The following is a 55,975-nucleotide window of genomic DNA, read 5'->3' as shown; positions in this document are numbered from 1 at the left end:
CCGGCCGTACGGGTCGGCGGGCGCCCGCTGCTCGACCGGGTGCTCGCGGCCTGCGCCGACGCGGCCACGACCGTGGTCGTGGCCGACCCCCGCCCCACCGCCCGGCCGGTGGGCTGGGCCCGCGAGGACCCCCCCGGCGGCGGGCCGGTCGCCGCGCTCGACGCCGGGCTGCGGCACACCACGGCCGAGCACCTCGTAGTTCTCTCGGCCGACCTGCCGTTCCTCGGAACCGCAACGGTGCGGCGGCTGCTGGCCGCCCTGCGCACCACCACTGCCCAGGGCGCACTGCTCACCGACACGGACGGCCGCGACCAGCCACTCGTGGCCGCGTACCGGACCGCCGCCCTGCGCCGCGAGCTGACGGCGCTCCAGAGCGCTCACGGCAGCCTCACCGGACTGCCCCTGCGCCGGCTGACCGGCGCGCTGGAACTCGTCCGCGTCCCGGACCCGGTCGCCTCCTTCGACTGCGACACCTGGGACGACATCGCCGCCGCCCGGGCACGGATCAGGGAGCATGGACACGTGTTGGATGAATGGATCTCCGCAGTCAAGGACGAGCTGGGCATCGACCTGGACGTCGACACCGGCGTGCTGCTCGACCTCGCCCGTGACGCCGCGCACGGCGTGGCCCGGCCCGCCGCACCGCTGACCACCTTCCTCGTCGGCTACGCCGCCGCCCGGGGCGAAGGGGGCCCCGAAGCGGTCGCCGAGGCCGCCCGCAAGGCCGTGGCGCTGGCCCTGCGCTGGGAGGAAGAGAACAGTCCCGGCCAGTCCGCCCCCGGCCCGGACGCCGGATGACCGCCCGAGCGACCCGGGCCGGTGAGCGGGCCGAGTACGCCGAGGAAACAGACGACCTCGACGTCGAGGAGGCGCTCGCCCTCGTGAGGGAACCCCGCGACGACAACGGTCCCGCCGACGCCGGCAGCGCCCCCGGCGGCCAGTCCCCCGCGCCCGCGGCCCCGGGCGGGCACGGCACCGACGACCGTCACCACGAGGCCGCCCCCTGGAGCCGGGCCCGCGAGACCGCGGCCGGCGCCGCGCGGGCGGGCGGCCGCCGTCCCCCGGTCTCCGTCTCCCTCGCGGACGCCCTCGGCCTGGTGCTCGCCGCCCCCCTCACCGCCCTCACCGACCTGCCCTCCTTCGACACCTCCGCGATGGACGGCTGGGCCGTCGCGGGACCGGGCCCCTGGCACGTCCGGGAGGAGGGCGTCCTGGCCGGCCACACGCCGCCGGAGCCGCTGACGGACGGAGAGGCGGTGCGGATCGCCACCGGCGCTCGTATCCCGCCGGACACCACCGCCGTCCTGCGCAGCGAGCACGGCCGCACCGACGCAAAGGGCCGGCTGCACCCCACCCGCGAGATGAACCACGGCCAGGACATCCGCCCGCGTGGCCAGGAATGCCGCAGTGGCGACCAGCTGCTGCCCGTCGGCACCCTGGTCACCCCCGCCGTCCTGGGGCTGGCCGCCGCCGCCGGATACGACACCCTCACCGCCGTTGACCGGCCGCGCGCCGAGATCCTCGTCCTCGGTGACGAGCTGCTCGACAAGGGGCTTCCGCACGACGGACTCATCCGTGACGCGCTCGGCCCGATGCTGCCGCCCTGGCTGCGCGCCCTCGGCGCCGAGGTCACCCGGGTGCGCCGGCTCGGTGACGACGCCAACGCCCTGCACAAGGCCGTCACCTCCTGCGACGCCGACCTCATCGTGACCACCGGCGGCACCGCCTCCGGCCCCGTCGACCACGTCCACCCCACGCTGCGCCGCATCGGCGCCGAACTCCTCGTCGACGGAGTCAGGGTGCGCCCCGGCCATCCCATGCTGCTGGCCCGCACCAAGGAGGGCCAGCACCTCGTCGGCCTGCCCGGCAACCCCCTCGCGGCGGTCTCCGGCCTGCTCACGCTCGCCGAACCGCTGCTGCGCACCCTCGCCGCCCGCCCGGCCCCCGAGCCCTACACGTTGCCGTTGCGGGACACGGTGCACGGCCACCCGCACGACACCCGGCTCATCCCCGTCGTGCTGCGCGGTGATCACGCAGTGCCCCTGCACTACAACGGCCCGGCGATGCTGCGCGGCATCGCGGCCGCCGACGCGCTCGCCGTCGTACCTCCGGGTGGCGCACGGCAGGGCCAGGAGACCGAGTTGCTCGATCTGCCGTGGGCGGCCGCCGGAATCGGGGTGTGTTTCACGTGAAACCGCGGGCCCGGCCACTGCCGGTCCCGACTGTGCGGGCCGGACCGGGCGGGGACCGGCGCGAGGAGTAGCGTCGCCGCTATGCATGCGATCACGATTCCCGAACCTGGTGGGCCCGAGGCGCTGGTGTGGGCCGAGGTTCCCGATCCGGTGCCCGGCGAGGGCGAAGTGCTGGTCGAGGTGGTGGCCGGAGCCGTCAACCGTGCCGACATCCTGCAGCGGCAGGGCTACTACGATCCGCCTCCCGGCTCGCCGGTGTACCCGGGCCTGGAGTGCTCCGGCCGGATCGCGGCGCTGGGCCCCGGCGTGGGCGGCTGGTCGGTCGGCGACGAGGTGTGCGCGCTGCTCGCCGGCGGCGGCTACGCCGAGCAGGTCGTCGTCCCGGCCGGGCAGCTGCTGCCCCTGCCCGAGGGCATCGCCCTGAAGCAGGCCGCCGCGCTGCCCGAGGTGGTCTGCACGGTCTGGTCGAACGTCTTCATGGTCGCCCATCTGCGTCCGGGGGAGACGCTGCTCGTGCACGGCGGCTCCAGCGGCATCGGCACGATGGCGATCCAGCTGGCCAAGGCGGTCGGCGCGAAGGTGGCCGTCACGGCCGGCACCAAGGAGAAGCTGGACTTCTGCGCCGGGCTCGGCGCCGACATCCTCATCAACTACCGGGAGCAGGACTTCGTCGCCGAGGTCAAGAAGGCCACGGGCGGCGCGGGTGCCGACGTCATCCTCGACAACATGGGCGCCAAGTACCTGGACCGCAACGTCCAGGCCCTCGCCGTCAACGGCCGGCTCGCCGTCATCGGGCTGCAGGGCGGCGCCAAGGGGGAGCTGAACCTCGGCGCGCTGCTCACCAAGCGGGCCGCGATCAGCGCCACCTCACTGCGTGCCCGCCCGCTCGAGGAGAAGGCGGCCATCGTCGCGGCCGTGCGCGAGCACGTCTGGCCGCTGTTCGGCGGGGGACATGTCCGCCCCGTCGTCGACCGCGAGCTGCCGATGCCCGAGGCGGCCGAGGCCCACCGGGTGGTGGAGGCGAGCGGCCACATGGGCAAGGTGCTGCTCGTGACGCCCTGAGCGGACGGGAGCCGGGGCCGCACGGGCCCTAGGACAGGCCCTAATCGCGCCGTACCCGCAGTCCCACGAACGCCAGCCCCAGCCCCAGCCCGATGAGGACCAGGCCGCTGCCCAGCGGCAGGATCCGGACCAGGGGCTCGACGGTGTCCTCGCCGCCGGCGAAGGTCCGGCCGCCGGGCCGCGACGACGGCGAGGAGGGGATCAGACCGGCATCGCCCGGCGACTCGGAGACGGCGGGGGTGTCCGCACCCCCGTCCGGCGGCTCCTGCACGTCCCCCGCCTCGTCCCGCCCCTCGCCCTGTCCCTCGTCCTGCGGGTCCGGGTTCTCCTGAGCGGTGTCCTGCGGGACGGCGGTGGTGTCGTCGTCCCCCTCGAACTCCACCGCGGGTGCCTCCGGTCGCCCGGGCCGCTGGCGTCCTTCACCGGCCCGGCTGCCGGCCCGGGACGGACTGGCGGAGGGAGAGGAGGAGGGGACGGGGGAGCGCGTGGCGGAGGCCGAGGGCGCGGGCCCGGGCCCGGCCCCGAGCGACGCGGCGGCACCGTACAGCAGGACGACCGCGGCGAGGAGCAGCGGCAGTGGTGCCACGCGGAATGTGAAGCGCAGCCATGGAGTCACGTCGGTGACCTCCCGGAGCCCAGTCGGCAAGACCGTCGCGAACAAGCGTCACATTCACCTGCCGACCGGGCATTCCGGATTGGGCCGACGGGTCTAAAGGGTGGATCAGCTTCGCGGGAGGGCACCACGGTGGTGAGGTGTAGGCGTGCGAGAGAATGGCGGCATGGAGATGCCGAGGAACGATAGGTCGCCGGAGAACCCGCAGATCCTGGTCGTGGGCCAGGACGGAATGGCGCTCGGTGGCGGTGGTGGGGACGACGACTCCCGCGAGATCCCGGTGACGGAGCAGGTGGAGCAGCCGGCCAAGGTCATGCGCATCGGCAGCATGATCAAGCAGTTGCTGGAGGAGGTCCGGGTGGCGCCGCTGGACGAGGCCAGCCGGGTCCGGCTCAAGGAGATCCACGCGAGCTCGGTGAAGGAGCTGGAGGACGGCCTGGCCCCGGAGCTCGTCGAGGAGCTCGAGCGGCTCTCCCTGCCGTTCACCGACGAGGCGACCCCCAGCGACGCGGAACTGCGCATTGCACAGGCTCAGTTGGTGGGCTGGCTGGAGGGGCTCTTCCACGGGATCCAGACGACGCTGTTCGCGCAGCAGATGGCCGCGCGGGCCCAGCTGGAACAGATGCGCCGCGCGCTCCCGCCGGGCGTCAGCCTGGACGGCGGCGAGGACGTCCGCGGCGGTGGCCGAACCGGCGGCCCGTACCTGTAGGGAGCCCTCGCCCGGTCCGCAGGAGTCCGTGACACGAAGGGCCCGGCCGGCATGCCGGGCCCTTTGCCGTGCCGGATCCTTCGCCGTGCCGGTTCCTTCGCCGTGCCGGGTGTCAGCCGGTGGGCGGGTTGCCGGTCGAGACCCTGATCTCGATCGTCGGCACGTCCTTCGGATCGACGTCCGTGCCCGCGCTGGGGAACTGCCCCATGACCGCGCCCTCGCCGTAGGTGTTCTCGTCGACCGGGACTTCCTTCATCTTCCAGCCGGCGGCCTGGAAGCACTCCTTGACCGACTTGATGTACTTGAACTTGAAGTCCGGGAGCTGGACCTTCTTCGGGTCGTTGTACGACTCCTGCGGCTCCGTGCACTCGCTGGTGTCGATCGTCTTCGAGGTGTCCGCACTGCGGTGCCCCACGGCCTGGGACGGCGAGGACGACGCGCTCGAGCCGCCTCCCCCGGCGTTGTCGTCGCTGCCGCCCGTGTGCACGATCAGCGCGACGACCAGGCCGGCCACCGCGAGCAGGGACACCGCGATCGAGCCGATGATCACCGGCCGGTTGCCCTTGCCGCCGCCCGGCCCGGAGGGCTGCACGGCGGTCTGGGGCGTGATGTTGTACGGCGGCGGGGTCGCGGGCGCCTGCTGCCCGTACCCCGTCGCGGCCGGGGTCTGGTAGCCGCCCTGCTGCGGATAGCCGTACGACGGGGCGGCGTACGGGCTCGGTGCGGGGGCCGGCTGGTAGGGCGCCTGCACGGGCCCGGTGGGCGCCGGGGTCGCCTGGTCGACCGGCGGGAACACCGCGGAGCCGACGCCCGCGCCGCTCTGGGTGGGTGCGGCGCCCGGCACGATGCTCGGCGCGGCCGTCTGCAGGGAGGCGGCGACCCGCAGGCACTCGTCGCGCATGGACTCGGCGGTCGGGAACCGCTCGTTCGGGTTCTTCTTCAGTGCGCGGGCGACCAGCGCGTCCACCGCGGGCGGCAGTGAACGGTTGATCGAGGAGGGCACCACCGGCTCCTCCTGCACATGCGCGTACGCGATCGCCAGCGGCGAGTCGGCGTTGAACGGAAGCCGCCCGGTGACCAGCTGGAACAGCATGATGCCGACCGAGTACAGGTCCGAGCGGGCGTCCACGCCCCGGCCGAGGGCCTGCTCCGGCGACAGGTACTGCGGGGTGCCGACGACCATGCCGGTCTGCGTCATCGAGGTGACGCCGGACTGCATGGCGCGGGCGATGCCGAAGTCCATGACCTTGACGACCCCGCGCTTGGTGATCATCACGTTGCCCGGCTTGATGTCCCGGTGCACCAGGCCGCTCTCGTGGCTGATCTCCAGCGCGGCCAGCACGTCCGCGGTGACCTTCAGCGCCTTGTCGGCGGGCATGGCGCCGTGCTGCCGGATGTCCTCCTCGAGGACCGAGCCCAGCGGGCGGCCCTCGACGTACTCCATGACGATGTACGGGGTGGCTGTCCCGTCGAGGGAGTCCTCACCCGTGTCGAAGACGGACACGATGTTCGTGTGCGTGAGCTTGGCCACTGCCTGGGCCTCGCGGCGGAAGCGCTCGCGGAAGGCCTGTTCCCGCCCCAGCTCGGTGTGCAGTGTCTTGATCGCGACCTGGCGGTCCAGCACGGCGTCGTACGCCAGGTGCACCGAGGCCATGCCGCCTTCGCCGAGCAAGTCGCGCAGCTGGTAGCGGCCGCCGGCGAGAGCCCGCCCCGCGTACCGGCCCTGTGCGCCGTCCTGGCTCATGTTCTGCGTCCCCCATAGGCGCCGGTGACCGGGGACCGGTGACCCACGTCCGCTGATCCAATGTGCTATTCCCGGCCAAGTCTGCCCCAGGGCAGTGACACGTCAAGCGAGGTGCCCGTTCCGTGACCGTAAGCGAAAGAAGCGTCGCGGAAGAGTTACAGCGGAACTACGTCAGGTACACAGAATTTGCGAGACAGCGCGTGCTACAGGTTTGATGGCCGGTCCGTCTCGGGCCGGTCCCGGATCCGATCCCGGTCCGGAGGCTTGCGCGGAGGCTGTAGCGTGGCCGACGGAGACCGTAACAACACCGCGCGCACCGCGGGCAGAAACGACGGCGAGGACCGATGGCACAGACGCACAGCGCCCAGGGCCCGTCCGACCCCGAGGCGACTGGCGGCGGCATGTCAGACACGCCGGAGATGTGGGGTAACGGCGGGCTCGTCGGCGACGGCCGGTACCGGCTGACCCACCGGCTCGGCCGGGGCGGCATGGCCGAGGTCTTCGCGGCCGAGGACGTACGCCTGGGCCGGACGGTGGCCGTCAAGCTGCTCCGCGCGGACCTGGCCGAGGACCCGGTGTCCAAGGCCCGCTTCACCCGCGAGGCACAGTCGGTGGCCGGGCTCAACCACCACGCGATCGTCGCCGTGTACGACTCCGGCGAGGACTTCGTCGGCGGCCAGTCGGTGCCGTACATCGTGATGGAGCTGGTCGAGGGCCGCACCATCCGTGATCTGCTGCTGAACGCGGAGGCGCCGGGGCCCGAGCAGGCCCTGATCATCGTCTCCGGTGTCCTGGAGGCGCTGGCCTACTCGCACCAGCACGGCATCGTGCACCGCGACATCAAGCCCGCCAACGTCATCATCACCCACAACGGCGCCGTCAAGGTGATGGACTTCGGCATCGCCCGCGCCCTGCACGGGGCGTCCACGACGATGACGCAGACCGGCATGGTCATGGGCACCCCGCAGTACCTCTCCCCGGAGCAGGCGCTCGGCAAGGCCGTCGACCACCGCTCCGACCTGTACGCCACGGGCTGCCTGCTGTACGAACTCCTCGCGCTGCGTCCGCCCTTCACCGGCGAGACCCCGCTGTCGGTGGTCTACCAGCACGTCCAGGACAAGCCGGTGCCGCCGTCACAGGTCGCCGAGAGCTGCCCGCCGGAGCTCGACGGCCTCGTCATGCGCTCCCTGGCCAAGGAGCCGGACGACCGCTTCCAGACGGCGGAGGAGATGCGCGGGCTGACCCAGTACGGCCTGCAGATGCTGTACGACCAGGGCGGTCACACCGGCACCTGGAACACCGGCCCCGTGGACGTGCACGACGCCCGGAACACCCAGGTGGCCGGTCTCGGCGGTACGACCGTGATGCCGCACTCCGCGGACGCCTCGGGCACCACGCAGATCCCGCAGACGATCCTGCCCGCCGGGTACGGCGGCGGCGACGACGGCGGCTTCGAGGGGCACGGCAACAGGGGCAGCGGCCGGGGCAAGCTGTGGATCCTCGCCGTGCTCGCGGTGATCGCCGTCGCGGCGGGTGTCGCGCTGGCGCTGCAGCACAAGGACGGCGGCGACAGCGGCCCGGGCACCAAGCATTCGCCGACGAGCACGCACCACACCAAGGAGTCGAAGCCCAGCAAGAGCCCCACGGACGAGAACACCGACCGGCCCACGGACACGTCCACGGACGACGGTTCGGGCGGCGGGGGCGGCGGGAACTGGCAGCCTTCCTCGCCCACCACGCCGTCGTACACCCCGTCGAACACGCCCAGCAGCGACCCGTCCGACCAGCCGTCGGACCCGGCGTCCTCCGCGGACCAGCCGACCGACCCGGGCACCGAGAGCCAGCCGCAGCCCTCGGACCCGCCGTCGGACCCGGGCACCGGCACGGACGCGGGGGCCACGGCGGGCGACGGGCAAGGTCCTTGAAGGACACCCACACCGGGTGACTCCGGGGCGGGATCCGGCTGAGCCGCGTCACTCCACGAACGCGTCGCACACCGCGTCGTACTCCCTCGTCCACCACACGGCGAGCGCCGAGGCCGCCGGGAACTGGGGGTCGGCGCGGGTGTCGCCGCGTTCGTAGTGCCAGCGCAGCATCCAGAAGTCGTTGAGGCGTTCCCACCAGACGCGGTGCACGGCGGCCGCCAGCTCCGAGGGCGTCGCCCCGGCCGCTCGCCGGTACGCGCGGGCGTACGCCCGTACCTTCGGCAGATCCAGGGTTCCCGTGGGCCGTACGAAGAAGATCGCGGCGGCGCGTACGGCCTCCTCCGCGCGGGGCTGCACGCCGAGCCGGTCCCAGTCGACGATCGCGGCCGGCGCATCCCCCTTGTAGAGCAGGTTGAAGGGGTGGAAGTCGCCGTGCACCCAGCCCACCGGCCCGCCGCGCGGCGGGCGCCGGCCGGCGTGCTGCTCCAGCAGGGCACGGCGTTCCAGCAGCCGGTGGCGGGCCAGGTCGTCGAAGGCGTCGAAGGGGCGGTGGCGGCGGACGTGGCCGAGCAGGTCGTCGATGAGGGCGAAGGTGTCGGCGGGGTCGGCGCTCTCCACGGGATGCGGGCTGGTGGCCGGGCGGGTCCGTCCCTTGGGCGGCATCACGCGCTCCAGGCAGGCGTGCACCGCGCCCAGGAGCGCTCCCAGCCGGGCGCACTGGCCGGTGGTGAGCTGGCCGCCGTGGCGGTGCCTGCCGTCGATCCAGGGGTGCAGGGCGTAGGCGTGGCCGCCGACGACGGCGACGGTGCGGCCGTCGCGGTGGGCGAGGGGCGGCGCGACCGGGACACCGAGGGCGGCCAGGCGCTGGGTGGCCCGGTGCCGGCGTTCGATGGCGGCGGGGTCGGCGGTGTCCGGGTCGAAGTGGTGCTTGAGGAAGTAGTGGCCGCGGGTGGTGCGCAGGCGGTAGCCGCGGTTGAGCAGCCCCTGGTCCACGGGCTCGCACGTGACGGCGGAACCGGCGGCGTAAAGCCGGAGCAGGGTGCCCAGAGGGGGCGCATGGGGGATGGGGGGTGGTACACATGAGCGCGGCACGCGCCAGATGTTAGGGCACCGTCAGCCGCCGTGAGCTGGGCCTTGTCACAGGCAGTCGTGGGTGGTCGCTTTCGGTCACGCCGACCACTCCGATGCGCGACTCGGACTCTTCCCGTGCACTGGGTGCGCGGGATAACGTGCCGTTGCTCCGGCCTCCTGCAAGGCTGTGACCAGCGCGCTTCCGGGCCTGACCGATTTACTTGGAAATCCAAGCAAAATCGCAGGTCAGGAGGGGTTTCACAGAAATGTGGCGCACTGGGTAACGTGACCGTTGCAGGGCGCTCGCCGGGGCACCTGTCACGCCTGTTCCCGGCCGAGTGGCACCCACCCCGTGCCCGGTGGCCGAGAACAGGTGAGCCGTACTGGCCTGACCGGCAACCCCGGGGGCCGGACCGACGGAGGAGCACACGTGACCGTGGACAGCACTGCCGCGCCCAAGCCGCGACGCAGCGCCGGAAGCAAGGCCGGCACCACCGGCACCAAGCGCACCACCCGCACCACCTCGAAGAGCGCCGACCCGGAGCTCGTGCAGCTGCTGACCCCCGAGGGCAAGCGCGTCAAGCACGCAGCCCACGCCGTGTACGACGAGTACGTCAACGGCCTCACCCCCGAAGAGCTCCGCGGCCTGTACCGCGACATGGTGCTCACCCGCCGCTTCGACGCCGAGGCCACCGCCCTGCAGCGCCAGGGCGAGCTCGGCCTGTGGGCGTCGCTGCTCGGCCAGGAGGCCGCCCAGATCGGCTCCGGCCGGGCCCTGCGCGACGACGACTACGTCTTCCCGACCTACCGCGAGCACGGTGTCGCCTGGTGCCGCGGGGTCGACCCGACCAACCTGCTCGGCATGTTCCGCGGTGTGAACCACGGCGGCTGGGACCCGAACAGCAACAACTTCCACCTGTACACGATCGTCATCGGCTCCCAGACGCTGCACGCCACCGGCTACGCGATGGGCGTCGCCAAGGACGGCGCGGACTCGGCGGTCATCGCCTACTTCGGCGACGGCGCCTCCAGCCAGGGCGACGTGGCCGAATCGTTCACCTTCTCCGCGGTCTACAACGCCCCCGTGGTGTTCTTCTGCCAGAACAACCAGTGGGCGATCTCCGAGCCGACCGAGAAGCAGACCCGGGTCCCGCTCTACCAGCGCGCCCAGGGCTACGGCTTCCCCGGCGTCCGCGTCGACGGCAACGACGTACTGGCCTGCCTCGCGGTCACCAAGTGGGCGCTGGAGCGCGCCCGCAGGGGCGAGGGCCCCACCCTCGTCGAGGCGTACACCTACCGCATGGGAGCCCACACCACCTCCGACGACCCCACCCGGTACCGGGTGGACGAGGAGCGGGCGGCCTGGGAGGCGAAGGACCCGATCCTGCGCCTTCGCCGGTACCTGGAGGCGTCGAACCACGCGGACGAGGGATTCTTCGCGGAACTCGAGGCCGAGAGCGAGGCGTTGGGCAAGCGAGTGCGCGAAGTGGTCCGTGCCATGCCGGACCCGGACCACTTCGCCATCTTCGAGAACGTGTACGCGGACGGGCACGCGCTCGTCGACGAGGAACGCGCCCAGTTCGCCGCCTACCAGGCGTCGTTCGCGACCGAGTCCGAAAGCGGCTTCGCCGCGGGAGAGGGGGCCTGATCATGGTGGAGACGGTGAAGAAGCTGCCGCTGGGCAAGGCGATCAACGAGTCGCTGCGCCGTGCCCTGGAGGCGGACCCCAAGGTCGTGATCATGGGTGAGGACGTCGGCAAGCTCGGTGGGGTGTTCCGGGTGACCGACGGCCTGCAGAAGGACTTCGGCGAGAGCCGCGTCATCGACACCCCGCTGGCCGAGTCGGGCATCGTCGGCACGGCGATCGGTCTGGCCCTCCGTGGCTACCGCCCGGTGGTGGAGATCCAGTTCGACGGCTTCGTCTTCCCGGCGTACGACCAGATCGTCACGCAGCTGGCCAAGATGCACGCCCGCTCGCTGGGCAAGGTCAAGCTCCCCGTGGTCGTGCGCATCCCCTACGGCGGTGGCATCGGTGCCGTCGAGCACCACTCCGAATCCCCCGAGGCGCTGTTCGCGCACGTCGCGGGCCTCAAGATCGTCTCCCCGTCGAACGCCTCCGACGCGTACTGGATGATGCAGCAGGCCATCCAGAGCGACGACCCGGTGATCTTCTTCGAGCCGAAGCGGCGCTACTGGGACAAGGCCGAGGTCAACACCGAGGCGATCCCCGGCCCGCTGCACAAGGCGCAGGTGGTCCGCGAGGGCACCGACCTGACTCTCGTCGCGTACGGCCCGATGGTCAAACTCTGCCAGGAGGTCGCCGGCGCGGCCGCCGAGGAGGGCAAGAACCTGGAGGTCCTGGACCTGCGTTCGGTCTCCCCGCTCGACTTCGACTCCATCCAGGCGTCCGTGGAGAAGACCCGCCGCCTGGTCGTGGTGCACGAGGCACCGGTGTTCTTCGGCTCCGGCGCGGAGATCGCCGCCCGGATCACCGAGCGGTGCTTCTACCACCTGGAGGCCCCCGTGCTGAGGGTCGGCGGCTACCACGCCCAGTACCCGCCGGCCCGCCTGGAAGAGGAGTACCTGCCGGGCCTGGACCGGGTGCTCGACGCCGTCGACCGCGCCCTGGCGTACTGAGGAGAGGGTCGTGACGACGATGACGGAAGCATCCGTGCGTGAGTTCAAGATGCCGGATGTCGGCGAGGGCCTGACCGAGGCCGAGATCCTCAAGTGGTACGTGCAGCCGGGAGACACGGTCTCCGACGGCCAGGTGGTGTGCGAGGTCGAGACCGCCAAGGCGGCCGTCGAACTGCCCATCCCGTACGACGGCGTGGTCCGCGAGCTGCACTTCCCCGAGGGCACCACGGTGGACGTGGGCACGCCCATCATCGCGGTGGACGTGGCGGGCGGGGCGGCCCCGGCGGCTCCCGCGGCGCCTGCGGCTCCCGCGGAGAAGAAGCCGGAACAGCCCGCGGCGGAGCAGCCGAAGGCGGAGGGCTCGGGGCGTCAGCCGGTGCTGGTCGGGTACGGCGTCGCCGCGTCCTCGACGAAGCGGCGTCCCCGCAAGGGCCCGGAGGTCACGGTCCCCCAGGCCTCCGCGGAGATCCAGCCGGAGCTGAACGGCCACGGCACCGCGGCCGTGAAGCCCCGCCCGCTGGCGAAGCCCCCGGTGCGCAAGCTGGCCAAGGACCTGGGCGTCGACCTGGCCACGGTCACCCCGTCGGGCCCGGACGGCGTCATCACGCGTGAGGACGTCCACGCGGCGGCGGCCCCGGCGGCAGCGGTTCCCGAGCCGGTGACGGCCGCGCCCGTGCCCGCACCCGCGGCGCCGGTGGCGCTGCCGACGTACGACCCGGCCCGCGAGACCCGCGTCCCGGTCAAGGGCGTCCGCAAGGCCACCGCGCAGGCCATGGTCGGCTCGGCGTTCACGGCACCGCACGTCACGGAGTTCGTGACGGTCGACGTGACGCGCACGATGAAACTGGTCGAGGAGCTCAAGCAGGACAAGGACATGCAGGGACTGCGGGTGAACCCGCTCCTGCTGGTCGCCAAGGCCCTGCTGGTCGCCATCCGGCGCAACCCGGAGATCAACGCGTCCTGGGACGAGGCCAGCCAGGAGATCGTGCTCAAGCACTACGTCAATCTGGGCATCGCGGCCGCCACCCCGCGCGGCCTGCTCGTCCCGAACATCAAGGACGCGCACGCCAAGACGCTTCCGGAACTGGCCGAGGCGCTGGGCGAGCTGGTGTCGACGGCGAGGGAGGGCAAGACCGCCCCCGCGGCGATGCAGGGCGGCACGGTCACCATCACCAACGTCGGCGTCTTCGGTATCGACACCGGCACGCCGATCCTCAACCCCGGCGAGTCCGCGATCCTCGCGGTCGGCGCGATCAAGCTCCAGCCGTGGGTCCACAAGGGCAAGGTGAAGCCCCGCCAGGTCATGACGCTGGCGCTCAGCTTCGACCACCGGCTGGTGGACGGGGAGCTGGGTTCCAAGGTGCTCGCGGACGTGGCGGCGGTTCTGGAGCAGCCGAAGCGGTTGATGACTTGGGTGTGACGAGCGTCACCCGGTAATCTCGGAGAGCCGGAGGGGACGGCCGCAAACGCATCTTGCGACCGCCCCCTCCGTCTTCCTCCCGGGTTCTCTCAGGCCTGGTTGAGCACGTACACCGGCGCCCCGCTTTCCGCCGCCCCCTGCGAACGAATGCAGGCGTGTTTCTGCAGCAGACGCAAGCACTCGTTGACGCGGCGCACCGGAAGCCCCGTACGGGCCGCGATCGATTCGAGAGGCTCGCGGAGCTCACCCTGCTCGACGAGGACGGGGGCGATCACCACGGCCACCGTCCACACGTCCTCCGTCACGGACAGCCGGTGCCGCCAGTCGGCCAGCAGGGATTCCGTGGTGGGCAGCACCGTGAGGCGGCCGCCGGGTGCCCGGCGTTCGAGGACGAGGGCGTCGAGCCGGTCCGCGATGCGTTCCATCGCCCGGACCATGGCCTGCTGCACGGCGAGTGTCGACTTCTGCGTGGCGAGCATCTCCCTTTGCAGTTCAAGAGATTCCTGCTGTGCGTTCGCAAGTTGCTCGTCCAGCTGAAGGTTGTGCGCCTCGAGCCGGACGATGGCCTCGGCCACCTGCTCCGGCATGGCGTACGCGACCGGCGCGCTCGGGTCGAGGGGCTGCACCTCGGCCTCTTCGAGAGTGTAGGAACCCTCCCGCTGCACTGTCTCGATCACTTCGGCGGCCCACCTTTTGAAGGGCTCGCAGGAGGGCTTCGTGCAGGCTTGGACGAGGCGGATCAGGCCCTGCAGATTGATGAGTTGCAAGTCTCGGCGCCACTCCCTACCTGCGGGAACGCTGAGAGAGTGACTTCCAGTCACTGTCTCAAGACTCTCTCGATGGTCCTCCGGGACATGGTCCGTCAGGGCCTTTCGGGTCGTGGTGTAACCCAGTTCCTTGCAGACATCCACCGCCGGAAACCAGTGGCTTCCGTCCGGCATCGTCAGCCGGCGCACCCGGGCGCCGGTCGCCGCGTACACGAAGTCGCTGACGTCGATCGCGTCCCGCCGTTCGGCGGCGTCGCGTCGCTTGCTTGGTTCGATCATGTGAACCACCTCCGCTGCGGAACGTAGAGCGGAGCAAATCGAATATGCCAACTGGAGCCGCGATATTCACAATTGCGAGCTAAGATCGCGTATTCCGCTTGCAGCAAGGCAGTTGAACGCTCTTGATCTCAACTGCCTTATCTTGAACGCATGGTGACGGGGGTAAACAACAGCAGAGCGCGGCACGCGAAGCAGCGTGACAAGGAGAAGGGCGGACTCGCGCGCTCCTCCGCGCTCATGGCGGTCGGCACCGTCGTCTCCCGGGCGACCGGGCTGATCCGGACGGCTCTGCAGGGTGCGGCGCTCGGCAGCGGGCTGCTGGCCACCACGTACAACACCGCCAACACCGTGCCCACCAGTCTGTACACGCTGCTGATCGGCGGCGCGCTCAACGCCGTCCTCGTGCCGCAGCTCGTGCGGGCGCGCAAGACCCATCCCGACGGCGGGAAGGCCTACGAGCAGCGTCTGGTGACCCTGGTCGTCACGGTGCTGGCCGTCGGGACGGCGCTCGCGGTGTGGGCGGCGCCGCTGATCGTGCGCGTCTACATGCCTGACAACCCCGACGGCCACCAGGCGTTCCGGCTCACCGTGGTCTTCGCCCGGTTCCTGCTGCCGCAGATCTTCTTCTACGGCCTCTTCTCGATCTACGGCCAAGTCCTCAACGCCCGGGAGAAGTTCGGCGCGATGATGTGGACGCCGGTGGTCAACAACATCGTGCTGCTGGCGATGTTCGGCGGCTACCTGAGCCTGATGACCGTGCCGAAGTCGGTCGCGGAGATCACCGACACGCAGGTGCGCTGGCTCGGCGTCGGTACCACGGCCGGGATCGCCGTACAGGCCCTCGCGCTGATTCCCTTCGCCCGCGCAGCCGGCTTCCGCTTCCGTCCCCGGTTCGACTGGCGCGGTACGGGACTGGGGTCCGGCATCCACGCGGCCAAGTGGACCCTGCTCTTCGTCCTGGCCAACCAGGTCGCCCTCGCCGTGGTCACCCACTTCGCCGCCGCCGCCGACCAGGAGCTGCCGCACTCCGACGTGGGGTACACCGCGTACAGCTACGCGCAGACCATCTGGCTGCTGCCCCAGTCCATCGTCACCGTCTCCCTGGTCACCGCACTGCTGCCGCGGATGAGCAAGGCCGTCGCCGAGGGACGGATCACCGACCTGCGCGCCGACCTGTCCCGGGCGCTGCGGATCAGCGGGGTCGTCATCGTGCCGACGGCCTTCCTCTTCCTCGCGCTGGGCCCGCAGATCACCACCCTGATCTTCGCGCACGGCGCCGCCGGCCCGGCCTCCGCCCAGCCGATGGGGCACATGCTCCAGGCGTTCGGTCTCGGCCTGATCCCGTTCTCGGCCCAGTACCTGCTGCTGCGCGGCTTCTACGCCTTCGAGGACACCCGTACGCCGTTCCTCATGGCGGTGTGGATCGGGGTGTGGAACATCGCCCTCGTCACCGCCTGCCATCTGCTGCTGCCCACCCGACTGGCGGTCACCGGCATGGCGGGCGCCTACACCCTCTCGTATCTGGCCGGACTCGTCCTCACCGCACGCCTGCTGGCCAGGAAGGCGGGCGGCCGGCTCGACGACGGGACCGTGCGGGTCACCTACACCAAGCTGCTGACCGCGGCGGCCTGCGCGGCGGGCGCGGGCTGGGCCGCCGCGCGGGCCTGCGGCACCGTCATGGGCGAGGGCACCGTACCGACGGCGCTCGCCACCCTCGCGGGGACGCTCGCCCTGGCGGTCGTCTACCTCGTACTCGGCCGTCTGCTGAAGGTCGGCGAACTGCGCCGGCTGCCCGGCCTGGGATGAACGGCCGGACATGCGAAGGGCCCGCCGCGCACCGCGACGGGCCCGTACTCCGCGAAGGCGTCAGCCGAGCTTGGCGAAGCCGTAGTTGAGGAGCTTGGTGGCGTCCGTCGCGCGCTGCGCGTACGTGGTGGAGGCCAGGACCGTGCCGATGACGGTCTTGCCGTTGCGGGTGGCGGCGAAGACGAGGCAGGCGCCCGCCTCGGGGCCGGAGCCGGTCTTCACGCCGATGGCACCGCTGTAGCTGCTGAGCAGCGTGTTGGTGTTCTCCCACGTGGGCATCGTGCGAATGCTGCCCGTCTTGGTGATCGTCTTGGCCGTGTACTGCTTGGTCTTGACGATCGTGCGGAAGGTGGAGTTCTTCATCGCGCTGCTGGCGATCTTCGTCAGGTCGCGCGGCGTCGAGTAGTTGTTGCCGTTGCCGATGCCGTCGAACGAATCGAAGTGCGTGTTCGTCAGGTGCAGGTCCTTCGCGGCGGTGTTCATCTTGCCGATGAAGTTCGCCACGCGCTTGGCACGGGTGGAACCGGTGCCGTACTTGTCGGCCAGCGCGTAGGCGGCGTCGCAGCCGGACGGCAGCATCAGGCCGTACAGCAGCTGACGGACGGTCACCTTGTCGCCGACGATCAGGTGCGCCTGGGAGGCGTTGTTCCTGACGACGTAGTCGCTGTATTCCTTCGCGATCGTCACTTTGGCGTCGAGGTTGAGGTTCGACTGCGCGAGCACGACCTTCGCGGTCATGATCTTCGTGGTGGAGCCGGTGGAGCGCTTGGTGTCGGCGGCCTTGGTGTACAGCGTCGCGGCGTTGGCGTTGTTCATGACGTACCCGCCCTTGGCCACGATCGAGGGCGCGGTGACGGCCTGCGCGGGTGCCGCGGTGAGGGCTCCGGTGGCGAGCAGGGCGCCGGACGTGATGGCGACGGCGGCGGCTCGGCGAATACGGATGCCCTTAATACCGGTAATCAAGTAAATACCCCGATTGTCTCGAATGCCCTAGATAATGCGGCCGAGTTGAGGTGGCACAGGAGTGGGGCCGCACGTGTCTGACACGTAAGTAGCACACATGGTTGTGCGGCTTCTCGGGGGGCTTCTGTATTCCGGGTGTGAGATGGGCGACGCCCGCGGTGCCGACGGGGTGCGTGGGGTCCGCATCGTGGACGGCGGGGATCATGCGTACGCGTTGTATCTAAGATGTGCGCATGCCTTCCGTGCCGTCCGCCGCCCCTCCCGCACCCCTGAAGCAACCGCCCGCCGCCGACCGCGTCTACACCCATGTCAAGCAGGGGGTCCTGGACCGCCGTTACGAGGGCGGCACCCTGCTCACCGAGGGAGAGCTGGCCGAGGCCGTGGGGGTCTCGCGCACGCCGGTCCGCGAGGCGCTGCTGCGCCTGGAGGCGGAAGGGCTGATCAAGCTCTACCCGAAGAAGGGCGCCCTGGTGCTGCCGGTCTCCGCGCAGGAGATCGCCGACGTGGTGGAGACCCGGCTGCTGGTCGAGGAGCACGCCGCGCGCAAGGCCGTACCCGCCCCGCCCGGGCTGATCGAGCGGCTGGAGGAACTGCTCGCGCAGCAGAAGGCGCAGGCCGCCGCCGGTGACCTGGCCGCGGCCGCGGTCACCGACCGCTGCTTCCACGCCGAGATCGTGCGCAGCGGCGGCAACGAGATCCTCTCCCGCCTCTACGACCAGCTCCGCGACCGCCAGTTGCGCATGGGCGTCGCCGTGATGCACTCCCACCCCGACCGGATCGCCAAGACCCTCGCCGAGCACGAGGAGATCCTCCGGGCGCTGCGCTCGGGCGAAGCGGAGGCGGCGGTGGGGGTCGTGCACCGGCATGTGAGCTGGTTCTCGCATCTCGCGCGGGGAGAGGTCCGATGAGCGTGACGAGCGCCCACACCACCCTTCCGGGTGACCCGCCGGGCGGCCGCCGCGCCGTCGCCGTGTGGTCGATCGGCGTCGGGGTCTACTTCGTCGCGGTCATCTTCCGTACCTCCCTGGGCGTCGCCGGGCTGGACGCGGCCGACCGCTTCCATGTGAACGCCTCGGCACTGTCGACCTTCTCGATCCTCCAGCTGCTGGTCTACGCGGGCATGCAGATACCCGTCGGCCTGCTCGTCGACCGGCTCGGCACCAAGAAGGTGCTCGGCATCGGCGCCGCACTGTTCACGGCGGGCCAGCTGGGCTTCGCGTTCTCCCCGACGTACGGCACGGCGCTCGCCTCCCGCGCGCTGCTCGGCTGCGGTGACGCGATGACCTTCATCAGCGTGCTGCGGCTGGGCACCCGGTGGTTCCCGGCCCGCCGCGGACCGCAGGTGGCGCAGTTCGCGGGCCTGGCCGGCATGGCCGGCAACCTGGTCTCGACCCTGGTGCTGGCCCGGCTGCTGCACGGGGTCGGCTGGACCCCGGCGTTCGCGGGCAGCGCGGTCGCGGGCGTGGTCGTCCTGGTCCTCGTGCTGTTCTTCCTGCGGGACCACCCGGAGGGCTACGAGCCGGAGCCCTCCCTGCACCGGGGCGCGGCCTACGTCCGCCGTCAGATAGCCGCCTCCTGGCGGGAACCGGGGACGCGGCTGGGCCTGTGGGTGCACTTCACCACCCAGTTCCCGGCGATGGTGTTCCTGCTGCTGTGGGGCCTGCCCTTCCTGGTCCAGGCCCAGGGCCTCACCCGTGCCACGGCCGGCGAACTGCTCACCCTGGTCGTCCTGTCGAACATGGTGATCGGACTGGTCTACGGCCAGATCGTCGCCCGGCACCACGCCGCCCGGCTGCCGCTGGCCCTGGGCACGGTCGCGGCGACGGCGGCACTGTGGGCGGCGACCCTGGCCTACCCGGCCGAACACGCGCCCATGTGGCTGCTGGTGCTGCTGTGCGCGGTGCTGGGCGCCTGCGGCCCGGCGTCGATGCTCGGCTTCGACTTCGCCCGCCCCGCCAACCCGCCGGAGCGTCAGGGCACCGCCTCCGGCATCACCAACATGGGCGGTTTCGTCGCCTCCATGACCACCCTGTTCGCGATCGGTGTCCTGCTGGACGCCACCGGCGACGACTACACCGTCGCCTTCTCCGCCGTCTTCGTACTCCAGGCCCTCGGCGTCACCCAGATCCTCCGCCTCCGCGGCCGGGCGGCCCGCCGGGAGCGGGAGCGGCTGGTGGCGAGCCGGGTGGAGACGGTGCACGTGCCGGCCGCGTGAGCCTTCCGGGAGCGGAGCGCCTCCGCACCGTGCGTCGGGGAGGCGCTCCGGGATCCCGGGCTCGTGGCCGCTGCCACGGAACTCGAGCGATGCCGGTCAGGGCCTGTGGAGCGGCCCCTCGGCTGCTCAGCCGTGGAGCAACGGCGAGCCGGTGAGCTCCTGGGTGACCGGGCCCTTCCCGTCCCCTTCGATGTCGTAGACGATCGTGGAGTCCGTCGACCAGAAGACCTCGCCGTCGTAGACGGAGGACGCCGGGGCGCACTGGTTGACCGGCTCGTCGAGGAACCAGGTGTAGTTGTCGTTGACGAGTTTGGTCATGTCGCACGTCTTCGTGGTGACCACGTGGTCCTCGGTGGTCTTGGTCAGCCGCTCCTCGATCCGCGTCGTGATCTTGAAGCTGGTGAACCGCTTGGAATTGTCCACCACCACGTCGTCGAGGATCTGCCAGCTCAGCGAGGACTTGCCCGTCACCATGCCGTTCTTCGGCTCGACGGTGTTGTTGACGTAATAGCTCTGCGCCGGCCTCTTGTCGGGGTAGGTGACGTCGAAGGTGGAGCTGGACGTGAGCCCGGCGGCGAAGGCCGGTGCGGCCAGCAGCATGCAGACACCTGTGGTCGAGGCGCCCAGTCCGAGGACGGTGACGAGCTTGCGCATGGGGTGGTCCCTTCCGTTGACGATTGATGAAGCCGCTGCCGGCGAGGACTCCGGTGTCCCGGCCGCGGCGTCCGGGCCCGCCGGGGCGTGCGTCGACGCGGAACAGGCCCTCGTACGGGCGGCACGGATGAAGGGCGATGGCAGGGCCGGGGAAGTAAGCGTTCAGCAGCGACGGGAAAAGGCCTGCAGCCTTTACCTGGGCGAGGGCAGCTCGCAGCAGGGCGTGCGCCGACGGCATGACGGCATGACGAAGTCCCTCCCCCGTGTGCGCCGGTGGTCGGCCTGGCGCTGATCGAAGTCCCGGTGGGTTCGGTCAGACCGACCGGGCGACGCCAACCATAGGCAGAAGCTCAGGGTGATCAAAGAGCTGACCCCACACCTGACTGGAAAGCAGCGGTGCGGTGACAGCGAACCGGAATATGCGCTCTGGCCGCACGAGCCGTGTGGCTCCTGCGTCGGCTCGGTGAAGTGAAAGGCGGCGGTGAGTCCGTGCGAGGGGAGCGCACAGCCGGATTTCGACGGTGGGGAAGGGCGGTCCACCGAGATCGTCCCGAGGGTGGGGGCACGACGACGGTCACGGAGGAACGCCCAGGCGGCTCCCCGGCCGCGCCTACGGCGTCACCGCGAAGTTCCGCAGGATCGCCGCCCCGAGATCGGGGTCGCCCTCGGACTTCACCCGGTCGGCCACCGCGTCCGGGGAGACACGGCCGCAGGCCAGGCGGAAGTACGTCTCCCAGTCGAGGGTGAGGATGGCCGCCGGCCCCAGGGCGGGGGTGGCCTCGAGGGTGCCGCGGCCCTGGATGTCGACGCGGATGGTGCGCAGGAACTCCACGGGGCCGTGCACGTCGAAGATGATCGCCGAACTCCGCGGGGCGTCCGCGTCCTTCGCGACGACGCGGGGCAGCGCCTCCAGCAGCAGGTCCCGGGCGACGTAGGCGCCCGGGGAGTCGAGGTTGCCGGGCCGGCCCAGGGTCGCGCGCAGGTCCTGCTCGTGCACCCACACGTCGAAGGCCCGCATGCGCATGGACTCCTCGAGCGTGATCTCCTTGCCGAGCGGGCCGCGCACCTTGTGGCCGGGGTCGCGGGACTCGTTGCGCAGCTGGCGGTTGCGGCGGATGACCGTGTACTCCAGCTCGGAGGTCATCTCCGGCGCCGTGTGGTGCCGGCGGACGTCGACCTGCAGCTCCATGTAGCGCTGGTGCTCGGTGACGACGTGGAACAGGTCGCGCGGCAGTGAGTGGATGGGCCGCGGGTCGCCGAGCATCTCGCAGTCCATGCCGATGACGTGCGAGACGATGTCGCGGACCGACCAGCCCGGGCAGGGGGTCCGCCGGTTCCACTCGCCCTCCACGAGCGGCTGCACCAGTTCGGATATCGCTTCGATCGAATGGGTCCAGGCGTCGGCGTAGGGCTGGAGGGTGGGATGCAGACTCACGGAACGGGACCCCTCGGCGGTCGGTACACGGGCAGGTTGTGGCGGCGTTGCCAGCGGGACGTGGCTGTCGGCGGGTGTCTTGGAACGCTAAGTTACGCTGCTGAGAGGCACCCCGGCAGTGCTTTCGTGTGACGATCGTAGGCCCGGTATGGACGGCTCGAATGCCAGGACGGTGGTAGTGTGCGCGCCTCGCTGATCCAGATCGCCGTGAATGAGGGCGAATCGGTCGAAGACCGGCGGCTTCGGGTGGCCTCCCTGGTCCGGGAGCAGGCCGGGTCGGACCTGGTCGTGCTGCCCGAGCTGTGGACGACGGGTGCCTTCGCGTTCGAGGAGTTCGGGCGGCGGGCCGAGCCGCTCGAGGGCCCGACTCACGAGGCGATGGCGAAGGCGGCGAGCGACGCGGGCGTGTGGCTGCACGCGGGCTCGATCCCCGAACGCGCCCCTGAGGGCCCCCTCTACAACACGTCCCTCGTCTTCTCCCCCTCCGGCGACCTGGCCGCCGCCTACCGCAAGATCCACCGCTTCGGCTTCGACAAGGGCGAGGCCGTGCTGATGGGCGCCGGCCGCGACCTGGTGACGGTCCCGCTCCCGGGCACCACCCTCGGTGTGGCCACCTGCTACGACCTCCGCTTCCCCGAGCTGTTCCGTGCCCTCGTCGACGTCGGCGCCGAGACCCTGGTGATTCCGGCGGGCTGGCCCGAGCGTCGCCGCGCGCACTGGACGCTGCTGGCCCGGGCGCGGGCGGTCGAGAACCAGGCGTTCGTGCTCGCCTGTGGAACGGCCGGGACGCACGCCGGGGTTCCGCAGGCGGGTCACTCGATCGTGGTGGATCCGTGGGGCGAGGTGCTGGCCGAGGCGGGCGCCGGCGAGGAGGTGCTCACGGTGGAGTTCGACCCGGTGAAGGTCGCCACGACCCGCGAACAGTTCCCGGCGCTCAAGGACAGGGTCCTGGGCCTGGAACCGCCGCGGTGATCCACGGCGGGGCGCGGCCCGCCTACTGCCTCGGCCGGGGGCCCACCAGACTCTCGTAGAGGGCGCGGCGTTCCTTCGAGGAGTGCTCGGTCGCCGCGAGCGCCTCGTCCCAGTCCCGCTTGATCTCGTCGAGGTAGACGCGCCAGTCGCCGCTCGGGTGGGACGCCGCCATCGCCCGCAGGTCGACGAACCGTTCGTTCTTCCCGAGACCGCCGGCACCGACCTTGTCCCTCTTGTGGCCGTGCATGATCGACTCGGGGTTCGAGGTGGCCTCCGTGGAGCGGAAGTCGTGCTGGTAGCCGACGGGGCTGTCGGCGTGCGGTGCGATGGTCTCGATCCCGATCTGGAGGGAGCCGTCCTTCTCCGTCGTGGGGCGGTGGTAGACCAGCAGGACGTGGCCGTACGAGCCGTTCGGCAGCACCATGTCGCCGTTCCAGTCCTTGGAGCCGAAGCCGCTGCCGGAGATGTCGTGGCCCCACAGGTCCGGGCTGGAGGCACCGACCGCCAGCTTGTTGGCGGCGGACGCCAGGATGCCGCCCTTCTCCTTGAACTTGCCCAGCTTCTCACCCTTGTTGGCCTCGATGGAGGTGCGGTGGGTGGCGAAGCCGCGCTCCGACACGTCCTCCGCGAGCTCCCCCTTGGTGGCGTCCTTGGTGACGCCCAGGAAGTGGGGAAGCGCGTAGGCGGCCTCGTCCTTGGTGCTCAGCGCCGGGATACGGACGTTGACGCGACCGCCGTGCGCCAGCGCGCGGATGACGTCCTTCTCGTAGTCCACCACGTGCTTTCCCTCTTGCGGGCTGTAGAGCTGGAGTCCGTGGCGCAGGACGAGGAGGACCTTGGTGAGCAGCTCCCGGCCACTGGCGTCCTTCCTGGCGTAGTCCGGTGCCTTCCCCTTGCCCTTGCCCGGCGAGGTGCCCTCCGCCGGGACGGACCCGGGGTGCTTGCGGTCGTCCGCCACGCCCTCCGGGTACAGGGTGTCGACGGCGGTGTCGCGGATCTGCCGGTCCCGCTCGTCCTCCAGGCCCTTCCGCTCCTCGGGTGCGGTGCCGGCGGCCTGGGTGAGCATGAACCGGCCGAGCGTGTAGGCCGGGTCGGTCGGCGGCGCGGCGGCCGCTGCCCTGACGTCCGGGTGGTTCTTGCGGACGGCGAGCGTCGCGGTGAGCACGCGCTTGCCCGCGTCGAGCCGCAACCAGTCCTTGAACGGCCCGTTCGTGTAGTTCTCCGCGTCGTCGTACGTGCCGATGCCCGTCTTCCTCAACCAGTCGGGATTGACCTCGGAGAGCTGCTTGATGTCGGCCAGTTCCTGCTCGTTGAACACCTCACCGCGCATCACCCGCCGGTCCAGGGTCTTCCTCAGCCGCGCGGGACCCTTGACCATCCACTGCTCGGGCCACCAGGTGCCGGGCGCGAAGACGTTCCGCTTCATCGTCGTCTGGATCGTGTGCAGCTCGATCGACTGGCTGAGCCGGGCGATGATCTCCTGCCCCTTGTCCCCGTCCTGGGTCGCCCGGCCGGCCTCCGTCGCCTGTTCCGCCGTCTCGGCGGTGGGCTGATCGGCCGTGGCGGTCGGTCCCGTGCGCTGGACCACCGGCGTACCGGGAGCGGCGCGCTCGCCGGCGGCGACGCGCTGGATGTGCTGTATCCACGCCCCGCTCAGCTCCGGTGCCGGTGGGACGGGGCGCGGGCTGCCCGGCCGCCGCTCACCGGCGCTTCGGTGGTCCCGCTCGACGGAGCGCATGGGTGGTTCCCCTCGCCGACTCGGCTGCCAGGTCATCCGTTCTAGGGCAGCGGCACGGCTCGGTGGAAGGTCCTAAGGGGCAGACCCGGGTGCCTTCCGGTGCTCCTCCGCCGGAGCCCGCCCTCCCGCCAGAAGGCTGACGACGGCGCTGTTCCCGGCGGTCCGCTGTAAGGAGGCGAGACGCGCGGCCACGGCCGTGTCGGGCGGGCCCGGTGCCACCACGGCCCGGCTCGGCCACGCCCGCGCCTCCGGCTCCGGCTCCGCGATGTCCGGTGCCTCCGGTTCGGCGGCGCCCGGTCCCTCGGGTGTACCGGCGTCCGGTCCCTCGGGCGTACCGGCGTCCGGTCCCTCGGGCGTACCGGCGTCCGTCCCAGGGACCACGTTCCGTCTCCCCCGTCTCGCGCCCGTGGCTCGGCCTCGTCGGCCCAACCTACCCCCTAGTCCTCCCGCTCCTGCTCCGCCAGGTGGATCACGCACACCGCCACCGCGATCAGCAGTGCCGGGTCGGCGTCGTCCCGTACGACGTCCACGCCGTAGGTGTCCCGGACGTGCAGCCAGCGCCGGGAGATCACCGCCAGCAGCTCGCCGTCGTACTCGACGGCGAACTCGCGGTCGAGGATCTTGCCGCTGACGTCCAGCTCGGTGCCGTCCGCCAGTGACACCCGGTAGTGGTTGCGCAGCAGGGACAGCCGCTTGCGCTTGATCCGCGCCAGCGGCTCGCCGTCCCGCTCGATCACCATGGTGTTCCGCAGGGAGAACATCTTCTGATGGATGTCGATGAGCACCCGCCCCTGAATGTCCTTCAGCTCGAAGGTGTCCCGCAGGCGCATCGCCTTGCCGTCGACGAGGAACACCCGGTTGCCGTGGTCGTCCTCGATCCAGTAGTCGTCACCGATGCCGAGGATCCGGTCGCGTACGAGGAATCTCATACCGACAGCGCTTCCCCGACGGCCGGTCCGAAACGCCGCCGGTAGGCCGACGGGCTGAGTCCGGTCTCGCGGCGCAGCCGCGCCCGCAGATTGGCCGCCGTGCCCAGCCCGCTGCGCGCCGCCACGACATCGAGCCGTTCCTCACCGCGCTCGATCAGCCGGCAGGCCAGTGCCACCCTCTCCCCGGTCAGCCAGGCCAGCGGAGTCGTCCCGAGCTGGGCCCGGAACCGGCGATGGAGAGTGGCGGGGGAGACCGCCGCCCGTGCCGCCAGATCCGCGACCGTCAGCGGCTCCCCCAGCCGCTCCTGCGCCCACGCCAGCAGCGGCGCCAGCGACTCGTCCGGCACGTCCGGCACCGGCCGCTCCACGAACTGCCGCTGCCCGCCGTCCCGGTGCGCGGCGAACACCAGACGCCGGGAGACCGCGTTGGCGATCTCGGCGCCGTGGTCCCTGCGCACGATGTGCAGCCCCAGGTCCAGCGCCGAGGCGCTGCCGGAGGCGGTGAGGACGTCCCCGTCGTCGACGAACAGGACGTCCGGCTCCAGCCGCACCTGCGGGAACCGGGCCCGGAAGGCCTCCGCCCACATCCAGTGACAGGCCGCCCGCCGCCCGTCCAGAAGCCCGGCCTCGGCCATCGTGAACGCGCCGGAACAGAAGCCCACGAGCCGGGCGCCCCGAGCGTGCGCCCGGCGCACGGCATCCAGGACGCGCGGGGAGCGCGGGACGTCGGTGTCCGGGCGGTTCGGCACGATCAGCGTGTCCGCCTCCTCGGCCGCCTCCAGTCCCGTGACCCCGCTGAGCGTGAAGAAGCCGTCCCGCATACGGGTCTCGGCCCGGTCCGCGCACAGCCGGAAGTCGTACAGCTCCCGCCCCAGCTCCGGGCGCCGCAGACCGAACACCTCGATGGCGCAGCTCATCTCGAAGGGATTGGAGTTCTCGTCGACGACCAGGACCACTCGGTGCGGCTGAGAGGATCGTTGCGGCATGTGCGATTCCTAGCACTCGTACGGCGGCCCGGGAACCCCGCACGATGACGTCATGACAACGCAACCCGTCTCCCTCGCCGCCGCCCTCGCCTCCTTCACCGACCTGTGGAGCCCCCGCATCGTCACGACCGTCAACGACTACGACGTCCGCGTGGCGAAAGTCGACGGCGAACACCTCTGGCACGTCCACGACGACACGGACGAGTTCTTCCTGGTGATCGACGGTGAGTTCCGGATCGCCCTGCGGGAGGCGGCCGGCGAGCGTGAGGTGATCCTCCCCAGGGGCTCGGTCTTCACGGTGCCCCGCGGGACGGAGCACAAGCCGTCCGCCCCGGCGGGCGCGACGATCCTGATGCTCGAACCCACCGGCACGTCCACGGTCGGTGACCGCCATGACGAGGTCCCGGACCACGTGGACGCGACCACCGGACACGCCCTCTTCTGACCGGGGCCCGGAATCCGCCTGGCGGCGGGGTGTCCCACAGCTGAACTTCCCGTAACCGCACGGGAGTTGCCCAACCTGAGGGAGTGGCCCCGCGTCGAACGCTGCGTAAGTCGCAAACGACCCGCACGTTCTTCACGGAGGCCCCGCAATGCCCTCTCGTCCTTCCGTCCGCCGCCGGATGTCACGCGCCGTCCCGGCGGCGGCGCTGGTCCTCGGCACCGCCCTGGGCGTTCCCTTCGCCCTGACCACGACCGCCAGTGCCGCGCAGGCGCCCGCCACCGCCTCGGTCAACCAGGCCGGCTGGGGGCTCACCTACAACGCCGCCGCCGGCCAGACGAACAAGGCCACCGTCACCGCGTCGTTCACCGCCGACCGCACGGGCATCACCTACGTGATCGACGACGTCGTGCCGATCAGCGCGGGCCACGACTGCGCCTACCCCGTCGGCACGGACCACACGAAGGTCTCCTGCACCGTCACCAACGTGGACAGCCAGGACCCGTACGCCGCCCTCGTCGTGAACCTCGGCGACGGCAACGACACGGTCGCGTACAAGAACGCCACCGACCAGGTCTACTTCTACGCCGAGATCCACCTGGGCGCGGGCAGCGACAAGGCGACCGACTCCGGCCCCCTCGACGGTGCCTACGTCTCCGGCGACGCGGGCAACGACGACATCACCGTCGGCGCGGAGGGGCTGGCCTGGGGCGGCGACGGCAACGACACGGTCCACGCGAGCGGCGGCGACAACATCGTCCAGGGCGGCAAGGGCGCCGACGTGCTCTACGGCGGTTCCGGAAGCCAGTACCTGTCCGGCGACGACGGCAACGACAAGCTCTACGGCGGCAGCGCGGACGACACGCTCTACGGCGGCAAGGGCAACGACTCCCTGTACGGCCAGAGCGGCAACGACAAGCTGTACGGCAACAGCGGCGACGACAAGCTGTACGGCGGCCCGGGCCGGGACACCCTCTCCGGCGGCCCCGGCAGGGACGTGGTCCACCAGGACTGACCTCGCGGCCCGTCGCCCGCCCTGCTCACCGTTTCAGCGCGGTGAGCAGGGCGTGGAGGGCGGTGGGGGTGGGGGTGAGGATCGTGGCGGGGGTGTCGCTCTCGCGGAGGTGGAGGGTGGTGGGGGTGGCGGCGGCTATCTCCAGGCAGTCGTTGTCGGAGTCGCCTGCGGAGTACGACGACTTCTGCCAGCGGAGGGCTGAAGACACTGGGGGCCTTTCACAGTTCCTGAGCGACACGGCGAATGAGGTCGAGGGAAGCGTCCTGTGCGAGCGCGGCGCTGTCAATGCGTTCGAGTTTGGCTCGGTAGCGGTTCAGCTGAGCAGGTGCATCAATGAATTCGGCGCCGTGGGGCGTATCGATCTGCACTGTGTCCAACTGGGCGGCGGCTTCGCCGATGTACTGCATGGCAAGGCCCGCGCCCGCGAAGCCATCGGCGGCGAAGGGGATCACACGCAGGGTGAGGGAGGTCCTCTCGGTCGCTCGGAGAAGGTGCTCGAGTTGGGCGCGGGCGACCTTGGAACCGCCGACGCGCATACGTAGCGCCGCCTCGTGAATGATCACGTCGTAGGGCGTTCCAGAATCGAGCACCTGCTGGCGTCGCATGCGGAACATGACGCGAGCCTCACGAACGTCTTCCGTAGCACCCGACTCGACAAAGGTCAGGGCCGCGCGCACGTGTTCCTCGGTCTGGAGAACTCCTGGGATGTGGACGACCTGGAAGGTACGCACGTACGAGGCATGGTGCTCCAGTTCGGCAAGGTCGAGTGCCCTGGGTGAGATGACACTGCGGTAATCCTCCCACCACCCCTTGTCGCGCTCGTTGGCCATGGCGACCAGTGACTCGATGAACTGGGTGTCGTCGCAGGCGTAATGCTCGGCGAGTCTGCGTAGCCGCTCCTCGCTGACGCCGTGCTTTCCGGACTCGATGTTGCTGATCTGCGCTTGACTCGTGCCCAGCCATGCGGCGACGTCCCGGGACACCAGACCCGCCGCCTCGCGCAACCTGCGCAACTCCGCGCCGAGACGGGCCTGGCGTGCAGTGGGGCTCACCCTCGGCGGCATGCGTACTCCTCATCAATTCCGGTGACGCGGTTGCAGCGTTGCAAATATACCGAGTACCTTCGTCTCGTACTCACGGAGAGTGTCCACTCGGTCACTCGGTCCGCAACTCCTCTATGCCCATAACCCGTTGGAAGCGCCACCCCGGCCCGTCGACACCCGGGGCGTCGGACAGCAACGCGGTCGCGGCATGGAAAACCCCTCACACCAACGGAGTTGATCCCCCATGCACTCCTACGCCCTCTTCTGCCCTCCCCTCGAAACCTCCCCCCGCATCGCCCGCGACTTCGTCGCCTCCGTCCTCCGTGAGCTGAGACTCGGCGACGACCTCGTGGACGACGCGACCCTGTGCACCTCCGAACTCGTCACCAACGCCTGCGTACACGCCAAGGGCGACGGCGCGGCCCTCTGGCTGGCGGTCGAGGAGGGGCGGCTACGGGTGGTCGTCTACGACGGTGACGAGAGCCCGCCGGTGATGAGGGGGCTGACGCCGGAGACCTGGGAGACGGGCGGCCGGGGCCTGCACCTGGTGGACGCCCTCACCTCGGGGCGCTGGGGCCACGCCCCGGACATCCCGTACGCCGGCCCGCCATGCCCGGCGGGGAAGGCGGTGTGGTTCGACATGCCCGCACAGCGGCTCGCGGCACTGTGATCGGCAAGCCGCAGACGGTGTTCGACCGTTGACCAGGAGTGGTCGGAACTCACGGTCTCGACCGGCTCTACCAGGGCGAATGAGGCACGACCCGGCATGGCACCCTGGATCTCATGAACGCCGCCTCACCCGCACCCCGCCGCGCCCGTGTCCGTGCCCCCGAGCTGGTCGGCAAGGGAGGCTGGCTGAATACCGGGGGTCAGCAGTACAGCCTCGCCGACCTGCGGGGACGTATCGTCCTCTTGGATTTCTGGACGTTCTGCTGCATCAACTGCCTGCACGTCCTCGACGAGCTCCGCGAGCTGGAGGAGAAGCACCGGGACACCGTCGTGATCATCGGTGTGCACTCCCCGAAGTTCGTGCACGAGGCCGAGCACCAGGCGGTCGTGGACGCCGTGGAGCGGTACGGGGTGGAGCATCCGGTGCTCGACGACCCCGAGCTGGCGACCTGGAAGCAGTACGCCGTGCGGGCCTGGCCGACGCTGGTCGTCATCGACCCGGAGGGGTACGTCGTCGCACAGCACGCCGGTGAGGGGCACGCGCACGCCATCGAGCGGCTGGTGACCGAGCTGGAGGCCGAGCACGAGGCGAAGGGCACCCTGCGGCGCGGTGACGGGCCGTACGTGGCGCCGGAGCCGCAGCCGACGAGCCTGCGCTTCCCCGGCAAGGCGCTGCTGCTGCCCAGCGGGAACTTCCTGGTCAGCGACACCACCCGGCACCAGCTGGTGGAGCTGGAGGCGGACGGGGAGACCGTCGTACGGCGCATCGGCACCGGCGGGCGCGGGTTCGCCGACGGAAGCGCCGAGCAGGCCTCCTTCAGCGAGCCGCAGGGGCTCGCGCTGCTCGAGGGCGGGGACCGCGTGGTCGTCGCCGACACCGTGAACCACGCCCTGCGCCGCCTCGACCTCGCCACCGGGGAGGTGACGACCCTCGCCGGTACCGGGAAGCAGTGGTGGCAGGGCTCACCGACCTCGGGTCCGGCCCGTGAGGTCGACCTGTCCTCCCCCTGGGACGTGGCGGTGTTCGGCGGCAGGGTGTGGATCGCCATGGCCGGTGTGCACCAGCTGTGGGCGTACGACCCGGCCGAGGGCACCGTCGCCGTCACCGCCGGTACGACCAACGAGGGCCTGGTGGACGGGCCGGGTGCCGAGGCCTGGTTCGCGCAGCCCTCGGGGCTCGCGGCGACCGCCGACCGGCTGTGGCTCGCCGACTCCGAGACCTCCGCGCTGCGCTGGGTGGACCTCGAAGGCCAGGTGCACACCGCCGTCGGCACCGGGCTGTTCGACTTCGGGCATCGCGACGGCGCCGCCGAACAGGCCCTGCTCCAGCACCCGTTGGGTGTGACCGCGCTGCCGGACGGCTCCGTCGCGGTCGCCGACACCTACAACCACGCCCTGCGCCGCTACGACCCGGCCACCGGCGAGGTGACCACCCTCGCCACCGACCTGCGCGAGCCCAGCGACGCCGTGCTGGTCGGCGAGGACATCGTGGTCGTGGAGTCCGCCCGGCACCGGCTGACCCGGCTCCGGCTGCCGGAGGAGGCGGTGCGGGTGGAGTCCGTCGCCCACCGCACCCAGCGCGCGGCGACCGAAGTCGCCCCGGGCGCGCTGCGGTTGGACGTCGTCTTCCAGGCCCCGGCGGGCCAGAAACTGGACACCCGCTACGGGCCGTCCACCCGCCTGCTGGTCTCCGCCACCCCGCCCGGGCTGCTGCTGAAGGGCGAGGGCGCGGACACGGACCTGTCCCGGACGCTGGAGCTCGACCCGGAGGTCACCGAGGGCGTGCTGCACGTCTCCGCGATGGCGGCGTCGTGCGATGACGACCCTGCGAACGAGTACCCCGCCTGCCACGTCCACCAGCAGGACTGGGGCGTCCCAATCCGTATCACCGAGGGCGGGGCGGACCGGCTGCCGCTCGTCCTCGCCGGGATGGACGAGGGGCAGCCGAACGCAGCCCACTAGCGGCGGCGCGGGCGGGGCGCCAGCTTGAACAGCGCCACCCCGGCGGCCACCAGCGTGGTGGCCGCCACCATCATCGCCATGCTGTGAGCAGCCGTTGCCGCCGCCGAGCACGCCGGCCCGGCGTGCCGCCCGTACCTCGCGCAGTACACGCGCGCGGAACATGGTGCCGGTTCCGGTGAGCACCTGGGCCTTGCCGCCGGAGCGGTCCAGTTCCCAGGCGTAGCGGTGGAACTCCATGCGCTGGAGCAGGCCGAGGAGACCGCCGCCGTCCTCGCCGTAGAAGACGCCGCCCACGGCGCCGACCTTGCGGTTGAAGGTGGCCACGGCGGTCTCGGTGAACCACGGGTTGAGGACGGTGTCGGCGTCCTGCACCAGCAGCAGGCCGCGGTCGTCCAGGTGCGGCAGTACCCAGGCGATGGCCTGGTTCAGGGCGCCCGCCTTCTTGTGGGTGTTGCCCCGGGTGTGGAAGACCTGGGCGCCGAGGGCGGCGGCGATCGTGGCGGTGTCGTCGGTGCCCTTGTCCGCGACGACGATGATCAGGTCCGGGCGACGTGTCTGCTTCCACAGCCCGTCGATCGCGGCGGCGATACGGTCCTGCTCGTTGTGAGCGGGGATGAGAGCCGCCAGCCGGGGGCTGTCGGCCGGTGCCTCCGCGGCGGCGTGCGCGCGGCGGGCGGCGTGTCGTGGCACGCGTCGGGACGGTGCGGCCAGGTGCACAGCGGGAGCCCCCCGTCGTGGTACCGGGGGGCAGGGGCGCTGGGCGCCGTCCCCTCAAGACCTTCAGCGAGCCCGAGTGTTCACGAATTCCACACAACCCGACAAGATGGTTCCGGTAACGGAATGCTCAAGGATGTCGTCGCATGTCGCCGCTTGTCCGTGAGCACCCGCTTGTCCCGTGCGTGACGTACGCGGTGATCTGTATGCGGTGATCTGTACGCGATGAGTCAGACGCCGTACCCGTCGCTGTAACCGCTGCCGTGGTGATGGTGGTGCCGCTCCTCCTCGACGACCGTGGTCGTCGGGGGCGGAACCACGAGCCGCCTGCGCCGCGCGATGCTGGCGAACGTCGCGACCCCGATCAGTCCGACGATCATCAGAATGAAACCGACCAGGTGAACGTTCACGCCGTTCATGTGGAAGTCGGTCGCGAACGTGAGGATGGCTCCCACGGCGATGAGGATGATGCACCCGCCGAGGCCCATGACTGTCGCCTCCTGTCCGGACCGGCCGTTCCGGTCCGCAACTGCGGGTACCCCCGTTGTCAACCGGCATGCGGCGCCCGGCAGTAAATGGGTTGGGCCGCCCGACCCTCGCTGGTAGTGTCTGGGCGGCCGTGAGAGAACGCGAGGAGGTGAGACCCATGAAGGCTGTAGTGGTGTGGGTGCTCCCCCTGTTCGGTCACGGTGGGCGGTTGACGTAGGTGTCGCCGGGAGCGCCTCGGACAAGGCACTCCTGAGAGGCAACACCTATGAACTCGAACCCTGTGCAGTTCACTTCGGGCACGGGCAACCACGTGGTCGTGGTCACGCGGGTTTCGGACACGCAGTGGCACGCCCTGGAGGACGACCGGACGGTCGGCCGCGGCAATGCTTCGCACCGTCCCGACGGGCGGCTCTTCATCAGCGTCGACGCATGGCACGACGCGGTGTTCGACCGCATCACCGACGCGATGCTGACGGACCTTCCGACACCGCTGTACACCGTCGTCGACGAAGCCGACCACGACTCGAGGTCCGCCTGGGAGCGGGCCGGCTTCGCCACCGCACGCCGCGAGTCGGGCTATCTCGTGCCCACCGACCCGCAGGCCACCGGGCTCGGCTCAGTACGGCACCGGTCAGACGTGACGATCGTGCCGGCCGGGCAGGCGGAGGAGGGCCCGCTGCGGGCCCTGGACCGCGTCATCCGCGACGAGGTCGAGGCCACCGTCGGATGGCGCACGATGCCCGCCGAGGTGCTGCCCTGCCTGGTGGGGACCACCGTTCTCGACCCGTCGAAGTACGCGGTGGCGCTGCACGGTGGCCAGTACGTCGGACTGATCCGGATGGCGACGCGGACCCGGCAGCCGCGGATCGGGCTGATCGCCGTCCGGGCCGACATGCACCGCCGGGGCATCGCCCGGGCGTTGCTGGCCCACGCGCTGGATGCACTGCACCGCTCCGGGACCACTTCGGCATGGGCCGAGGTGGACGAGTCCAACGCGGCGGCCACCGCCCTGTTCGAGGGCATCGGCGCCCGGCGGGCGGGTGGCACCCTGGAGCTCGTCCGCCGCTGACAGTCGCCACATCCCCGAAGAGAAGAGGAAGCATGACAAAGCAAGCAGGCGGCGTGGAAGTGGAGGGCACCGTAGTCGAGTGCCTGCGCAACGCCACCTTCAAGGTGGAGCTCGAGAACGGGCATACGGTGCTCGCGCACATCAGCGGGAAGATCCGGAAGAACTACATCAAGATCCTTCCGTACGACCGGGTGCTCGTGGAACTCAGCCCCTACGACCTCACCCGTGGCCGGATCCGCTACCGGTACCGGTGATCCGCGGACCGGTCCCGGTCCTGGCAAGAGCAGCCGGCCCGGAGGAGCAGCCGGGGCCGGGTGATCGGAAGTCGTCTGTCAACTCCCGCTGTGCCGCGAAGGGTTGTACGGAAGTGGCAAGTGTCACGATGGGCGACTTCCGGTGATCTGTGTGGATACTGTGACGGCGTGGACACATCAGGCTTTGCGGATCGAGACGATGCCGACCCCGCGGACCAGTGGGTACGCAACCCGGAGACCGGCGAGTACGAGTTACGCCCCGCCGCGCCCGTCGAGCAGTCGGCCGTGCCCGCCCCGCGGCGGTCCGAACCGGACGTCGCGGGCGAGCGGGGGGTTCCCGGCCCTCGCCGTGCGCCGGGCCGTGCCCGTGCCCAGCGCAAAGTCAAGAAGAGGTCCACCGGAAAGAGGGTGCTGCTGTGGACCAGCGGCACCCTGGTGTTCCTCGTGACCGCCGGTGCCGTCGGCGGCTATCTCTACCTCGAACATCTCGACGGCAACATCAGCACCACGGACACCGCCGGCGCCACCAGCGACTCCTTCAGCAAGGACAAGGCGTTCAACATCCTGGTGATCGGCACCGACAAACGGCAGGGCAAGGGCGACTCCGGCTACGGTGACGCCCACAGCGTCGGGCACGCGGACACCAACATCCTGCTGCACGTCTCCGAGGACCGGACGAACGCCACCGCGCTCAGCATCCCCCGGGACCTGATCACCGGGATACCGGACTGCCCGACCAAGCAGCCCGACGGCTCGACCAAGGTCATACCCGGGACCAGGAGCGACCGTTTCAACACCAGCCTCGGCCAGCTGGGCCGCGACCCCGGCTGCACCGTACGCACCGTGGAGCGGCTCGCCGGCGGTTTGAAGGTCGACCACTTCATGATGGCCGACTTCAACGCCGTGAAGACCCTGACGGCAGCCGTCGGCGGAGTCGACGTCTGCCTGGCGCACGCCGTGCACGACAAGAAGTCCCATCTGAACCTGCCCTCGGGTCCCGCGAAGATCCAGGGCGAGCAGGCTCTGGCCTTCGTCCGAACCCGTTACAGCTGGGGCAACTCCGGTGATCTGGACCGCATCAAGGTCCAGCAGCAGTTCCTCGGGGCCCTGTTCCGGAAGATGAAGTCCGACTCCACGCTCACCCGGCCGAACCGGCTGATCGAGCTGGCGGAGACCGCGACCAAGTCGCTCACGGTGGACAAGGGCATCGGGCACATCACCACGCTCAAGGACGTGGCCCTGGAGCTGAAGAAGGTGCCGCCGAAGAAGATCAGCTTCCTCACCCTGCCGGTCCGGGACAATCCCGCCGACGGCCCGGTCCACAAGACGGTCATCGTGCAGGAGGGCCCCGCCCGGCAGGTCTTCTCCATGATCAGGAACGATGTCTCGTTCACCGACGCGAAGAAGCGGCAGAGGAACCAGGTGGCCGCCAGGCTCAAGGGCCCGCGGTCGGCACCCGGTGACGTCCGGGTGAACCTCTACAACGCCGGCGCCCCCGTCGGCTCCGCCCAGGCCACCCTCACCTGGCTGCGGGCACAGCAGGGCGTGACCATGTCCAGTCAGCTCGGCAACACCGGCACGCACCAGCCGAAGACGACCCTGGAGTACGCCCCCGCCCAGGCCGCCCAGGCGCGCGAGCTCGCCGACCTCATGGGCCTTCCGGCCGATGCGCTGAAGCCGGGCGGGAGCGGGGCCGGCGATCAGGGGAGCCGGGCGATGGTGCTGCGACTCGGCGCCGATTTCCAGGGCGCCGGCATCCCCGTCACCGGTACCGCCAAGCCCCCCTCGGTCCCGAAACAGACGGCCGACCAGGTCAACTGCGCCTCGTGAGCGAGGGGGCGACACCCCCTAGCCCTCCAGGAACGCCCCCAGCGCGTTCGCCAGCAGGTACGGGTCGTCCGCGCCGCACAGTTCGCGGGCGCTGTGCATGGACAGGATGGCCACGCCGATGTCGACGGTGCGGATGCCGTGCCGGGCCGCGGTGATCGGGCCGATGGTGGTGCCGCAGGGCATGGAGTTGTTGGAGACGAAGCTCTGGAAGGGGACGTTCGCCTTCTCGCAGGCGGCGGCCCACACGGCACGGCCCGAACCGTCCGTCGCGTAGCGGTTGTTGACGTTGACCTTGAGGATCGGGCCGCCGTTGACGCGCGGGTGGTGCGTCGGGTCGTGCCGCTCCGCGTAGTTGGGGTGGACCGCGTGGCCGGTGTCGGAGGACAGGCAGACGGTGGCGGCGAAGGCGCGCGCCCGGTCCTCGTAACCGCCGCCGCGCGCGAACACCGAACGCTCCAGCACCGTGCCGAGCAGCGGCCCGTCCGCACCGGTGTCCGACTGGGAGCCGTTCTCCTCGTGGTCGAAGGCGGCCAGCACCGGGATGGCGGGCAGCGGCTCACCGGAGCCGGCGACGGCCGCCAGGGCGGCCACGCCCGCGTGCACGGACAGCAGGTTGTCCATGCGCGGGCCCGCGACCAGCTCGCGGTCCCGGCCGAGGTGGGCCGGCGGCTCGACGGAGTGCGTCATCAGGTCCCAGCCGGCCACCTCGCCCGCCGGCAGCCCGCACTCCGCCTCCAGGAAGGCGATCAGGTCGCCGTCGCGCACGTCGCCGCCGAGGCCCCACACCGGCTGCAGGTGCCGCTGCTTGTCGAGCTTGAGGCCCTCGGACGACACCGTCCGGTCGAGGTGGATGGCCAGTTGGGGCACCCTGAGCAGCGGCCGGTCGATGTTGACCAGGCGGGTGGAGCCGTCGCGCAGCGTCAGCCGCCCGGCGAGCCCCAGGTCGCGGTCGAGCCAGGAGTTCAGCAGCGGCCCGCCGTAGATCTCGACGGCGACCTGGCGCCAGCCGTGCGCCCCGACGTCCGGCTGCGGCTTGACCCGCAGGTTGGGGGAGTCGGTGTGCGCGCCGACGATCCGGAAGGGGGTGTGGGCGGCCGCGCCCTCGGGGACGTACCAGGCCACGATCGCGCCGCCGCGCAGCACGTACTTGCCGCCGTGCGTCCCCGCGGCGCCGGCCGCTGACGTCTCCGTCCAGGCGTCCGTCTCCGCGACCTGCCTGAAGCCGGCCTTCTCCAGCCGTTCGGCGACGTTCGCCACGGCGTGGTACGGCGAGGGACTCGCCGCGAGGAAGGACATCAGGTCGTCGGTGTGGCCGCGGTCGAAGCGGGCTGGTGCGCTCATAGTCTTCACCTTAACGACGTACGAGGGCCCGCTCCCCCCTACGGGAGCGGGCCCTCGCGACTGTTCAGGAAGGACGGGACGGCCGGATCAGAACGCGGCCTCGTCCAGCTCCATCAGGTCCAGGTCCACGCCCTCGGCCACCTTGCGGGCCAGGGTGACGCCCGGCAGGACGTTGGCCGCGAAGAACTTCGCCGCGGCGATCTTGCCGGTGTAGAAGGCCTTGTCCTTGGCGGAGGCGGTCTCCAGCTTCTCGGCGGCGACCGCGGCGCCCTTGAGCAGCAGGTAGCCGACGACCACGTCACCGGAGGCCAGCAGCAGACGGGTGCTGTTGAGGCCGACCTTGTAGATGTTCTTGACGTCCTGCTCGGTGGCCGCGAGGTCGGTGAGCATCAGGCCGACGATGGCCTCCAGCTCGACCGCGGCCTTGGCCAGGTGCTCACGGGCGCCCGCCAGCTCCTCGCCGCCGGTGCCGAGCGCCAGGAACTTCTTGATGTCCTCGGCGAGGGAGTTCAGCGCGGCGCCCTGGTTGCGGACGATCTTCCGGAAGAAGAAGTCCTGGCCCTGGATCGCGGTGGTGCCCTCGTACAGGGTGTCGATCTTGGCGTCGCGGATGTACTGCTCGATCGGGTACTCCTGCAGGAAGCCGGAGCCGCCGAAGGTCTGCAGCGACTGGGCGAGCTGCTCGTAGCCCTTCTCGGAGCCGTAGCCCTTGACGATCGGCAGGAGCAGGTCGTTGAGGGCGTGCTCGGCGGAGGTGTCCTCGCCGGCGGCCTCCTTGACGGCTATCGCGTCCTGGATCGAGGCGGTGTAGAGGACGAGGGCGCGCATGCCCTCGGCGTACGCCTTCTGCGTGATCAGGGAGCGGCGCACGTCGGGGTGGTGGGTGATGGTGACCTTGGGCGCGGTCTTGTCCATGAAGTTCGCCAGGTCCGGACCCTGGACGCGCTCCTTGGCGTACTCCAGCGCGTTGAGGTAGCCGGTGGACAGCGTGGAGATCGCCTTCGTGCCGACCATCATCCGGGCGAACTCGATGATGCGGAACATCTGGCGGATGCCGTCGTGCTTGTCGCCGATCAGCCAGCCCTTGGCCGGGTGGCGGTCGCCGAAGGTCATCTCGCAGGTGTTGGAGGCCTTCAGGCCCATCTTGTGCTCGACGTTGGTGGCGTAGACGCCGTTGCGCTCGCCGAGCTCGCCGGTCTCGAAGTCGAAGAGGTACTTCGGGACGAGGAAGAGGGACAGGCCCTTGGTGCCGGGGCCGGCGCCCTCGGGACGGGCGAGGACGTAGTGGAGGATGTTCTCCTCCATGTCGTGCTCACCGGAGGTGATGAAGCGCTTCACGCCCTCGATGTGCCAGGAGCCGTCCTCCTGCTGGATCGCCTTGGTGCGACCGGCGCCCACGTCGGATCCCGCGTCGGGCTCGGTGAGCACCATCGTGGAACCCCAGGTCCGCTCGACCGCGATCTGGGCGATCTTCTTCTGGACCTCGTTGCCCTCGTCGAAGAGGATCCCGGCGAACGCGGGGCCGGAGGAGTACATCCACACGGCCGGGTTGGCGCCGAGGATCAGTTCCGCGTAGGCCCAGATCAGGGACGGGGGAGCTGTCGTGCCGCCGATCTCCTCGGGCAGGCCGAGGCGCCAGTACTCGGACTCCATGAAGGCCTTGTAGCTCTTCTTGAACGACGCCGGGACCGGCGCGGTGTTCGTCTCGGGGTCGAAGACCGGCGGGTTGCGGTCGGCGTCCGCGAAGGACTCGGCCAGTTCGTTCTCGGCGAGCCGGGTCAGCTCCTCCAGAACGCTCTTGGCGGTGTCCGTGTCCATCTCCTCGAACGGGCCGGTGCCGTAGAGCTTGTCGCGGCCGAGCACTTCGAAGAGGTTGAACTCGATGTCGCGGAGATTGGACTTGTAGTGCCCCATGGTGACGGCTCCGTATAGGACTCGGCGAGGCACTGGCTCCTCGCATCTGGTTCACGTACCAACAAGTGGCTACGATGATGCTACCCGCCGGTAATAAGAAGCAAGCCCCGCCGGTCAAGTGTGAGAAGGGTCTACGTGTCCGCGCCCGGAAACGGCCCTCGAACCCTTGACGGCCCTGATGCGCGGCGGGCTGTCTCGGTACTCTTACGCGCATGTACGGCTACGACCAGAACGTGGGCGGCGCTCAGCAGCAGTACGCCCCGCCGCAGCAGCCCGGCGGCCTCGGCGGGTACGGCCAGCAGCCGCCGCTCTACCCGGAGCCGTCCCCGCCCTCGCTCGCGGACGCCGTGCGCGCCTTCACCACCGGCCAGATGGCCGCCGAGGACTTCCAGCAGGTCTTCGCCACCTCGAAGGTGTACTGCCCGCGCGGTGACAACCCCGGCTTCCTCGCCCTGCACAACACCCAGCAGCCGGTGATCCCGATGTTCACCTCCCTCAAGGAGCTGCGCCGGTACGCGGGCAAGGAGTCCAAGTACTTCGTCATCACCGGCTCCGAGGTCATCGACCTGCTGCCGACCGGCTACGGCTTCGTCCTCGACATGGAGGGCGAGCACCGCATGGTCTTCGACGCGAAGGCGGTCGAGCAGATGGTGGAGTTCGCGATGCGCCGTATGTACGGCTGACGGCCGTGTAACGGCTGACAGCTCCTCGCCGGCCTGCGCGGCCACCTGCGCGGCCACTCGAACGGCACCCGACGGCCCGGAGGGAATTCCCGCCGGGCCTTCTCTGTTCTCGGTGGCAGAAAGTTCAATGCTCAACTAAAGTGGCCGCACAAGGAGGTACCGACATGCCTGCAGTGACCGTCGAGAACCCGCTGACGCTGCCCCGGGTGACCGCGCCCGCGGAGGCCGTGGCACGTCCCGTGCTCGCCGTCACGACCGCGCCCAGCGGTTTCGAGGGTGAGGGCTTCCCGGTGCGCCGGGCGTTCGCCGGGATCAACTACCGCTACCTCGACCCGTTCATCATGATGGACCAGATGGGCGAGGTGGACTACGCGCCGGGCGAGCCCAAGGGCACACCCTGGCACCCGCACCGCGGCTTCGAGACCGTCACCTACATCATCGACGGCATCTTCGACCACCAGGACTCCAACGGCGGTGGCGGCACCATCACCAACGGCGACACCCAGTGGATGACGGCCGGCTCGGGCCTGCTGCACATCGAGGCCCCGCCGGAGCACCTGGTCATGTCCGGCGGTCTCTTCCACGGGCTCCAGCTGTGGGTGAACCTGCCGGCCAAGGACAAGATGATGCCGCCGCGCTACCAGGACATCCGCGGCGGCAACGTCCAACTGCTGACCACCCCCGACGGCGGCGCGCTCCTGCGGGTCATCGCCGGTGAACTGGACGGCCACGCCGGCCCCGGCATCACGCACACGCCGATCACCATGATCCACGCGACGCTCGCGCCGGGCGCGGAGATCACCCTGCCCTGGCGGGAGGACTTCAACGGCCTCGCGTACGTACTGGCCGGACGCGGCTCGGTCGGCCCCGACCGCCGCCCCGTCCACCTGGGCCAGACGGCGGTCTTCGGCAGCGGCGGCTCCCTGACGGTCCGCGCGGACGAGAAGCAGGACTCCCACACCCCCGACCTCGAGGTCGTCCTCCTCGGCGGACAGCCCATCCGTGAGCCGATGGCCCACTACGGCCCGTTCGTGATGAACACCCGCGACGAGCTCCAGCAGGCCTTCGAGGACTTCCAGAAGGGCCGCCTCGGCACGATCCCGGCGGTGCACGGCATGACGGAGAGCGGCCCGCGGGGCTGAGCCGACCAAGCGAGAGCCCGGGTGCGGTTGCGTCGCCGACCCGCCCGGGCGGTCACGCTCCCTCGCTGAGCACGAACCAGATGCTCTTGCCCTCGCCGCGCGGATCCACCCCCCACGCGTCCGCGAGCAGCTCGATCAGCAGCAGGCCGCGGCCGGAGGAGGCCAGTTCGCCGGGACGGCGCCGGTGCGGGAGGTCGTCGCCGACGTCGGTGACCTCCACCCGCAGCCGGCGCTCGCCCTTCTCCCCGGTGACCTCGGCGAGCAGCAGCGCGTCGGCGTCGGTGTGCACCAGGACGTTGGTGACCATCTCGGAGACCAGCAGGGCCGCGGAGTCGACCTGGTCGGCCGAGGTCCAGTCGTGCAGCAGCTCCCGTACGTGCCGGCGGGCCTCGGCGATCCGCTCCGGCTCGGCCTGCGCCACCGACATCAGGGTGCGGCGCACCCGGGGCCGCAGCGCCGTTCCCGGCCGGACACCCTCAGTGGTGCGGGACAGCAGCAGCACCGCCATGTCGTCCTCGCGCCGGCTTCCCGACGGTCCGTGCACCGCCTGCACCAGGGCGTCGGCCAGCGGCTCCAGGTCGTCGCCGTCCGGGTCGGGGAGGTGCCCCTCGAGGATGCGGCGGATACGCCGCCAGCCGGTCTCCATGTCGTGCCCGCCGGCCTCGATCAGGCCGTCGGTGCAGATCATCATGGTCTCGCCGGCCTCGAGGGTGAACCGCGTGGTCGGGTAGTCGGCGTCCGGGTCGATGCCGAGCGGCAGCCCGCCCGCCGTCGGCCGTGTCATCACGGTCCCGTCCGCCATCCGGATCGCCGGGTCCGGATGCCCGGCGCGGGCGATCTCCAGGGCGCCGGTCGCCGGGTCGGCCTCCGCGTACAGACAGGTCGCGAACCGCGCGTCCGCCCCGTCGCCGGCCACCCCGTGCAGAAAGCGCGAGGCGCGCGAGAGGACCGCGTCCGGGCGGTGGCCCTCGGCGGCGTACGCGCGCAGGGCGATGCGCAGCTGCCCCATGAGCCCGGCCGCCCTTACGTCATGGCCCTGCACGTCACCGATCGCCAGGGCGAACCGGCCGCCGGGCAGGGGGATCAGGTCGTACCAGTCACCGCCGACCTGCAGCCCGCCCCCGGTCGGGATGTAACGGGCGGCGACGCACATCCCCGGGATCCTCGGGCCCAGCGACGGCAGCATGGAACGCTGCAGCCCCTCGGCCAGCTCCCGCTCCGAGTCCGCGACCCCGGCCCGGGACAGGGCCTGGGCGAGCATGCGGGCCACGGTGGTCAGCACCGACCGCTCGTCCGGTGTGAAGGCGACCGGGTGACTGAAGGCCGCCATCCAGGCACCCATCGTGCGGCCGGCCACGGTCAGCGGCAGGAACGCCCAGGACTGCCGGCCGAAGTGCTGCGCGAGCGGCCAGGCCACCGGGTAGCGGGACTTGTAGTCCGCGGGGGAGGAGAGATAGACGGCACGGCCGGTCCGCACCACCTCGGCGGCCGGATAGTCGGTCTCCAGGGGCATCTGGGTGAAGGGCCCGTCGTCACCGGGCCGCTTCCCGTGCTGCCCGATGATCGTCAGCCGGTCGCCCTGGACGCCGAACACCGCGAGCCGGTCCGGTGAGAAACCCGGCATGGCCAGCCCGTCCGCGACCCGCAGCACCTCCGCCGTGGACCGCGCCTCGGCCAGCGCCCGGCCCGCGTCCAGCAGGAACGCCTCCCGGGAGCGGCGCCAGTCACCGGTGACCGTGCGGCGGCCCGCCGGGGTGCCCGGGCTCGGCTCGGTGACCTCCTGGAGGGTGCCGATCACCTCGTAGGCCTTCTTCACCTGGTCGAAGGACGGCTTGGAGCGGCTGCGCACGATCCGGACGACACGGGCGTGCTCGTCCATGATCCGGACGCGTACTTCGGCGAGTGTGCCCTCGGCGACCGCGAGCTGGATCACCCCGGTGATCTCGTTCCAGTCGACGGGATGGAGCCGGGCGCGTGCCTGGGCCTCGGTGAGGGTGGTCCGCTCGGCGGGCAGCCCGAGCAGCCTTGCCGCTTCCGCGTCCACGGTGACCAGTCCGTTGCCGGTGCTCCAGTGCCACATGCCGGTCGCGAGGGCGGCGAGGACCTCCCCTGCGGCGGGCAGGGCCTCGCCAGTGCGCATTGCCCCACTTTAGGAAGAGGCGATCCGTGACTGCCACCCATACCGCCGTCGAATACCCGAAGGACGTGTGACTGACTTCCCCTGCTCGGCGCGCGCCTCCCCGCCCGACGGTGTGTGCCTCTCTTAATGGTGGGGAGCCGATCTCGGGGTGGCCGGTACCCTTGGGAGGTCCGGGCACCGGGCCCCGGAGATTCCCGATCCGCGAAGACTGGATGAACGACGATGCATCGGTACAGGTCCCACACCTGCGGCGAGCTCCGCGCCTCTGACGTCGGCAGCGACGTCCGGCTGAGCGGCTGGCTGCACAATCGGCGCGACCTGGGCGGCATCCTCTTCATCGATCTGCGCGACCACTACGGCATCACGCAGCTGGTCGCCCGCCCCGGCACGCCTGCTTACGAGGCCCTCGACAAGGTCTCCAAGGAGTCGACGGTCCGCGTCGACGGCAAGGTTGTTTCACGTGGAACCGAGAACGTGAACCCCGACCTGCCGACCGGTGAGATCGAGGTCGAGGTGGGCGAGGTCGAGCTGCTGGGTGCCGCCCAGCCGCTGCCCTTCACCATCAACACCGAGGACGGGGTCAACGAGGAGCGGCGCCTGGAGTACCGCTTCCTGGACCTGCGCCGCGAGCGCATGCACCGCAACATCATGCTGCGCACGGCGGTGATCTCGGCGATCCGGCACAAGATGACGGCACTGGGCTTCAACGAGATGGCGACGCCGATCCTGTCGGCCACCTCCCCCGAGGGGGCCCGCGACTTCGTCGTGCCCTCCCGCCTGAACCCGGGCAAGTTCTACGCCCTGCCGCAGGCCCCGCAGCAGTTCAAGCAGCTGCTGATGATCTCCGGCTTCGACCGCTACTTCCAGATCGCGCCCTGCTTCCGTGACGAGGACGCCCGCGCGGACCGCTCGCCGGGCGAGTTCTACCAGCTCGACGTCGAGATGAGCTTCGTCGAGCAGGAGGACGTCTTCCGGCCGATCGAGCAGCTGATGACGGAGCTGTTCGAGGAGTTCGGGGGCGGCCGCCACGTCACGTCGCCCTTCCCGCGGATCCCGTTCCGCGAGGCGATGCTGAAGTACGGCTCGGACAAGCCGGACCTGCGGGCGCAGCTCGAGCTGGTGGACATCACCGACGTCTTCGAGGGCTCGGAGTTCAAGGCCTTCGCGGGCAAGCACGTGCGCGCGCTGCCGGTGCCGGACGTCTCCGCGCAGCCCCGCAAGTTCTTCGACCAGCTCGGCGACTTCGCGGTGACGCTGGGCGCGAAGGGCCTGGCCTGGGTCCGTGTCGCCGAGGACGGCTCGCTGACCGGCCCGATCGCGAAGTTCCTCACCGAGGAGAACGTCGCCGAGCTGACCAAGCGGCTGTCCCTGTCGGCCGGTCACGCCGTCTTCTTCGGTGCGGGCGAGTTCGACGAGGTCTCCAAGATCATGGGCGCGGTGCGGGTCGAGGCCGCCAAGCGGGCCGGGCACTTCGAGGAGAACGTCTTCCGCTTCTGCTGGATCGTCGACTTCCCGATGTACGAGAAGGACGAGGAGACCGGCGCGATCGACTTCTCGCACAACCCGTTCTCCATGCCGCAGGGCGGCCTGGAGGCGCTCGAGACCCAGGACCCGCTGGACATCCTGGGCTGGCAGTACGACATCGTCTGCAACGGTGTCGAGCTGTCCTCCGGCGCGATCCGGAACCACGAGCCGGAGATCATGCTGAAGGCCTTCGAGATCGCGGGCTACGACCGGGAGACCGTCGAGGAGAAGTTCGCCGGCATGCTGCGCGCCTTCCGCTTCGGCGCCCCGCCGCACGGTGGCATCGCCCCGGGCGTCGACCGCATCGTCATGCTGCTGGCCGACGAGCCCAACATCCGCGAGACCATCGCCTTCCCGCTCAACGGCAACGCCCAGGACCTGATGATGGGCGCGCCGACCGAGCTGGAGGAGGCACGGCTGAAGGAGCTGCACCTCACGGTGCGCAAGCCGCAGCCGAAGTAAGGCACAGACGGGCAAGAAGGGCTCGAAACCGGCGTCGGTTTCGAGCCCTTCCGCCGTGTGACTGACGGGTCCGTGACGTTTTCCCAGGTCGCTGACAGGCTTCTCACCTAGCTTCCCGGCCCATGGCAGACAACGAACAGGGCTCAGCCCGAGCAGACCTGACCCGTCGCAAGGTCCTGGTCGCCGGTGGTGCGACGGTGGCCGCTCTGGGTGTCGCCGGCACCCTGGCGGCGAGCGCCTCTGCGGACGAGGCGACCTCCGAGGCCACGGGCGACGCGTGCTACAAGCTCACGTCCGAGCTGGTCGAGGGGCCGTATTACATAGACGCCGACAAGATCCGCCGGAATGTCACCGAGGACCAGGAGGGCATCCCCCTGGCCCTCACCCTCAAGGTGATCGACTCCGAGACCTGCGAGCCGCTCAGGAACGCGGCCGTCGACATCTGGCACTGCAACGCCGTGGGCGTCTACTCGGGCTACGAGGCGATGGGCAGCGGCGGTGGCGGCCCGGCCCCCACGGGCGAGCCCCCGACCGGCACCCCGACCGGCACCCCGACCGGCGAGCCCCCCACCGGCGGTCCCGGCTCAGGCGGCGGCGGACACCAGGAACCGACGGACAACGACCGCTTCCTGCGCGGCACCTGGCACACCGACCGGCACGGCCTCGTCACCTTCAGGACGGTCTTCCCCGGCTGGTACCAGGGCCGCTGCGTCCACATCCACGTCAAGGTGCACGTGGACGGCGAGTGGACGGACGCCGGCTACGAGGGCGGCCACACCTGCCACACGGGCCAGCTTTTCTTCGACGAGAAGTCGGTGCTGCTGACCGAGTCGGTGGAGCCGTACTCCACCAACACCATGACCCGCACCACCCTCGACGAGGACACCATCTACCCGGACAACGGGCACGAGGGCGGCCTCCTCTACCTGAAGTACGACCGCAAGCACATCGCCCGGGGCGTACGCGCCCATCTGACCCTGGGCGTCGACCCCAGCACGACGCACGACGGCCAGGGCGGGCCCGGCCCCCGTCCCACCTCGTCGGCGTCACCTTCCGCCTCGGCGAGCTGACCTCGACCGCGAGCCTCCCTTGTCGTCAGGGACGAGACGACGAGGGAGGCCGCACCGTGCGCCGCGCACCTCACTCCTCCGGCTCGTCCGGGGACGCCCCCTCCTCCAGCAGTCGCTCGGCGATGTCCGTCGACCAGGCCAGAGCCCAGGCACGGACCTCCGTGACCTCGTCTCCCGTCAGTCCGTACGCCGTGAACGCCGAGTCCGCGTAGTAGTCCATGCCCTCCAGGCGGCTTTGCAGGGTGGGCAGGTCGAACTCGTCCCGGGCGTGGCGGCGGGCCAGTTCCTCCAGTTCGGGCCGGCTGAAGTGGGCGGAGGCAGCTCGCGCGTCGATCAGGTCGACGGCGAGCCCGCGGTCGTAGAGGGCCCGGATCTTCGTACCCACGGCGTCGTCGAGAGAGAGTGCCGGGCCGAAGGGGGTCGGGACGGGCGGGCTCCAGAAGGTCTCCTTGTGCAGGGCCAGAGCGGTGGCGGGCGCGCCCGTCTGCGGGTCCGTGACGGACAGGTGGGCGGAGAGCGGGTCCGCGTCCCGGAGCGTCACCTCACGGCCCCGGGCGGTGAGCGCGTCGCCGAGCGCGCGGGCGATCCGCTCCATCGGCTCGGTGCTCTCGACGGCCAGGTCGACGTTGGCGTGCGGGCGCTGCAGCAGGCCGTGCGCCTGCAGGGCATAGCCGCCGGCCAGCACTGGCGGAACGGGCGCGGCCACGGCGAAGACGTCGGCGAGGAGGCGGAGGTGGGCCTCTGCTCCGGGCTGGGGGAGGTGCGACAGGTTCACCCTGAAAGTTTTCCCCACCGGCGGCAACTTTCGCGTGGCGCACGGCCACTGACGAGTCGTAAGCCGTTCCCGCACGTAAGGATCCTCCGTGGCATCCCCTTCGCAGCGCCCCTCGCACCGCCGGTCCCTCCGTACGCGGCGCGTCCTCGTCGTCTCCGCCGCCGCCGTGGCCGCCGCTGCCGGTGCCGGTTTCTTCGTGATGAACGCGAACGCCACCGGCACCGACCTGTACCACCAGACGCTGGCCGCCAAGGACGGCTGGGCGTCCTCCGGGGCCGGTACGACCGGCGGGGCGAAGGCCGACTCGGCGCACATCTTCACCGTCGGCACCCGCGCGCAGCTGGTGAAGGCGCTGGGGTCGGCGTCCGACACCACGCCCCGGATCATCAAGGTCAGCGGGACCATCGACGCCAACACCGACGACTCGGGGAAGAAACTGACCTGCGCGGACTACGCGTCCGGCACCGGCTACTCGCTCTCCGCCTACCTGAAGGCGTTCGACCCCGCCACCTACGGCCGTTCCAAGCTGCCCTCCGGCACCCAGGAGAAGGCCAGGGGTGCCGCCCAGACGAAGCAGGCCAGGAACATCACCTTCAAGGTGCCGGCCAACACCACCATCGTCGGTGTGCCGGGCACCAAGGCCGGGATCACCGGCGGCATGCTCCAGATCCAGGGCGTGGACAACGTCATCGTCCGCAACCTCACCTTCTCCGCCACCGAGGACTGCTTCCCGCAGTGGGACCCCACCGACGGCGACGACGGCAACTGGAACTCGGAGTACGACTCGGTCACCCTGCGCGGGGCCACCCACGTCTGGGCCGACCACAACACGTTCACCGACGCCGCCCACTTCGACAGCGCCAACCCGAAGTACTTCGGCCGCGAATACCAGATCCACGACGGCGCCCTCGACATCACCAAGGGCTCGGACCTGGTGACCGTCGAACGCAACCAGTTCACCAACCACGACAAGACGATGCTCATCGGCAGCAGCGACACCGACAGCACCGGCAAGCTGCACGTCTCCATCCACCACAACGTGTGGAAGGGCATCGTGCAGCGCGCACCCCTGGCCCGGATCGGCCAGGTGCACCTCTACAACAACCTCTACGACACCGCGACGGTCAACGGCTACGTACTCCAGTACAGCATCAACTCCCGCGCGAAGGCGCAGGTCGTCGCGGAGGACAACTACTGGAGGATCCCCGCCGGCCAGAAGGTCTCCAAGCTGCTGAGCGGTGACGGCACGGGCTCGGTCGCGGGCAGCGGCAACCTGGTGAACGGTACGGTGACCGACCTGGTGGCCGCGTACAACGCCGAGAACTCGAAGAAGATCAAGACGACCGTGAACTGGACGCCGACGCTCACGGCGGGGCTGGAGACGTCGGCGAAGAACCTGCCTACGTCGCTGGCGACTACTACGGGGGCCGGGGTGCTGAACTAGCGGACGCGGACGCGAGAGTCACGGGGCCCGGGAAGCGGACGGTGGCTTCTCGGGCCCTGGTTCGCCGGCGCTACTCGTCTTCGAAGATCGCTTCGGCTGTCGGGGCGGTGACGGCGCGCCGGTGCCAGTGGCGCAGGGTCTCGGGGTCGCCGCAGCCGGTGATGCGTTCCCGGACGGCTTCGGGGACGTCGATGCCGCGCACGTCCAGGATGTCCAGGACGTCCTCGGCGGCGCGACGCGCCTCGCCTTCGGCTCGGCCTTCGGCTCGGCCTTCGTCGCGGATTTCCTCGGACAGGGGTGACTTGTAGAAGGAGAGGTCCACGGCTACCTATTCGCTACTCATCGTCGAAGATCGCTTCGGCTGCCGGGGCGGTGACGGCGCGCCGGTGCCAGTGGCGCAGGGTCTCGGGGTCGCCGCAGCCGGTGATGCGTTCCCGGACCGCTTCGGGGACGTCGATGCCGCGCACGTCCAGGACGTCCAGGACGTCCTCGGCGGCGCGACGCGCCTCGCCTTCGGCTCGGCCTTCGTCGCGGATTTCCTCGGACAGGGGGGACTTGTAGAAGGAGAGGTCCACGGCCACCAGTTTCCTCCACAGTTGTGCGGCTGGGTGCTTGCCCAGGCCTTGTGCGATGAGTTCGATGATCGGGTTGGCGATGCTCTGCGGGGTGTCCCGCAGAACGGTCGTCATTGACTTGAGTATGGCCCCGGCGTCCGGATTCTTGGCGTGGGTGATCGCGGCCAGCGTGGCGACGGCGAGATCCTTGCGGACTTCGGCCGGGTCGGTGATGACCGGCATGTTGTGCGGTCCCGCGACCAGCGGCCGCAGGGTCAGCAGGGGCCACTGGCGTGGGCCGAAGCTGACCTCGCGCGCGGCCCATTCCGCAGTGGCGTGGTCCTGGCAGACGACCAGCAGCATCGGCTGCAGCCGGTACTTGGTGAGCAGGTACGAGGCGTAGTAAGCCCAGCTGGCGGGCTTGTCCGGGTCCTTCCCGCCCTGGGACTCGACCGCCAGGAGCAGCGGTTCGTCGTCCTCCGTCTCCAGCCGCACGAGGGTGTCCACACGACGTTCGACGGGGCTGGTCTCGGTGAGGTCGTTGGGCAGGACGGTGAACGAGGTCGGCGGGGGGAAGTCGATGCCGAGTACCTCGGCCACTCCGGAGAAGAGGCCCGGGTACTGCTGGAAGATGCGGTGCATCGCCTCGTGGGGCGAGCTGACCATGGGGATTCCCGTGAGGTGAGGTGACAAGGGACGGGCGCTGATCGCAGGCGGGCGCAGGGTCGGGGCCGACTCGTCAGGTGGCCGTGGGCGGTGGTTGCCGCGGTTCGAGGCAGTCCCGGCAGTTGTGCGGGTCGGGGCCGCGGTAGCCGCGGTCGCAGGTGTCGCAGTTGCGCACGGGGTGACGGGCGGGCGGGGGTGGTTCGGGGGCGCGGAAGGGCGGCAGCGGTGGGAGCTGGGCGGTGAGGCGGTGGGCCAGGAGGGCGGCCGGGCGGCGCAGGGGCTCGGGTGGCAGGTCGCTGGTCAGGGCGTGGCGTACGGCCGTGGGGGTGAGGTCCCGCTCCAGCCAGGCGACGACGCCGGGCGCGAGGTGTTCGGCGTCGGTGGCGGAGAGCAGCAGGCGGGTGTCCATGCGGCGCAAGCCGGTGAGGACTTCGGTGGCCGTCTGGAGGAGGGCGGGAGAGATGTACGCGGGCTTCGGTACGGCGGGGAGGGCCCGGCGGCGTGCGGGTTTCTGCTGCGGGGCGGTGGCCGCGCGGCGGGCCGGGGGCCTGGGTGCGGGTTGTTCGGACGCGTCGCGGTCGCGGTGCCGGCCCGGCTGGTTGCAGGAGACCGTACGGGTGACGATGCGGCCCTTCTCCGTGCGTTCGCGGGTACGGCGCAGGTAGCCGTGGTCCTCCAGCTCGTTCAGGGCGTCGGCGATCCGGGTGGGCCCCTCCTTGAAGCGGGCGGTGAGGGACTTGATGTCGACGGGGGAGCCGGTGGGCAGCGACTGGATGTGGCAGGCCAGTCCGATCGCGAGCAACGACAGGTCCGGGTGCTGCGTGAGGTGGTTGCCGATCACGGTGAAGCGCGTGGTGTGGCGGGCGTTGTCGTGGATGACGCCGCTGGGGTGCGCGTGGGGGTGGTTTTTCCCGCTGTTACGGGACCGGACGCGCGGGCGCACGCTAGTGTTCTGGGTATCCATCGGGAAGGTGTCGACTTCCTAGGTGGTCAGGCCCTCGCAGTGGGATGCCAGTCCCGGCGAGGGCCGTCGTGTGTCTGGGGGTCGTGCTGTGTCGTGTTGCGCTGAGCGTAAGCCAGACGACCCGTCAGGAATCCAGCCGAGCCGGTGATGTTCACCCACCCGAGTGAGCGTGTGCCGAGCGTGCGCCGTGGGCGGGAGGGGTGGGGCTTGGTTCGGGTTCTTTCCCTCTCGTGGTCCTTGGTTAAGACCGCCGACGGCACCGGAGCACACGCGGTCGTACTCCGGTGCGTGTGCCGTTTCCGCTGGTCAGGTGCGCGATAGGTCGAGTTCCGCCCATACGGTCTTGCGGGGGACCGGTCCGAGCTTCACGCCCCAGCGGTCGGAGAGGGCGTCGACGAGGAGAAGGCCTCGGCCTGACTCGCCGTCGGGGGTGGGGGACGGCGACAGGGGAGGTTGTCACCCCGGGTGTCCGTGACCTCGACGCGGAGGGCCGCGTGGCGGGCCAGCAGGGCGAGGCGGAAGTCACGTCCGGGGAGCCGGCCGTGGGTGGCGGCGTTCGCGGCGAGCTCGGCGACGAGGTGTTCGGCGGCCTCGGTGACGCGGTGGGGCAGGTCGCGGGTGCGCATCCACTCCGTGGCGAGAAGTCGGGCGACGCGTGGTGTGGGTGACAGGAGCACGCTGAAGTGGTCGGCGGGCGAGAGAAGTTGGGTGGACTTTTCGCTGTTCACGTGACTGAGCGTGGTGGTGCGTGCTTACCGTGAATAGTGACAGTGCTGATACGTAGGGTGACTGTTCGAGGTTTGTCGGCTGTTGTCCGGGCTGTCTGAACTGGTCCTACGGCAGGACGTTGCGGCACGGCGGTACGACGGAGGAGCGCGGGATGTCGGTCGATGGAGAGGTGCGGCAGCTCAAGGGTGAGGTGGATGGGCCGGGGTGGGAGGTGGACCCGGACGATGAGTGGGGCATTGCCGTTATCGCCACGGTGGGACGGCAGTTGAGGCTGCGGCGTGAGGCTGTGGGGATGAGGGCCGGCGAGTTCGGGAAGGCCGTCGGCTACGGCGAGGACATGATCTACAAGCTTGAGGGCGGCAAGCGGATCCCTCGGCCTGAGTTCCTGGACAGGGCGGACGAGGTGTTGGGGGCGGGTGGGTTACTCGCGGCGATGAAGGAGGATGTGGAGAGAGTCCGGTACCCGAAGAAGGTTCGGGACCTGGCGCAGATGGAGGCCAGGGCGGTCGAGCTTCAGCTCTATGACCCGCTGAACATCCACGGATTGCTGCAAACCCCCGCCTATGCACGTGGGTTGCTCCTGATGCGGCGCCCTGCATACACCGAGGACGAGGTTGAGAGGTTCATTGCCGCGAGAGTAAGCCGCAAGGCGGTGTTCGAGCGGGAACCGGCGCCTGAGCTCAGTTTCGTCCTGGAGGAGTGGACACTTCGGCGTCCGCTCGGCGGGAGGGAGCTGTTGCTTCACCAGCTTGAGCACCTCCTGGAAATGGGACAGTTGCGGAACGTCGAGCTTCAGGTGATGCCCATGGATCGCGAGGAGCACGCCGGACTGGCTGGCGGGATCGAGGTGCTGAAGTTCGAGGATGGCTCGATGGTTGGGCGTTCACCAGCAGTAGCCAACGGCCGACCGGTTACCGAGCCTAGGCAGCTCCGTATCCTCGAACTGCGGTATGGCATCATCCGGGCTCAGGCCCTCACGCCGCGTGAGTCGGCCGCCTTCATTGAGCAACTGCTGGGGGAGACATGATCCGGAACACCTCGGCCGAGGAGGCCTCTGACCTGGCGTGGTTCAAGAGCAGCTACAGCAGCAGTAGCGAAGGTGACTCTTGCGTCGAGGTCGCCAACACCCCTGGCACCGTACATGTGCGTGACTCCAAAAACGTCGAAGGTACCCGTCTGGCACTCACGCCCCAGGCCTGGGCAGACTTCGTGCCCTACGCCGTGCAAGGCTGACGCCTCAACAGCGCGCCCCGAGCCAGGGTGTCACCGGCATCGGGGCGCCTTTGCCGTAGGTCAGAACAACGCGTCGGGCTTGGGGAACAGACCGTCGTCGGCGAAGCCCTCGGTCGTTTGCTGGGGGCTGCGCGTGGCGGCCCGCGCCTGTGCCTTGGCCTTACGAGCTGCGGCCCGCCGCCGCTTGGCCTCCGGCGTGTGCAGCCCCTTGTCCAGTTCTTCCTTGTAGCGGGCGTGGTTCAGCTCCAGAAGGCTGTCCCGAAGCTCCTTCTGGACCTCGGGTGCGATGGTGAAGCGATCGCCTTGCCCAGCCGTGTGGAAACCATGTTTTAGATCGAGATCGGTCCAGTCGTACGCCTCGGCGCCGGCTTGGTCCACCTCGATGTGCGCTTTGCGGATTGCCTCAATGGTGGGGGCGGCTTCGGACTCAGCGTGGACAAGCTTGTACAGCGAAGTGAGGCCGATTCCCATGGTGGCCATGGCAGTGCGCTGGGCTGACTCCATTGTCTCTCCTGCTACTTGCAGGCGCTGGGTCTCGTCGGATCGGCGGGACACACGATCACCATGGACCGGGCGCGGTGCCGCAGCATCAGCTCCTGCATCACCAGGCCGGCCTCGACCGTCTTGCCGAGACCGACGTCGTCGGCGATCAGCAGGTTCGTAAGGGGCAGGGAGGGGGCGCGGACCACCGGGTCCAGCTGGTAGTCCTGGATCTCCACGCCGGAGCGGAACGGAGCCTGGAGCGCGGTCTTGTCCGCGGAGGCGATGGCGCCCCAGCGCACCGCGTCCAGGAAGGCGTCGAGCCGTCCGGGGTCGTCGAAGCCGTTCTCGGGAGACGGCAGCTCGTAGGCGTCGTGGACGTCCGTCGCCTGCTCCAGCTCCCACACGACCCGCAGTTCCTCGTCCCGGCCGTCGCTCTCCCGGGAGGACAGCTTGACCAGGTGGGTGGGGATGGCCTCGGCGGCACGCGCCGGGTCGTCGCTGGTGGCGGTCGAGCGGACGACGTCGGTGACCACCCAAGGGCGGTGGCGAACCGTGACGCGTTGGCCGGGGGCCGGTACCGGCACGCTCGTTGTCCCAGGATTCACCTTCACCGACTGCGTGGTCATCCCGCTCGTCCCCCCGCTTTCACGGCCGGCCCCTTCCCGGCGGTCGTAAAAATCCAGTGCCGCATCAGGCAACGTTGGCCCGCTGTTCGTCCTCTCGTGCCGGGGTGACTGAGGTCAGTCGGTTGGTGATCTCTTCTGCGCTCAGCACGAGGGCGAAACCCTTGCGCAGGACTGCGAGTTCAGGTTCTTGCCGGGACTCGTCGTCGGTTGCCGTGACGTCGGAGCCGAAGACGACCTTGTAGCCACGTTCGTATGCCTGCCGGGCCGTGGTGCCGCAGCAGTAGTTGGTGAGCGTTCCCGTGACGATGACCGTGTCGCGGTCGAGGTTACGCAGCATCGTATCGAGCGGGGTGTCGTAGAACGCCCCGTAGGAGGGCTTGCGGATGACGACCTCGTCGGGGCGGCGGCCCATCGGGGCCCACACCTCGGTAGGGCCCGGTCGGCGCCAGTCGGTGTCGGCATGCGGGAGGAACCGCAAGGCGTGCGGACGGTCCAGTCCGAGATGGGTGTCGTCGAAGATGGTCCAGATCACCGGGACGGAGGTCGCCCGGCATTCTTCGACCAGTTGGTGCAACCGGGGCGCCATCCGGGTGGCTGCGGGCACCCAGTAGGGACTCCAGCCGGGCCGGACGAATTCGTCTTGCATGTCGATCACCAGCAGTGCCGCCCGTTCAGGCCGTATGTCGAACGATGCTCGGCCACGCTCGTAAGCGTTGCGCGCCCGTGTGATCACCCATTCCTCGGTGTATGTCATGCTGACTCCTGCCTCGATTCGAGGTACCTCGTTTCGATGTGCGAGAGTAGCAGCATGCTCGAACTCGCGATCCTGGGATTCCTGGCCGAGGGACCGCTGCACGGCTATCAACTGCGCCACCGGATAGAGCACTTGTCTGGCCATGCCCGGCCGGTCAGCGACGGCAGCCTCTACCCGGCGATCAACCGGCTGGTCAGCGCCGGATTGCTCGACCGGCGGACCGAACCGGGCTCCTCGGCCGCTCAGCGGCTCACTCTGAGCCTGACCAATGCCGGCCACTGCGAGCTGCTGCGCCGACTGCGGGATGCCAACGGCCTGGACATCAGTGACAGCACCCGATACTTCACGGTCCTGGCCTTCCTGTCTCACCTGCCCGACACCGCTGATCAGCACGCGGTACTGCGTCGGCGACTTGATTTCCTGGAACAGCCCGCGAGCTTCTTCCACGACGGTGACCGCCTACTGGGCGCCGACTCCATCGACGACCCCTACCGGCGCGGCATGCTCACCATCGCCCGCGCCACCAGCCACGCCGAAAGGGCCTGGCTCCGGGAGACGTTGGCCTGACACCGCACCCGCAGGCACCGCGCCCGTTCTGCACCCGGACGCCTCCTCTCCCGAAAGACGTGCCGGTGGCAGAGCCAGTGCGGATCCGCGAGATCGACAGCGATGAGGGACAGCGCCTGCTGCGGATCATCCGCCGGGGCACCGGCTCAGTGGTGACCTGGCGGCGGGCCCAGATGGTCCTGCTGTCCGCGCAGGGCATGCCCGTGACGAAGATCGCCGAGGTGACTTTCACGAGCCCGGACCGGGTCCGGGACGTAGTCCACAACTCAACGCCGACGGCTTCGCCTCGCTCTACCCGAAGTACAAGGGCGGCCGGCCGAGGACGTTCACCCTGCCTGAGCGGCGGGAGATCAAGAAGATCGCCAAGTCCAGGCCGGCCGAGCACGGCCTGCCGTTCTCGACCTGGAGCCTGGTGAAGCTGGCCGACTTCCTGGTCGCTGAGGGGGTGGTCGACGACATCAGCCACGAGGGCCTGCGGGTCCTGCTCCGCGAGGAGGGCGTGTCCTTTTAACGCATAAAAACGTGGAAGACCTCCCGCGACCCCGACTACGCGACCAAGAAGGCCCGCGTCGAGCAGCTCTACGCGATCGCCGACGGCGAGGTCATACCCGAGGACGGCGATCCCGAAATCGTCTTATGCCTGGACGAGTTCGGCCCGCTCAACCTCCAGCACCATCCCGGACGGCAATGGGCCGAGCGCGGCGGGAAGCACAAGGACCCCGACCGGGAACCGATGCCGCGTCAGCGGGCGACCTACACCCGCCCGCACGGGGTCCGGCACCTCTTCGCCGCCTACGACCTGGGCAAGGACAAGCTCTACGGGCACATCAAGCCGAAGAAGAACCGGACGAGATTCCTGGAGTTCTGCTGCTACCTGCGCAGCCTTTACCCGTCCAGGACCCGCGTCGCGATCGTGCTCGACAACTTCTCCCCGCACCTGACCGCGAAGAAGGACACCCGGGTCGGCGACTGGGCCGCGGCCAACAACGTTGAGTTCGCCTACACGCCGACCAACAGCTCCTGGCTGAACCGCATCGAAGCCCAGTTCACCGCCCTGCGCTACTTCACGCTGGGCGGCACCGACCACGCCAGCCAGAAGGAGCAGGGCAGCATGATCCGCCGCTACATCATCTGGCGGAACAAGCGTGCCGCCGACGAACGCCTCCGCGAGGTCGTGAACAGGGCGAACGTTGCCTGATGCGGCACTAGTGTGATGCGCCAGAAATTCTGAGGGTTAGTTACTACCCTGTTGTCATGTCTCATCCCGGGCCTTCAGCTGTGGAGATCACGCTGTCCGAAG

The 55,975-nt window shown here is 70.2% G+C and carries 50 protein-coding genes and 4 pseudogenes (1 of these 54 cut by a window edge); 28 read left to right on the top strand and 26 right to left on the bottom strand.

The window, feature by feature from the left end; all coding sequences use genetic code 11:
* From ACWC21_RS05405 to ACWC21_RS05395, 3 genes are all read left to right on the top strand, one after another.
* On the top strand, positions 1–798 hold the 3' portion of the coding sequence (locus ACWC21_RS05405) for an NTP transferase domain-containing protein (RefSeq protein ID WP_450878389.1). It extends 105 nt beyond the left edge of the window; the window shows 798 of its 903 coding nt (coding positions 106–903); the start codon falls outside the window, past its left edge; it ends in the stop codon at positions 796–798.
* Complete coding sequence (locus tag ACWC21_RS05400) at positions 795–2,192, top strand: molybdopterin molybdotransferase MoeA (protein WP_450878387.1); 1,398 nt, start codon at positions 795–797, stop codon at positions 2,190–2,192. The genes ACWC21_RS05405 and ACWC21_RS05400 overlap by 4 nt, the downstream gene beginning before the upstream one ends.
* Positions 2,193–2,273: 81 nt before the next feature.
* Positions 2,274–3,254, top strand: a complete 981-nt coding sequence (locus ACWC21_RS05395) for an NAD(P)H-quinone oxidoreductase (RefSeq protein WP_450878385.1) — start codon at positions 2,274–2,276, stop codon at positions 3,252–3,254.
* A 40-nt stretch (positions 3,255–3,294) separates the two neighbouring features.
* Here ACWC21_RS05395 and ACWC21_RS05390 read toward each other — a convergent pair whose 3' ends face one another.
* Positions 3,295–3,840, bottom strand: a complete 546-nt coding sequence (locus ACWC21_RS05390) for a hypothetical protein (protein WP_450878383.1) — start codon at positions 3,838–3,840, stop codon at positions 3,295–3,297.
* Positions 3,841–4,033: 193 nt separating this feature from the next.
* Between ACWC21_RS05390 and ACWC21_RS05385 the strand changes: the two genes are divergently transcribed.
* On the top strand, positions 4,034–4,576 hold the full coding sequence (locus tag ACWC21_RS05385) for a bacterial proteasome activator family protein (RefSeq protein WP_450878381.1): 543 nt from the start codon (positions 4,034–4,036) through the stop codon (positions 4,574–4,576).
* A gap of 112 nt (positions 4,577–4,688) precedes the next feature.
* On the opposite strand, the gene ACWC21_RS05380 is transcribed toward ACWC21_RS05385, so the two are convergent.
* A complete protein-coding gene (locus tag ACWC21_RS05380; RefSeq protein WP_450878379.1) occupies positions 4,689–6,320 on the bottom strand; it encodes a protein kinase domain-containing protein in 1,632 nt (543 codons plus the stop codon).
* Positions 6,321–6,664: 344 nt separating this feature from the next.
* Here ACWC21_RS05380 and ACWC21_RS05375 point away from each other — a divergent pair, with 344 nt between their 5' ends.
* Positions 6,665–8,245: a protein kinase domain-containing protein gene (locus ACWC21_RS05375; RefSeq protein ID WP_450878377.1), complete on the top strand. Its 1,581-nt coding sequence runs from the start codon at positions 6,665–6,667 to the stop codon at positions 8,243–8,245.
* Positions 8,246–8,293: 48 nt separating this feature from the next.
* Here ACWC21_RS05375 and ACWC21_RS05370 read toward each other — a convergent pair whose 3' ends face one another.
* A complete protein-coding gene (locus tag ACWC21_RS05370; RefSeq protein ID WP_450878803.1) occupies positions 8,294–9,310 on the bottom strand; it encodes a phosphotransferase in 1,017 nt (338 codons plus the stop codon).
* Positions 9,311–9,746: 436 nt separating this feature from the next.
* Between ACWC21_RS05370 and pdhA the strand changes: the two genes are divergently transcribed.
* Genes pdhA through ACWC21_RS05355 form a run of 3 tightly spaced genes read left to right on the top strand, consistent with a single transcriptional unit; the run spans position 9,747 to position 13,373 of the window.
* Positions 9,747–10,964 carry a pyruvate dehydrogenase (acetyl-transferring) E1 component subunit alpha gene (gene pdhA / locus ACWC21_RS05365; protein WP_450878375.1) on the top strand — a complete coding sequence of 406 codons (1,218 nt, stop codon included), beginning with the start codon at positions 9,747–9,749 and terminating at the stop codon, positions 10,962–10,964.
* 2 nt (positions 10,965–10,966) lie between these two features.
* The gene (locus ACWC21_RS05360; protein WP_450878373.1) at positions 10,967–11,953 is read left to right on the top strand and encodes an alpha-ketoacid dehydrogenase subunit beta; all 987 of its coding nucleotides are present in this window, start codon (positions 10,967–10,969) and stop codon (positions 11,951–11,953) included.
* A gap of 10 nt (positions 11,954–11,963) precedes the next feature.
* Positions 11,964–13,373: a dihydrolipoamide acetyltransferase family protein gene (locus ACWC21_RS05355; RefSeq protein WP_450878371.1), complete on the top strand. Its 1,410-nt coding sequence runs from the start codon at positions 11,964–11,966 to the stop codon at positions 13,371–13,373.
* Positions 13,374–13,462: 89 nt separating this feature from the next.
* On the opposite strand, the gene ACWC21_RS05350 is transcribed toward ACWC21_RS05355, so the two are convergent.
* The gene (locus ACWC21_RS05350; protein ID WP_450878369.1) at positions 13,463–14,419 is read right to left on the bottom strand and encodes a BRO-N domain-containing protein; all 957 of its coding nucleotides are present in this window, start codon (positions 14,417–14,419) and stop codon (positions 13,463–13,465) included.
* Positions 14,420–14,569: 150 nt separating this feature from the next.
* Here ACWC21_RS05350 and murJ point away from each other — a divergent pair, with 150 nt between their 5' ends.
* Entirely contained in the window at positions 14,570–16,225 is a 1,656-nt protein-coding gene (gene murJ / locus ACWC21_RS05345) for a murein biosynthesis integral membrane protein MurJ (protein ID WP_450878367.1), read from the top strand.
* A 60-nt stretch (positions 16,226–16,285) separates the two neighbouring features.
* Here murJ and ACWC21_RS05340 read toward each other — a convergent pair whose 3' ends face one another.
* Positions 16,286–17,188: a D-alanyl-D-alanine carboxypeptidase family protein gene (locus ACWC21_RS05340; protein ID WP_450878365.1), complete on the bottom strand. Its 903-nt coding sequence runs from the start codon at positions 17,186–17,188 to the stop codon at positions 16,286–16,288.
* Positions 17,189–17,421: 233 nt separating this feature from the next.
* Between ACWC21_RS05340 and ACWC21_RS05335 the strand changes: the two genes are divergently transcribed.
* Together ACWC21_RS05335 and ACWC21_RS05330 are read left to right on the top strand one after the other, a co-directional pair.
* The gene (locus ACWC21_RS05335; RefSeq protein WP_450878363.1) at positions 17,422–18,096 is read left to right on the top strand and encodes a GntR family transcriptional regulator; all 675 of its coding nucleotides are present in this window, start codon (positions 17,422–17,424) and stop codon (positions 18,094–18,096) included.
* The gene (locus tag ACWC21_RS05330) at positions 18,093–19,403 is read left to right on the top strand and encodes an MFS transporter (RefSeq protein ID WP_450878361.1); all 1,311 of its coding nucleotides are present in this window, start codon (positions 18,093–18,095) and stop codon (positions 19,401–19,403) included. The genes ACWC21_RS05335 and ACWC21_RS05330 overlap by 4 nt, the downstream gene beginning before the upstream one ends.
* Before the next feature lie 126 nt (positions 19,404–19,529).
* Here ACWC21_RS05330 and ACWC21_RS05325 read toward each other — a convergent pair whose 3' ends face one another.
* Complete coding sequence (locus ACWC21_RS05325; protein ID WP_450878359.1) at positions 19,530–20,057, bottom strand: hypothetical protein; 528 nt, start codon at positions 20,055–20,057, stop codon at positions 19,530–19,532.
* Positions 20,058–20,667: 610 nt separating this feature from the next.
* Entirely contained in the window at positions 20,668–21,492 is an 825-nt protein-coding gene (locus tag ACWC21_RS05320; RefSeq protein ID WP_450878357.1) for a maleylpyruvate isomerase family mycothiol-dependent enzyme, read from the bottom strand.
* Positions 21,493–21,672: 180 nt separating this feature from the next.
* Between ACWC21_RS05320 and ACWC21_RS05315 the strand changes: the two genes are divergently transcribed.
* Positions 21,673–22,464 carry a carbon-nitrogen family hydrolase gene (locus ACWC21_RS05315; protein WP_450878355.1) on the top strand — a complete coding sequence of 264 codons (792 nt, stop codon included), beginning with the start codon at positions 21,673–21,675 and terminating at the stop codon, positions 22,462–22,464.
* A gap of 22 nt (positions 22,465–22,486) precedes the next feature.
* On the opposite strand, the gene ACWC21_RS05310 is transcribed toward ACWC21_RS05315, so the two are convergent.
* The 3 genes from ACWC21_RS05310 to ACWC21_RS05300 form a co-directional block, all read right to left on the bottom strand.
* Positions 22,487–24,202, bottom strand: coding sequence for a PE-PGRS family protein (locus tag ACWC21_RS05310; protein WP_450878353.1), 1,716 nt, complete (start codon positions 24,200–24,202; stop codon positions 22,487–22,489).
* A 437-nt stretch (positions 24,203–24,639) separates the two neighbouring features.
* Positions 24,640–25,131 (bottom strand): LURP-one-related/scramblase family protein, encoded by a 492-nt coding sequence (locus tag ACWC21_RS05305; protein ID WP_450878351.1) that lies wholly within the window; start codon positions 25,129–25,131, stop codon positions 24,640–24,642.
* Entirely contained in the window at positions 25,128–26,117 is a 990-nt protein-coding gene (locus tag ACWC21_RS05300) for a GlxA family transcriptional regulator (RefSeq protein ID WP_450878349.1), read from the bottom strand. The genes ACWC21_RS05305 and ACWC21_RS05300 overlap by 4 nt, the downstream gene beginning before the upstream one ends.
* Before the next feature lie 52 nt (positions 26,118–26,169).
* On the opposite strand from ACWC21_RS05300, the gene ACWC21_RS05295 reads away from it, so the two are divergent.
* Both ACWC21_RS05295 and ACWC21_RS05290 read left to right on the top strand, forming a co-directional pair.
* Complete coding sequence (locus tag ACWC21_RS05295; protein ID WP_450878347.1) at positions 26,170–26,562, top strand: cupin domain-containing protein; 393 nt, start codon at positions 26,170–26,172, stop codon at positions 26,560–26,562.
* 148 nt (positions 26,563–26,710) lie between these two features.
* A complete protein-coding gene (locus ACWC21_RS05290) occupies positions 26,711–27,574 on the top strand; it encodes a calcium-binding protein (RefSeq protein WP_450878345.1) in 864 nt (287 codons plus the stop codon).
* A 25-nt stretch (positions 27,575–27,599) separates the two neighbouring features.
* Here the strand turns inward: ACWC21_RS05290 and ACWC21_RS05285 are convergent, their stop codons facing one another.
* Complete coding sequence (locus ACWC21_RS05285) at positions 27,600–27,782, bottom strand: DUF397 domain-containing protein (protein ID WP_450878343.1); 183 nt, start codon at positions 27,780–27,782, stop codon at positions 27,600–27,602.
* A 10-nt stretch (positions 27,783–27,792) separates the two neighbouring features.
* The gene (locus ACWC21_RS05280; protein WP_450878341.1) at positions 27,793–28,638 is read right to left on the bottom strand and encodes a helix-turn-helix domain-containing protein; all 846 of its coding nucleotides are present in this window, start codon (positions 28,636–28,638) and stop codon (positions 27,793–27,795) included.
* 223 nt (positions 28,639–28,861) lie between these two features.
* Between ACWC21_RS05280 and ACWC21_RS05275 the strand changes: the two genes are divergently transcribed.
* Positions 28,862–29,287: an ATP-binding protein gene (locus tag ACWC21_RS05275; RefSeq protein WP_450878340.1), complete on the top strand. Its 426-nt coding sequence runs from the start codon at positions 28,862–28,864 to the stop codon at positions 29,285–29,287.
* Positions 29,288–29,400: 113 nt separating this feature from the next.
* Positions 29,401–31,248, top strand: coding sequence for a thioredoxin-like domain-containing protein (locus tag ACWC21_RS05270; RefSeq protein WP_450878338.1), 1,848 nt, complete (start codon positions 29,401–29,403; stop codon positions 31,246–31,248).
* Here the strand turns inward: ACWC21_RS05270 and ACWC21_RS05265 are convergent.
* The 3 genes and pseudogenes from ACWC21_RS05265 to ACWC21_RS05255 form a co-directional block, all read right to left on the bottom strand.
* Positions 31,245–31,397 (bottom strand): hypothetical protein, encoded by a 153-nt coding sequence (locus tag ACWC21_RS05265; RefSeq protein ID WP_450878336.1) that lies wholly within the window; start codon positions 31,395–31,397, stop codon positions 31,245–31,247. The two genes, ACWC21_RS05270 and ACWC21_RS05265, sit on opposite strands and share 4 nt — an antisense overlap.
* A gap of 16 nt (positions 31,398–31,413) precedes the next feature.
* A pseudogene (locus ACWC21_RS05260) lies at positions 31,414–31,938 on the bottom strand (glycosyltransferase); the annotation flags it as partial.
* A 254-nt stretch (positions 31,939–32,192) separates the two neighbouring features.
* Positions 32,193–32,450, bottom strand: a complete 258-nt coding sequence (locus ACWC21_RS05255; RefSeq protein ID WP_450878334.1) for a DUF6458 family protein — start codon at positions 32,448–32,450, stop codon at positions 32,193–32,195.
* A 266-nt stretch (positions 32,451–32,716) separates the two neighbouring features.
* On the opposite strand from ACWC21_RS05255, the gene ACWC21_RS05250 reads away from it, so the two are divergent.
* From ACWC21_RS05250 to ACWC21_RS05240, 3 genes are all read left to right on the top strand, one after another.
* Positions 32,717–33,520 carry a GNAT family N-acetyltransferase gene (locus ACWC21_RS05250; protein WP_450878332.1) on the top strand — a complete coding sequence of 268 codons (804 nt, stop codon included), beginning with the start codon at positions 32,717–32,719 and terminating at the stop codon, positions 33,518–33,520.
* A 32-nt stretch (positions 33,521–33,552) separates the two neighbouring features.
* Positions 33,553–33,774 carry a translation initiation factor IF-1 gene (gene infA / locus ACWC21_RS05245; RefSeq protein ID WP_450878330.1) on the top strand — a complete coding sequence of 74 codons (222 nt, stop codon included), beginning with the start codon at positions 33,553–33,555 and terminating at the stop codon, positions 33,772–33,774.
* A gap of 168 nt (positions 33,775–33,942) precedes the next feature.
* On the top strand, positions 33,943–35,604 hold the full coding sequence (locus tag ACWC21_RS05240; RefSeq protein WP_450878328.1) for an LCP family protein: 1,662 nt from the start codon (positions 33,943–33,945) through the stop codon (positions 35,602–35,604).
* Positions 35,605–35,622: 18 nt separating this feature from the next.
* Here ACWC21_RS05240 and ACWC21_RS05235 read toward each other — a convergent pair whose 3' ends face one another.
* Together ACWC21_RS05235 and ACWC21_RS05230 are read right to left on the bottom strand one after the other, a co-directional pair.
* Positions 35,623–36,945 carry a M18 family aminopeptidase gene (locus tag ACWC21_RS05235; RefSeq protein ID WP_450878326.1) on the bottom strand — a complete coding sequence of 441 codons (1,323 nt, stop codon included), beginning with the start codon at positions 36,943–36,945 and terminating at the stop codon, positions 35,623–35,625.
* Positions 36,946–37,032: 87 nt separating this feature from the next.
* Positions 37,033–38,859 (bottom strand): acyl-CoA dehydrogenase, encoded by a 1,827-nt coding sequence (locus ACWC21_RS05230; RefSeq protein WP_450878324.1) that lies wholly within the window; start codon positions 38,857–38,859, stop codon positions 37,033–37,035.
* A gap of 212 nt (positions 38,860–39,071) precedes the next feature.
* Here ACWC21_RS05230 and ACWC21_RS05225 point away from each other — a divergent pair, with 212 nt between their 5' ends.
* A complete protein-coding gene (locus ACWC21_RS05225; RefSeq protein WP_388792695.1) occupies positions 39,072–39,542 on the top strand; it encodes an SseB family protein in 471 nt (156 codons plus the stop codon).
* A 164-nt stretch (positions 39,543–39,706) separates the two neighbouring features.
* On the top strand, positions 39,707–40,684 hold the full coding sequence (locus ACWC21_RS05220; protein WP_450878322.1) for a pirin family protein: 978 nt from the start codon (positions 39,707–39,709) through the stop codon (positions 40,682–40,684).
* 52 nt (positions 40,685–40,736) lie between these two features.
* Here the strand turns inward: ACWC21_RS05220 and ACWC21_RS05215 are convergent, their stop codons facing one another.
* Positions 40,737–42,824, bottom strand: coding sequence for a SpoIIE family protein phosphatase (locus ACWC21_RS05215; RefSeq protein ID WP_450878320.1), 2,088 nt, complete (start codon positions 42,822–42,824; stop codon positions 40,737–40,739).
* Positions 42,825–43,046: 222 nt separating this feature from the next.
* Here ACWC21_RS05215 and aspS point away from each other — a divergent pair, with 222 nt between their 5' ends.
* Both aspS and ACWC21_RS05205 read left to right on the top strand, forming a co-directional pair.
* Positions 43,047–44,810: an aspartate--tRNA ligase gene (gene aspS / locus ACWC21_RS05210; protein ID WP_450878318.1), complete on the top strand. Its 1,764-nt coding sequence runs from the start codon at positions 43,047–43,049 to the stop codon at positions 44,808–44,810.
* Positions 44,811–44,932: 122 nt separating this feature from the next.
* Positions 44,933–45,880, top strand: coding sequence for a dioxygenase family protein (locus ACWC21_RS05205; RefSeq protein WP_450878316.1), 948 nt, complete (start codon positions 44,933–44,935; stop codon positions 45,878–45,880).
* A gap of 70 nt (positions 45,881–45,950) precedes the next feature.
* Here ACWC21_RS05205 and ACWC21_RS05200 read toward each other — a convergent pair whose 3' ends face one another.
* Positions 45,951–46,655: a hypothetical protein gene (locus tag ACWC21_RS05200; RefSeq protein WP_450878314.1), complete on the bottom strand. Its 705-nt coding sequence runs from the start codon at positions 46,653–46,655 to the stop codon at positions 45,951–45,953.
* A gap of 88 nt (positions 46,656–46,743) precedes the next feature.
* Between ACWC21_RS05200 and ACWC21_RS05195 the strand changes: the two genes are divergently transcribed.
* The gene (locus ACWC21_RS05195; protein WP_450878312.1) at positions 46,744–48,099 is read left to right on the top strand and encodes a pectate lyase family protein; all 1,356 of its coding nucleotides are present in this window, start codon (positions 46,744–46,746) and stop codon (positions 48,097–48,099) included.
* Positions 48,100–48,169: 70 nt separating this feature from the next.
* On the opposite strand, the pseudogene ACWC21_RS05190 reads toward ACWC21_RS05195, so the two are convergent.
* The 4 genes and pseudogenes from ACWC21_RS05190 to ACWC21_RS05175 all read right to left on the bottom strand — a co-directional run.
* A pseudogene (locus tag ACWC21_RS05190) lies at positions 48,170–48,427 on the bottom strand (hypothetical protein); the annotation flags it as partial.
* Between the two features lie 7 nt (positions 48,428–48,434).
* Positions 48,435–49,319: a hypothetical protein gene (locus ACWC21_RS05185; RefSeq protein ID WP_450878310.1), complete on the bottom strand. Its 885-nt coding sequence runs from the start codon at positions 49,317–49,319 to the stop codon at positions 48,435–48,437.
* 73 nt (positions 49,320–49,392) lie between these two features.
* Positions 49,393–50,283, bottom strand: coding sequence for a helix-turn-helix domain-containing protein (locus ACWC21_RS05180; RefSeq protein WP_450878308.1), 891 nt, complete (start codon positions 50,281–50,283; stop codon positions 49,393–49,395).
* Positions 50,284–50,589: 306 nt separating this feature from the next.
* A pseudogene (locus ACWC21_RS05175) lies at positions 50,590–51,011 on the bottom strand (ATP-binding protein).
* A 152-nt stretch (positions 51,012–51,163) separates the two neighbouring features.
* Between ACWC21_RS05175 and ACWC21_RS05170 the strand changes: the two are divergent.
* Together ACWC21_RS05170 and ACWC21_RS05165 are read left to right on the top strand one after the other, a co-directional pair.
* The gene (locus tag ACWC21_RS05170) at positions 51,164–52,039 is read left to right on the top strand and encodes a helix-turn-helix domain-containing protein (RefSeq protein ID WP_450878306.1); all 876 of its coding nucleotides are present in this window, start codon (positions 51,164–51,166) and stop codon (positions 52,037–52,039) included.
* Complete coding sequence (locus ACWC21_RS05165; RefSeq protein WP_450878305.1) at positions 52,036–52,245, top strand: DUF397 domain-containing protein; 210 nt, start codon at positions 52,036–52,038, stop codon at positions 52,243–52,245. The genes ACWC21_RS05170 and ACWC21_RS05165 overlap by 4 nt, the downstream gene beginning before the upstream one ends.
* 60 nt (positions 52,246–52,305) lie before the next feature.
* On the opposite strand, the gene ACWC21_RS05160 is transcribed toward ACWC21_RS05165, so the two are convergent.
* The 3 genes from ACWC21_RS05160 to ACWC21_RS05150 form a co-directional block, all read right to left on the bottom strand.
* Positions 52,306–52,749 carry a hypothetical protein gene (locus ACWC21_RS05160; protein ID WP_450878304.1) on the bottom strand — a complete coding sequence of 148 codons (444 nt, stop codon included), beginning with the start codon at positions 52,747–52,749 and terminating at the stop codon, positions 52,306–52,308.
* Positions 52,750–52,760: 11 nt separating this feature from the next.
* The gene (locus ACWC21_RS05155) at positions 52,761–53,261 is read right to left on the bottom strand and encodes a hypothetical protein (RefSeq protein ID WP_450878302.1); all 501 of its coding nucleotides are present in this window, start codon (positions 53,259–53,261) and stop codon (positions 52,761–52,763) included.
* Positions 53,262–53,418: 157 nt separating this feature from the next.
* Complete coding sequence (locus ACWC21_RS05150) at positions 53,419–54,108, bottom strand: cysteine hydrolase family protein (protein WP_450878300.1); 690 nt, start codon at positions 54,106–54,108, stop codon at positions 53,419–53,421.
* Positions 54,109–54,162: 54 nt separating this feature from the next.
* Here ACWC21_RS05150 and ACWC21_RS05145 point away from each other — a divergent pair, with 54 nt between their 5' ends.
* Positions 54,163–54,675 carry a PadR family transcriptional regulator gene (locus tag ACWC21_RS05145; protein WP_450878298.1) on the top strand — a complete coding sequence of 171 codons (513 nt, stop codon included), beginning with the start codon at positions 54,163–54,165 and terminating at the stop codon, positions 54,673–54,675.
* Between the two features lie 65 nt (positions 54,676–54,740).
* A pseudogene (locus ACWC21_RS05140) lies at positions 54,741–55,873 on the top strand (IS630 family transposase).
* Positions 55,874–55,975 lie beyond the last annotated feature (102 nt).

The organism is Streptomyces sp. NPDC001348 (assembly GCF_053597535.1).
Note: the sequence above shows the minus strand (reverse complement) of the source record. Positions and strands in the feature narration are given on the sequence as shown.

Coding starts and splice junctions, on each gene's coding strand:
- ACWC21_RS05185 (WP_450878310.1), bottom strand. CDS start 49,319: ATGGTCAGCTCGCCCCACGAGGCGATGCACCGCATCTTCCAGCAGTAC.
- ACWC21_RS05395 (WP_450878385.1), top strand. CDS start 2,274: ATGCATGCGATCACGATTCCCGAACCTGGTGGGCCCGAGGCGCTGGTG.
- ACWC21_RS05295 (WP_450878347.1), top strand. CDS start 26,170: ATGACAACGCAACCCGTCTCCCTCGCCGCCGCCCTCGCCTCCTTCACC.
- ACWC21_RS05250 (WP_450878332.1), top strand. CDS start 32,717: ATGAACTCGAACCCTGTGCAGTTCACTTCGGGCACGGGCAACCACGTG.
- ACWC21_RS05145 (WP_450878298.1), top strand. CDS start 54,163: ATGCTCGAACTCGCGATCCTGGGATTCCTGGCCGAGGGACCGCTGCAC.
- ACWC21_RS05280 (WP_450878341.1), bottom strand. CDS start 28,638: ATGCCGCCGAGGGTGAGCCCCACTGCACGCCAGGCCCGTCTCGGCGCG.
- ACWC21_RS05230 (WP_450878324.1), bottom strand. CDS start 38,859: ATGGGGCACTACAAGTCCAATCTCCGCGACATCGAGTTCAACCTCTTC.
- ACWC21_RS05270 (WP_450878338.1), top strand. CDS start 29,401: ATGAACGCCGCCTCACCCGCACCCCGCCGCGCCCGTGTCCGTGCCCCC.
- ACWC21_RS05255 (WP_450878334.1), bottom strand. CDS start 32,450: ATGGGCCTCGGCGGGTGCATCATCCTCATCGCCGTGGGAGCCATCCTC.
- ACWC21_RS05330 (WP_450878361.1), top strand. CDS start 18,093: ATGAGCGTGACGAGCGCCCACACCACCCTTCCGGGTGACCCGCCGGGC.
- ACWC21_RS05275 (WP_450878340.1), top strand. CDS start 28,862: ATGCACTCCTACGCCCTCTTCTGCCCTCCCCTCGAAACCTCCCCCCGC.
- ACWC21_RS05305 (WP_450878351.1), bottom strand. CDS start 25,131: ATGAGATTCCTCGTACGCGACCGGATCCTCGGCATCGGTGACGACTAC.
- murJ (WP_450878367.1), top strand. CDS start 14,570: ATGGTGACGGGGGTAAACAACAGCAGAGCGCGGCACGCGAAGCAGCGT.
- aspS (WP_450878318.1), top strand. CDS start 43,047: ATGCATCGGTACAGGTCCCACACCTGCGGCGAGCTCCGCGCCTCTGAC.
- ACWC21_RS05225 (WP_388792695.1), top strand. CDS start 39,072: ATGTACGGCTACGACCAGAACGTGGGCGGCGCTCAGCAGCAGTACGCC.
- ACWC21_RS05300 (WP_450878349.1), bottom strand. CDS start 26,117: ATGCCGCAACGATCCTCTCAGCCGCACCGAGTGGTCCTGGTCGTCGAC.
- ACWC21_RS05160 (WP_450878304.1), bottom strand. CDS start 52,749: ATGGAGTCAGCCCAGCGCACTGCCATGGCCACCATGGGAATCGGCCTC.
- ACWC21_RS05400 (WP_450878387.1), top strand. CDS start 795: ATGACCGCCCGAGCGACCCGGGCCGGTGAGCGGGCCGAGTACGCCGAG.
- ACWC21_RS05375 (WP_450878377.1), top strand. CDS start 6,665: ATGGCACAGACGCACAGCGCCCAGGGCCCGTCCGACCCCGAGGCGACT.
- ACWC21_RS05205 (WP_450878316.1), top strand. CDS start 44,933: ATGGCAGACAACGAACAGGGCTCAGCCCGAGCAGACCTGACCCGTCGC.
- ACWC21_RS05180 (WP_450878308.1), bottom strand. CDS start 50,283: ATGGATACCCAGAACACTAGCGTGCGCCCGCGCGTCCGGTCCCGTAAC.
- infA (WP_450878330.1), top strand. CDS start 33,553: ATGACAAAGCAAGCAGGCGGCGTGGAAGTGGAGGGCACCGTAGTCGAG.
- ACWC21_RS05380 (WP_450878379.1), bottom strand. CDS start 6,320: ATGAGCCAGGACGGCGCACAGGGCCGGTACGCGGGGCGGGCTCTCGCC.
- ACWC21_RS05360 (WP_450878373.1), top strand. CDS start 10,967: ATGGTGGAGACGGTGAAGAAGCTGCCGCTGGGCAAGGCGATCAACGAG.
- ACWC21_RS05215 (WP_450878320.1), bottom strand. CDS start 42,824: ATGCGCACTGGCGAGGCCCTGCCCGCCGCAGGGGAGGTCCTCGCCGCC.
- ACWC21_RS05335 (WP_450878363.1), top strand. CDS start 17,422: ATGCCTTCCGTGCCGTCCGCCGCCCCTCCCGCACCCCTGAAGCAACCG.
- ACWC21_RS05170 (WP_450878306.1), top strand. CDS start 51,164: ATGTCGGTCGATGGAGAGGTGCGGCAGCTCAAGGGTGAGGTGGATGGG.
- ACWC21_RS05165 (WP_450878305.1), top strand. CDS start 52,036: ATGATCCGGAACACCTCGGCCGAGGAGGCCTCTGACCTGGCGTGGTTC.
- ACWC21_RS05290 (WP_450878345.1), top strand. CDS start 26,711: ATGCCCTCTCGTCCTTCCGTCCGCCGCCGGATGTCACGCGCCGTCCCG.
- ACWC21_RS05325 (WP_450878359.1), bottom strand. CDS start 20,057: ATGCGCAAGCTCGTCACCGTCCTCGGACTGGGCGCCTCGACCACAGGT.
- ACWC21_RS05150 (WP_450878300.1), bottom strand. CDS start 54,108: ATGACATACACCGAGGAATGGGTGATCACACGGGCGCGCAACGCTTAC.
- ACWC21_RS05235 (WP_450878326.1), bottom strand. CDS start 36,945: ATGAGCGCACCAGCCCGCTTCGACCGCGGCCACACCGACGACCTGATG.
- ACWC21_RS05310 (WP_450878353.1), bottom strand. CDS start 24,202: ATGCGCTCCGTCGAGCGGGACCACCGAAGCGCCGGTGAGCGGCGGCCG.
- ACWC21_RS05350 (WP_450878369.1), bottom strand. CDS start 14,419: ATGATCGAACCAAGCAAGCGACGCGACGCCGCCGAACGGCGGGACGCG.
- ACWC21_RS05220 (WP_450878322.1), top strand. CDS start 39,707: ATGCCTGCAGTGACCGTCGAGAACCCGCTGACGCTGCCCCGGGTGACC.
- ACWC21_RS05385 (WP_450878381.1), top strand. CDS start 4,034: ATGGAGATGCCGAGGAACGATAGGTCGCCGGAGAACCCGCAGATCCTG.